The sequence below is a fragment of the Leptospira ryugenii genome, assembly GCF_003114855.1.
GTDB lineage: Bacteria > Spirochaetota > Leptospiria > Leptospirales > Leptospiraceae > Leptospira_A > Leptospira_A ryugenii.
Genome location: NZ_BFBB01000002.1, coordinates 115,343 through 173,013 on the forward strand (window position 1 = coordinate 115,343; position 57,671 = coordinate 173,013).

Below are 57,671 nucleotides of genomic sequence, written 5' to 3' on the forward strand. Positions count from 1 at the left end.
TAGGTGAAGAAGGCCTAAGAGAAACCATCCGGATTCTATCTGATTCAAATTTAAAATGGGCAGGTGCAGGCCTTACAGAAGAAGAATCCTACCGTCCCATCGTATACCAAAGAGAAGGCATTGAATACAGAGTGTTCTCTTTTTCTGATGTCGGTGAGACAAGGCTCTTTGCCAATCATAAATCACCAGGTGCAGCCTATTTCAGAGTCGGAGTGGCCGAGAGATTGGTTCAAAAAACAAGGAGCAACCAAACAAATATTCTATCCCTTCATTGGGGAGTAGAGTATAGCCCTGAGCCAACAGAGGTACAGAGGCGGACCGCTAAATATTTAGTAAACGAAGGGTATCAAGTTATAGTTGGTCACCACCCTCATGTCCCGCAAGGCATCGAAGTCTTTCCTAAAGGTGTTGCAATTTATTCTTTGGGTAATTTTTTATTCGGTTCAAAAAACTCATATCTAAAACACAATATTTCCTTGGTACTCCATTACCAAGGTGCGAAACTTGTTTGTTTAGAAATCATTCCTATTTTCGGAAAACACCAGTTAGTCCCAGGAGAGGCTTACTTTAGTCCCCTCTTTGGGAAGGAAGCAGATGATTTTTTGAAGGAGTATGCAGTGCAATGTAAGAATTTAGGAACTGAACTTATCGTCTCGGGTGGAAGGGCTTATGTTTTTTTGGATAAAGAACTGAAGGCTAAAGTAAAGCCATATTGAAGCCAAACAAGAATCATCCCTATCACCAGAAATACAAATCCTATCTCTAAGAGAAAAACCTTCAAAAAAGAAAAAAGTCCGAGAAAAAAAGAAGTAACCAAAAATACAGAAGCAATTCGTAGTAGTAGACCTTTTTCGTATAACCAAAAATAGATGCCTACCACGGCCACATATAAATACAAACAAAACCATTTCAGCTGGCTTGTGGACTTGAGATATTCTAAAGAGGGTAACATTTCCTCGGCATTTTTAGAATCGAGTAAGTTGAGTATCAAAATATTCTCAACCAGGTCGCAAAAGCCCCCGACCACCAAGACAGCAACCATCACCAAAAAGATTTTCAAAAAAATTGATCGAACTCTCCTACCTGCATAGTGGCCAGTATATGCAAAAAATGCCATATAACAGAAAATAAATCCAAAATCAAAATAATTGAGAGTTCGGTATTGGCTTGTCAACTTGGGAAATTCTTCCGTTTCTTGGGTGCCAATGATGTCCTGCACATGTTTCGGTGTCTCAGACATTTCCAAAGCAATGATGGGGGATCTAAATCCAGAATGGGTTTCTGAATAGGGCTCTTTGGGAGAGAAGATTTGCAAAAATCCAGAGTAGACCAATAAAAAGATGCCGAGTCCGAGGCCCCAGATCTCAGGAAAATTGATTTTTTCTTTCATTTTGTCCGTATACGCCATGAAAATAGCCAATTCCAAGGAACCAAGAAGAAATTCCATTGACCCTGGCTTTCCCAGCAAAATCCTATCCCTAAACCCAAATTTTAAGGTTCTTCTACTTCTGGATTTTCATCACGGAAGTATACCCATAGGAGACAATATGAGAAACTACGAAATCACGAATATCCTTCGTGAAGGCGCAGTGGACGAGGGTAAGTCTGCCGTTAAAGACATTCTCTCTAAACACGCCGTTACCATTCAAAACGAAGAGGATTGGGGCAGTAAACGCCTTTGGCACCCAATTGGACAAGAGGAACAAGGCCATTTCACCTTCACGAAATGCCAAGGTTCTCCGGCAGAAATCGCAAAGATCGAGCATGAGTTTAAATTAAATCCAAACATACTCAAATCACTCGTAATACGCGCAAATGGCTAATGATCTCAACAAAGTATTGTTAATTGGTCGGTTGACCCGCGACCCCGAATTTAAATCGGTTAACGGTAGTTCTGTTGTTAACTTCTCAATTGCTTCAAATCGGACTTATGTATCGAATGGAGACAAAAAGGAAGAAACAAACTACTTTGACTGTGTAGCTTGGGGTAAATTAGCAGATATTTTGAAACAGTACACTGGGAAGGGCAAACAAGTCGCTATTGAAGGTAGACTTCAGCAGCAGACCTGGGACACACCAGATGGAAAAAAAGCATCCAAGATCAGAATCTATGTGGAAACCTTGCAATTATTAGGTGGCCAGATGGGTGGTTCTGTGGATAGAGGCGAGCCAAGCTCCACTGCATATGATTCCGGGCCAAGCGGTGGCTATGATGATTTTACTTCCGGAGACGAAGATATCCCATTTTGATAGGTATACAAATGAACGATTTAATAGATGATAAAAGAATGGATTCCCGTGATAGCATGGACTCCATGGATGATGATGAGAAAGGTGGTTTCCGTGGAAAGGACGGAGATGGTAAGTTCGGTAGAAAGAATGCAAAGTATAAAAAGAAAGTTTGTAAATTTTGTGCTGATAAAACGCTCCTTGCAGGTTTAGATTATAAACGTATCGATATTTTGGAACGTTTTGTAACAAACCGTGGAAAGATCATCCCAAGAAGAATCACTGGAACATGCGCGAAGCACCAACGAGTGCTTGCCAGAGAAATCCGTAAAGCAAGAGCAGTATTGTTGCTCCCACATAAAGTTCTCTAGGAGTTAATCATGAAAGTTGTATTACAAAAAGATGTATTAAATCTAGGTGATGCTGGTGACGTAAAAGAAGTCGCTGATGGTTACGCTCGTAATTTTTTGATTCCACGAAGACTTGCGGTAAGAGCAAATGATGGTAATACCAAAATGGCTCTTCACCAAAAGAAACTTGCTGGTTTAAAGAGAGAAAAGCGCGTAAAAGTCATGAAAGACTTAGCTGCTCAAATTGATGGTAAAACATATGAAGTAACGGTAAAAGTTGGAGAAAATCAAAAGCTTTTTGGATCTGTTACTGGCAATGATGTTGTGAACGCTATCAGAAAGACTGGCGTTGAAATCGACAAACGTAAGTTAGAGATTGCAGATACAATTAAAAACCTAGGCGAGTATAAAGTTAAAGTTAGGCTCGCTGAAGGTGTTGTACCACAAATCCTAGTAAAAGTAGTCGCAGAGGCTTAAACAGAGCTTTTCGACCACTATGAGTTCCAACCCGCTTCATGAGATAGAATCGGAGAAGAATCTCATTGGCTTTCTGCTCACACGCGGCGTCGTTGGGCAGGAAGACATTGGTCTTGAACCAAATGATTTTTATTTAGAAATCCACCGCCGTATCTTCCAAGCCATAGACGAATTGATCAGCGAAGGCATCGCCTTAGATGCTGTATCCGTCACAAGCCACATGCGTGAAAAAGGACTCTTCAAAGATGAGTCCAAAGATTTAGTATATCTAACATCTGTTTTTCGGGATACAGTTCCGACCCAAAGTTTAGATTATTATATTCGTAGGATCAAACGGAGCTCGGACAGGCGTAAATACTTAGAAAAACTATCTGTATCCATCGAGAAAGTAAAGTCTGAACCTGGGGACAATGATACTGTCTTTAGTGAGATTGAACAATCGCTTATGGACATCTCAAGGCAAGAGAGATCCAAAGGTCTTCGATTGGTCAAAGATGATAAACTGAGTCTCATAGAATATATCCAAAATGTTGTTAAAAACAATGTGGACGGAGGGGGTATCACTGGCCTGCGTACTCATTTCTCAGGTTTGGACAATGCCACAACAGGCTTAAAACCTCATGAGCTTCTAATCCTTGCCGCAAGACCTGGTAATGGTAAAACTACGTTTGCTCTAAATGTCGCCTCTAACGTTTGCTTCAAAGAAGGAAAAACAGTAGCCATTTTTTCTTTGGAAATGAGTCGTTTGGAACTTCTTCTAAAGATTTTAAGTGCGGAAGCTCGTATCGATTCCTATGCTTTAAAATCGGGTTCACTCACACCTACTCAGCAAATCCAAATTAAAGATGCAATCCTTACGGTAACAAATGCTAGTTTATTTATTGATGATTCTGGATACTTAACTATACAAGAGTTTTCAGCAAGGATGCGCCAGTTAAAATCCACTGAGAACATTGGTCTTGTGATTGTTGATTATTTACAGTTGATGAGTGATCCAAAATCGGCAATGGGTGGAAGGCAACAAGAGGTTGCAAGTATCTCGCGTGGTCTCAAACAAATGGCGCGAGAGATCGGCTGTCCCATCATTGCGCTCTCCCAGATGAATCGATCCATCGAATCTCGGACCAAAGACCAGAGACCTCAATTATCTGATTTGAGGGAATCTGGTGCCATTGAGCAGGATGCTGACATCGTTTGTTTTATCTACAGGGAAGAAATGGTTAAACCTCCCGAAGAAGTTTTGCCTGAAAAACGTGGAATGGCAGAGATCATCATTGCTAAGAATAGATCTGGAGCAACAGATAGTTTTGAACTAATGTTTAATCCCAAAATATCTCGATTTGATAATAAACTCTAAAAGGAAAGTACATTGAGTAACGTGAAAATTAATGAATTTAAAAGTAGAATCCAGGCCGAGTCAGTAACTGACAAGCTTTTGGGACAGACATTGCTTTTTGCAGGTTGGGCGTTTCGTTACCGCGACCAAGGTGGAGTGATCTTCATTGATTTAAGAGATCGTTCTGGAGTCATACAAGTTGTTTGTAGAAAGGAACTTCTGGGAGAACAATTCTCAAAAGCTGAGAAAGTAAGAGCTGAGTATGTGATAGCTGTCCAAGGCAAGTTAGCTTTGCGAGATGAAAATTCCGTGAATCCAAAAATGAAGACGGGAAAATTTGAAGTAATCGTTGAGACAATAGAACTTTTGAACCCATCAAAAACACCACCTTTCGCTTTGGATGAATTTGATCCCACAGGAGAAGAGGTTAGATTGAAGTATCGTTACCTTGATATGAGACGGGAAGAACTAAAAGACAGATTGATCTTACGTCACAAACTTGTATTTGCGATCCGAGAGTATTTAAATGAAAAAGGATTTTTGGAAATTGAAACTCCTATTTTAAACAAATCTACTCCTGAAGGAGCACGAGACTTTCTTGTTCCCTCTCGCTTGAACCAGGGTCAATTTTATGCCCTCCCGCAGTCACCACAATTATTCAAACAAATCTTGATGATTGGTGGAATGGAACGTTACTTCCAAATCGTTAAATGTTTTCGAGACGAAGACTTAAGAGCTGATAGGCAACCAGAATTTACTCAGTTGGATATGGAATTTGCTTTTGTAACTGAAGAAGAACTGCAAACCGAAATTGAGTTGATGTGGGCTTTTGCTTTGGACAAAGTGTTCGGAGTAAAAATCCAAACTCCATTCCAGCGGATGCCGTATTCGGTAGCTATGGAAGAATACGGAAGCGATAAGCCTGATATTCGTTTTGGGATGAAATTGGTAAATGTATCCGATCTAGTAAAAGACTGTGACTTCCAAGTATTTACGGGCGCCCTACAGTCTGGTGGGGTAGTGAAGGCCATCTGTGTTCCTGGAGGATCCAATATTTCTAGAAAAGAAATAGAAGATTTAACTGCCTGGTTGAACCGAGACTACAGAGCCAAGGGCCTTGCCTACATGAAACACGGTGCACAAGGATTGGAATCAACCATCACCAAACGATTCTCCCCCGAAGCATTGACTGAGATTGCGAAGCGTGTGGGTTCCAAAGAAGGGGATATGTTATTTTTTGGAGCAGATGCAAGCAAAATCGTCAACGCTTCATTAGGTGCACTCCGGTTAAAGCTCTCTGAAAAATACGACCCACCCAAATCAAAGTTTAATTTTCATTGGGTTGTTGACTTTCCTATGTTTGAACAAGACGAAGCTACAAAATCGTGGACCTTTTTACACCACCCTTTCACCTCTCCTAAGGAAGGAGATTGGCAGAAGCTATCGGATTGGAAAGAAGGAAAAGATGTCAATCTCTCTGAAATCAATGCAAAGGCGTATGATTTAGTTTTAAATGGGACAGAGATTGGTGGGGGAAGCATCCGTATTCACAACGCAGACATCCAATCCCTCGTATTTTCTGCCATTGGAATTCAGGAAGATGCCGCAAAAGACAAGTTTGGTTTTCTTCTGGAGGCACTTTCCTTTGGCGCTCCCCCTCATGGTGGGATTGCTTTTGGGATTGATCGAATCATGATGATCTTAACGGGTGGCACTTCCATTCGGGATGTGATTGCATTTCCAAAGACCCAGAAAGGCCAGTGTTTGATGAGCGAGGCCCCAGGAATTGTGGAAAACAAACAATTAGAAGAGTTGAAATTAAGGATCATTCCTATCTAAATACTCTACATGGATAAAAGTTTTACCTTTTCTTTGGAGCCACTCTATGGTGTCATTTGTGGGATCGGGGATTCTCAAATTCCGCTCTGGGAAAGCCGTTTGAAGGTAAAACTCATACCTCGTGGAAAGTCGCTCATCATACAAGGTGAGGACGATTACGTGAATGTGGCAATTGAGACATTCACAAGAATTGAAGAAAATTTCAAAAAACGACCTGACAAAACTGATTTTTCAGTCTTTGATATAGACTACATGATGAATCAGGCTAAAGAAGCTAACAAAGGTTGGCCGACTCCAGGGACACAGGATTTCCCTCAGTCTGATTCCGAGACTGATTGGAGTCCAAAAGACAAAGTATTTGTTACATTTAAGGGAAAGCCAATTTTTCCCCGAACCAAAAACCAAGAGAGTTTTGTAGATAGCCTTAGGAAAAATTTTATTACCATAGCAATGGGACCTGCTGGGACAGGAAAGACTTTCTTATCCATTGCAACGGCTTGCCGTATGATGCAAACAGGTGAAGTAGATAGATTGGTTTTAACGAGGCCAGCCGTGGAAGCCGGAGAGAATCTTGGATTTTTGCCTGGAGATTTGACCCAGAAAGTAAATCCTTATTTGCGTCCGATCTATGATGCGCTACATGAATGCATAGGCTTTGAAAAAACAACTGAGTACATCTCTGTCAATAAAATTGAAATCGCACCTATCGCTTTTATGAGAGGTCGCACGCTTTCTAATTCTTTTATCATATTGGATGAAGCACAGAATTGCACTCTTCCCCAATTAAAAATGTTTTTAACACGATTTGGAAAAAATTCTAAGATGGCAATTTCTGGTGATGCCACACAGATTGACCTTGCACATGGTAGATCCGGATTAGAAAAAACAGTTCACACTCTTCGAGGGATCAATGGGATACAGACGATTTTTTTTGGAAGAGAAGATATCACGCGCCACCATATAGTAGAGGCGATTGTTAGACGATTTGAAGAGAATGAAGGATTGTTTGAAAAAAGATGAAACCATTTTTTGAATCCACAATGGCCTCCATTACCGATTTCTTAACGACCGTTAGGCCAGTTAGAACAGTTCGTAACATTCAGATAGTTTTGGTATCCCTTACGTTACTTTTTGTTACCTACAATCTCGCAGTGCCTTTTTTTGGCCAAAAAAAAATCAATACTTCTGCGGAGGGTCAATTCTCTGAGGGAAAAATTGCGCCCGAGACTGTTCAGTCAGCAAAAGAATTTTACTACGAAGATGAAGAAAAAACTCAACAAGAGAGAATTAAGGCAAGGGCAAGCGTACCATACTCCTTTGATAAAGATTATACAGTTCTAAGTGCAGGCATCGATGTAAACCTCTCAGAAGATATTGAGCTTTTACGTACCTTAAACCTCGATGGCCAAAAGCCTAGCCCCCAACAAGTAAAAGAAAGAATCCCAAGGTGGAGGAATCGCACCAATGAAGAACTGCAAGCGATTCTCGATTATCCCAAAAAGGAAAAGTTAAAATCGTTCATCCAACAATACACAAATCTCATCTTTTCCAGGTACTGCATTGTAAAAGAGGAACTTTCCTTCCAAAAAGAATTGGAAAAATCTGGCGCAAAGGTTAGAAACATAGGGACACAAGATGGCTCCTACTTAATTGATGCTACCCTGATCCTTCCGCGTTCTCAAATCTATAAAGAAGGCCCCATCTTATCCGCCTTACAGAAATTAGCAGAAGATAAGCTTCCAAATGTTTCTCCCATCCTCTTAAAGTCCGTATCTAGAATCGGTCTTTACTATATATTCTCATATCCTGCCTGCACTTTTAATGCAGAAGAGACCGATTTTGCCAGAAAAAAGGCGGAAGCATCCGTTACAGTGCAGAGGAGTAGGATACAAGCGAACGAAATTATTGTACGTGCAGGCGAAGTCATCACTCCTGCCGTGAAGTTAAAAATCGACATGATGAATCGTTATGCTACGAGAGCCAATGTCGCATCCATTGTTTCAATCTTCATCTCACAATGCGTTTTAGTTGCTATCATAGGTTTTTACCTAATCCGATACAGGCCCAATCGATTGAATGATCTATCCAGCAATTTAATCATCTTTATCACTTTATGGATTGTTATCTTTTCTGTTTATATTGTTTCAAAAACATATTATGCTAATGATATTGAATGGGCGGGTAAATATTACTTTGCTCTCTTTGTGCCAGTTGGGATGATTTGCCTACTTCTTGGATTTGTCTACGATGAGCAGCTTTCCATAGCGATAGGATTCTTTCTTTCTTTTGCTGTCTTTTTTGCCTCTCGTTATAACGCCACCTCATTTATGTTAGCATTTACTGTTGCAGTTGTGAGTGCTGTGTATGGTAGAAGTTTGAAAAAAAGGATTGATTTCTTAAAAGCAGGCATACTTTTGAGTTTTGTTCAAATCCTCATTTCAACAGCAGGATACTTGTTTGACGGAAGAGACTTTTGGACAAGCTCTCCCGAACTTAGTTTTTTTTCCAATTTAAGTAATTCTAACATCTTTCATTTGGTAATCCTTTGTTTTATCAATGGATTTGCGAGTGCGACTGCAGTTCAGTTTTTGTTGCCAATCTACGAGTATGTGTTCAATATCCCAACACGTTTCAAATTGATTGAGCTCGCAGATACTGGCCACCCTCTATTACAACAACTCTTAACCAAGGCTCCATCAACCTACACACATACCTTCATGGTGGCGGCCATGTCGGAGAGAGCCGCTCAAAATTTGAATTTGAATTGGTTATTAGTGAGAGTTGGTGTTTATTTCCATGATATTGGCAAAATTCCCAATGCTGGTTTTTTTATCGAAAACCAACACCTAATCCCGAAACCTGAGCACATTGATAAAAACAATCCATCCTTAGCTGCCAAGACAGTGATCGATCACGTATTGGATGGAATCGAAATGGCCAAGAAGGCTCGCCTTCCTAGAGAAATTATAAATTTCATTCCAGAACACCATGGTACCTCTACTATGGCCTTTTTTTATCATAAAGCACTCCAAGATTTACCAGCATCTGCCCGAAAAAATATTAAAAAATCCGATTTCCAATACCCTGGTCCGATTCCCCAATCCAAAGAGACCGCTATCGTGATGTTAGCTGATTCCTTGGAAGCGGCGTCTCGTTCATTAGATGATGTATCCTCTGAAAGTTTAGATGAACTCATCCGAAAGATTGTTAACTCAAAATTGGCAGAGAATCAATTAGATGAAAGTGGCCTTACCTTCGGTGATTTGGAAGTCATCAAAGCAAGTTTCAAAGAAGTATTGATTTCCAGTTTACACCAAAGACCAAAATACCCAAAACCTGAAGATACAAAAGCGCTTGAGGCAGCCGCTAAATCAAAACAAAAGCGATGAGTGAAAATCCGAAAGAGATTTTTCTTCAGATCTTTGATGAGACAAATTCTTCGTTTTTAGACATGCATTTAGTGCAGAAGAATGTGGAACGAATCCTTTCGAGCTTACTTCCAGAATCTTTGCATTCTGTGGACTTAGACTTGTTGTTTGTAGATGACCAAGCCATGAAACAAATCAATTCAGAAAGACGTTCCTTGGAAAAAACAACAGATGTACTTTCTTTTCCGCTCTACCAAGCTGATCTCAACATTCCACACCAACATTTGGGAGAAGTTGTGATCTCGGTTGATACCTTAAGTCGGCAAGCAGAAGAGATCGGACATAGTAAAATTGAAGAATTGTATCGTCTGCTAGTGCATGGAATCTTGCATTTGCTAGGTTATGAACATGAAACAAATGAGGCGGACGCACAAAGAATGAGAGCCAAGGAAGATGAATGTTTGGCTATGATCTTTAACTCCTAATGGCTCTCAAAAAAGAAAAAGGAATCGTTATTGAATCGATGGATTTTGGTGAGTCCGATCGAGTTTTCAGTTTGATTGGCGAAAGCCAAATCAGGCAAAAGTTTATTTCGAAAGGCATTCGCAAATCAAAACGTCGGCCCATTGCATCTACCGAACTGGGCTCACTCGTAGAGATAGACTTTTACGATGAACCAACAAAGGAATGGAAGTCGATCAAAGAAATCCATCTCCTAAATCGTTTTGACTCTACGAAGTCTTCCTACCTTGGGACACTCTCCATCATGTACTTCACAGAATACCTTTCCATGTTGTATCCAGAAGGGGAGAGCCATCCTTTTTTGTTCCAGCTTTTAGAGGGAACCCTCCAGACCCTTGAGACAGACGGCAATTTGCTAACACTCTTGCCTTTTTTTAAGTTGCGAGCTTTGGCTCATCTTGGTCATTTTCCGAGTGAGTTCTATTGTAGCTCCTGCGGTGAAGAAGTCTTACACAAAATGGCTGCCTACTTTTCCCTCGACCAGAGGGAGTTCATTTGTGGTAACTGCCATAGTCTTCCCAAAAACCAAATCCATCTGATACAGCTCATGAGGATTTTTTTGAGCAAACGATTCTCTCATCTCCAGGGTCTGTCGATAGAACCTGAGCATCTCAAGGAGCTTGACCAAATCATGAACCAATTCTTTCGCTTGGTCACGGGAAAAGAAATGAAATCTTACTTTGAATTTTACAAAAGCCTTGGAAACTCGTAATCGTGAATGCTTTTACCAAGACTCTACTCATCACAATGACTCTTTCAGTCTTCTTTGTCTCGTTCCAGTTGTTGTTGCAACTAGAGTCCAAAAAGAACAAATCGAATCCTAGCAGTCGACTTACCTATAAACGTGAAATTACAATCCGAAAAGATTCACAAAACATCCCCCAATTCCTAACAGAATACAAAAGGTATTCTTTCCTACTTTGGGAGAGAAGCCATCCAGATTCTGAAGTAAAGAAATGAAACAATGAAAATAGAAACCCTTATCAAAAATAGAGTTCTCTCATATCTAAGTACTGCTGTGCAGTCCTACATAGAAGAGGATAAACAATCGATCCAGTTAGATAGCCTTAAAATTCGTATCGAATACTCTCGGGATGAAAAGTTCGGAGATTATTCCAGTCCTTTTGCTATGGAAAATAAAAATATATTTGGAAAAGCTCCCAAAGACATTGCAGAAGGGGTGATCAAGCAGTTTGCCAATCAGCCATTTTTTTCGGAAATCAGTTTTTCTCCACCAGGGTTTATCAATTTCAGGATCGATCCCAAGATCCTTTGGTCCTACGCTAAAGAAAGTTTGGTTTCTAAAGACTATTATGCAAAAGTAGAAAATAGAAAAAAAATAAACTTAGAATTTGTTTCGGCAAATCCAACAGGACCTATGAACATAGTGTCCGCTAGATCCGCAGCTTACGGAGACGCGCTGGGAAATTTACTTTCAAGCCTAGGACATTCTGTTCACAAGGAATTCTATGTGAATGACTATGGCAACCAAGTAAATCTTTTAGGAGTTGCCGTGCTCCTTAGATACCAAGAACAGAAAGGCATTCCTTTGGTTTTCCAAGAGGAAGATGATGGGCGAAACCTTTTTGATCTGATTGAATTAAATGTACTCCCAAAAGAAAGTTATAGGGGAGAGTACATTAAAGAGATTGCAATTACATTTGGAAAGGTCGAAACAAACAAAGCACACTTAGAGTCACTGATCTCTGCAAAAGATTGGCAAAGAGCGATATCACTTTTATCAGATTATGCCGTCGAATACAATCTAAAACAACAGAAAGAGGACCTTTCCCTATTTGGAGTGCAATTTGATGAGTTCTTTCGAGAGAGTAGTTTGCATACATCTGGCGAGGTAAACAAAGTTCCAGAAAGATTGAAAAGGGAAGACCTTTCCGAGGAACAAGGAAAATTACTCTTTCTTTCGACACATTATCAGGATGATAAAGATAGAGTGATCCGCAGAGAAGATGGAAGGCCGACCTACCTAATGGCAGATATTGCCTACCATCTCAAAAAATATGAAAGAGGTTTCGAGGAGCTCATTGATATTTGGGGACCTGACCATTATGGCTATATCGCCAGATTGAAAGGTTCCATGGTCTCTGCAGGGAAAACACCAGACAGCTTTAATGTTTTGATCGCTCAACAAGTTAATTTAATTGAAAACAAAGAAAAGGTAAAGATGAGCAAACGTTTGGGGATCTTCCAAACAATGAGGGATTTGTTATCCTATCTTGGAAAAAGTGCCAGTGATGTTGGACGCTATTTTTTTCTAATGAGATCGGCAGATGCTCCTCTCGATTTTGATTTGGATTTAGCAAAAGACGAATCAGACAAAAATCCCGTATTTTACATTCAATATGCCCATGCAAGGATTTCATCCATATTTAGGGAATTAGGTGAGGCTAGTCTTCTCGACGTTCCTGTAGACTTTAATACATGGGGAAAACAAGAGGATAGAATACGACTTTTATTTTGGGTCAGTCGATTTTCAGAAGAAGTCTATGATTCCGCCTTAACACGTGAGCCTCACCGCCTAACAAATTACCTACAATCCCTAAGCAAATCCTTTACCCGTTTTTATGGCCAAAAAGAAAATCGAATCAAAGAAAAGACGGGAGAGGAAAGAGAGAGTTTACTTTTGCTATGTAAAATGGTACAAAACGTTCTAAAAGAAGGATTAACCATTTTAGGTATATCTGCTCCCGACCAAATGTCCAAAAGTGAGCCAAATGTATGAAACCAATCGTTACCATACTCTCCACTGGTTCAGAATTGACAGCTGGCAGGAGCATTGATACCAATTCTGGTTGGATAGCCGTGCAACTTGGGGAACTGGGTTGGAAGGTTAACCGTTTTGTCGTCATGCCAGATGATCCAAGGATCATATTGTCTGAGTTGAAAGCCTTACAGTTGCAGGCCAAAGAAAATCCAGACGTTCCATCCCTTGTGATCATGACAGGCGGTCTTGGGGCTACTGAGGATGATTATACCCTTCAGTGTGCCTTAGAACTGAGTGGCCAGAAAATGGTGATCAATGAAAAAGCAAACATACGTTTGAAGTCATTGTATGCTGCAAGGGGTAAATCCTATACCGATATTTTACCCACTGTTATGCGCCAAATACATTATCCAGAAAATAGTTATGTTTTAGAGAATGGTTCTGGATTGGCTGTGGGCTTTGTTTTGAATCTTTCTGAGAATGCTTACTTAGCCTGTATGCCAGGCGTACCCACAGAAATGAAGGATATGTATAAAAAGAGACTCCTACCTTTTTTAAAACGGACTTTTGAAAAAGGAGAGCTTTACCAGAAAAATCGCTGGATCTGGGGAATCGGAGAATCCCTTTTCCAGGCTGAATTTATATCCAAACAGAAAGACTTATTAGATGCTGGCATGGAATGGGGAGTCACTGCACAGAAGGGCTTTATCAAAGCGATCTTTCAGGCAGAGCGTGAGGATCTCGTTGACCAAGCCATAGCTAGGTTAAAGGATGCATACCCTAACCAAAATACGGAAGATGTATTTTCTTTTCTACATGAAACTCTCAGACTAAACAAACAAACAATCTCCGTAGCAGAAAGTTGCACAGGAGGTTTGTTAGGTGGAAAAATCACGGATGTGCCTGGTTCCAGTGCCTATTTTTTGGGTGGCCACCTGGTATATTCCAATGAGCAAAAAATTAATTTACTCGGTGTATCGGCTGATTTGATCGGAAAGTTTGGAGCTGTCAGCGAAGAAGTCTGCAAAGCAATGTTAGTAGGACTGGAAAAAAGTATCCCTTCAGATTTTCAATTGGCCATTACGGGCATAGCTGGTCCAGAGGGTGGATCGGAGGACAAGCCGGTAGGTACGATTTGGATTGGACGGAAAAGAAAAGGTTCTGATCCAGAGGCCTTTTTGTACCAAATGCCTGGGAACAGAGAAATGGTACGAGAGAGTGCAGTGAATACGGCCCTCTATTTGTTGAGTAAACTTTTAAAGTAAGGGGATATATGCAGATCATCTTCAATACACTCATCTTTTCGGTATTATTCTTTTTTCTTTGGGATGTCGAATACAGCATGGTTCCGTCCATTCGCGAGACTTGGGTTTGGAATAAAGAAGGAGCTTTTGGAACAGCCTCACCAAAGCTTGGAGAAGTACCTACCCAAACCTTGAACGGTTATAAGATAGGTGATAAGTTCTATTCATTCTCTCTTGGAAAATCTTCGCAGTATACTGATCCGAACTTTGTTGATTTTGCTTTGCTCGGAAAAGGTTACATTGAATACCAAAAGATTGGTGATTCTGTGAACTTTTTCTCTGAAAAGGGAGAACTCTTTTGGAACAAAGATATCAATTCCTATCCTCGGTCTGGATATTTTGCATCTCCCGTATTGTACCTATCAGGTGATAATAATACTGTATTTCTCATGGATGTGAGTGGTAACAAATTAGGAAAAGGTGCTCTCCACGGAAGGTTTTTAACCGATTACGATTTTGATAAAAAAGGCAATGGAGCCATCGTATTATTTTCTGGGGGAGAACTCTACCGAGTGGACGAAAAGGGAAACACTCTTTTTGAGAAAGATCTCTCCTCCGAAAAACCAGGAGCATTTTTTAAAAGTATTTCACTATCACCTAACGGAAAGTTGGCATTGATACACTTTTCCCTGAATCAAAAAGATTTTTTTGGATTGCTTGATGAAACAGGTGAGCTAGAGGAAGAATGGGAAATCCAAAACGTTTATACGCATAAACTATACTTTGCCATCAATGATAAGGCAAAATTATTAGTCAATTTTCCTGATAAATTAAGTTTCCAAGAGAAAGAAACTTTACTATGGGAGATCCCCAAACAGAAAAAAGGTGGTGTTTACCAAGTTTCATTTGTCTATGCTGGCGGATTTGTATACAATTTAGAAAATGAAATTGTCTTTTTGGACGAGAACGGAATCGAATTGAATCGAAAATCTATCCCTTTGGATGAAACTCCGATACGACTCTTCCCAGGTAAAGCGGAGAATGTTTTTTATTTGGAAACGAAGAAGGATATATACCAGTTTAGATACTTTCCTTAGTATTGATTTCATAGATAGAGAGTGCTTTGAATCCCGACCTACCTTCACGATTCACCATAGCAATGGTTTCTGTGCACTTCCCAGGTTCTATGTTGAATATCAATTGGTCCGATATTTCACGGCAGATGTAGAGGCCACGACCATGGCTATCACCCAATCCTTTGGGAAAGCCAGTCGATTCATCCACACTTATATGGCGATCCAACCGATGTAAAATCTCTTCCTTACGAAGGCTACCAAATTGGTCTCTGACAACGATAAAGAGTGTGGTATCTGTTGAACCATAGCCAATTGTAAAATAATCATCTTTTGATAACTCAATATTATCTACGGCTACTACCATATCGTGGGATGGAATTTCGAATTGGTATTTGTATTCTCCCTCGCTTGTTCTTGGTGCACGTATCATGGCATTAGAGGTTAGTTCTTCAAGAACTTGTTGGATCGCTTTAGGTGCTCCCAGCTGAATCAGATACTTGGATATTTTACCACAGAGGATGGATCGATCTTGGTCTGAAGTGATTTGTTTGTAGATGACGCCATTTTTGGGAGCATCTTCAAACTCAGTGTTTACATTATCTTTTTTGATTATAAATTCGGAACCAAAGTACTTCTCAACACCAAAGATATCATTGCTAAGTAACTTATCTACCATAACCTCTATGAGGTGAATGTCTAAAAAAGAATATTTAGGAATGATATTCCATATATTTAGCTCTTTGGCATAATGAATATAGTCATTGATATTATATGCAGTCATCAAAGAGTAAATGGTATTTGGATAGTTTGTTTGAATATGCTTTACAATATCAATGCCTGACTTACCAGGTAGTCTAATATCTGTAATGGTTAGATCAATTTTTTCGTTTTGTAAAATAGTCATTGCTTCATCAAAATTTTCTGCACCAAAAACGCGGTACTTGTTTGATAGAAGGTCAATGATTGCCTCTCGGATGGAATGAATATCTTCAACGATTAGAAGTGATTTTTGCATCAGGCTGTGACTCCTTCTGTCGAATCCAGAACTGGAAAAGAGATTTTAAATCTAGTTTTGTTATCGGAGGACTTTACGCTGATATTCCCTTCATGTTCCTTTACGATAGAGTGACAAATCGAAAGTCCCAATCCTGTCCCCGTACCAGATTTGTTGTTCGTAAAGAATGGATCAAAAATTTTATGGATGATGGAATCGGGAATTCCACCTGCATCATCTTCCACGATGATATGTATCATATTTTTCGTTTTTCGAATGCTCACATTGATTTCACCAGCTCGGTAATCAAATGCCTGGAGAGAGTTGCGAAATAGGTTCATAAATAAACGTTCCATTTTGGCAGGGTGGAACGGGAATTGATAGTCATTGTCATAATCTATCTTCCAGAGTATGTTTTTGCTCAAATGAGGGTACAGTCTTGCAATCGTATCCTTTGCCCTATGAATCGTTTCTGCTATATTCCCAAGTGTAACTTTTACTTTTTCGGATTTTGCAAAGGAGATGATGTCAGATACTATCATGGCTGCCCGTGCCGTATCATTCTTAATCATTTCCAATCGTTTTTCGATTTGTTCTGGGTTTGCGGTTTTCCAACTTGATGCCAAATTTTGAAGAGTTAAACTAATGCCTGTCAGTGGATTGTTTAATTCGTGTGCAATACCAGAGACCAAGATACCTAAGGAAGCTAGGTTCCGCATTCGGAAAGATTCTTCTTCCTTTTCCTTCTGTTTGGTGACATCTGATATCTTCTCAACAATCCAAAACTCACCTTCATTTTTTGGATAGGGGTAAAATTCTATATTTAAAGTTTGTTTTTTTTCCTGAGTGCGAATAAAGATTTCCCGAGAAGTTTGTTTTTTTTCTTTTACCTGCATCTTACTGTAGGGACAATAGGGGCAAATTTCACTCTTTTGGTAGAGTACTTCGAAACATTTTCTGTTTAAAATCTTTTCAAATTCAAATATTTTTACAAAATCTATTGTGGCTAGATTTGCTCTTTGGATGTTGAAATTGGAATCAATGAGAACAATGGGATCCTGCACTACATCATAAATAGCCTCTAGCTCTCTCGCTTTCTCTGTGATCTGCTCCACTGTAGTCTCTGAATTATTGGGAGAATTCATAGAATCAATATTTCAGTGAACCATCTAACTGTTTGAAAATTCGATTTTGTTTTTTAGAACTTTGCTCTTTCTGTAACAGCCGAATGGAATACAATTGTGATTGGAAATCTTGTAAAATTTTAATGTAAAAATCTCGTTTGAAATCAGTCCTTTCTGATTTAAATGAATCATTTGTAAGGTCAGATAGTAACATCTGCTCCTCTCCCTCGATACTCGAGAAAAGAATCTTTAGGTCATTGGTTTCTTCATCCAGAGGGGTATTTTCGATTAAGATAGTTTTAGTTTTTTGTTGGATTTGTGTGTCTTCGGAAATTATGCGAATCTCTACTTTACTCAACGTATTTCCAGTAAATTCTAAGGTGATGGATTTCTCTTCGGATGTTTTGACTCGGCCCTTGTGGTTTGGATCAGTATCTATGAAGAATTTTTTGAGTGTAAATCCTTGTCGATTTGGGTACTTCCCAAGGAAAGTAAAGACCGTATTGCTTGGTAGATTGGAAACAGTTTGTACGGAAAGGAGGTCTCGATGCCTAGCCAATTCATTGTATAGGAAGAGGATTTCTTTGTCTAATGACTTTTCTTTCGACGAAGTAGCTGTCTCTCCTGAAAGAGAAACAACTACGAATAGAAATAGAGAACTAAGGTGTGCTAGATGGGGTCGTTTCAGGGCTTCTTTCATTGTCTGCCGGTACTTCGATGCTTGGTTCTGAATCAGGGAGTAGAACCTCATCCTTCTTTGCAAATAAAAAAGAGAGCGTGAGTGAAAGTATTATGAACAAAATGGCCGCAACCCTTGTCGTTTTGGTCATAACATCCGCGGTGGATGCTCCAAACACTGACTGGCTAGCTGTTGAACCACCTAACATTCCGGCTGAGCCGCCTTTGCCTGTTTGAATCATCACTAAAAGTATCAAAAACAATGATACCAAAATGAAAAGAGTAAGAATTGTTCCGATTAAAAATCCCATAAAAAATCCTTTATTTTATCAATCCTAAAAATGAGTCCAATTTTTGGCTAGCTCCACCAACCAAACCACCATCAATGTTGGGTTTGGAAAGAAGAGAAGCAATGTTGTCTGGCTTAACCGAACCACCATATAAAATCTGAATGGATTCAGCTATCGTTTGCGCACCTACAAACAAAGAAGAAATTTCCTTTCGTATGTAGGCATGTGCTTCTTCAGCTTGCTCGGGGCTTGCCACTTTTCCCGTACCAATTGCCCAAACGGGTTCATATGCTATGACTAAATGTTTGAACTGGTCACTAGGAACTCCAAAGAGTCCTTTTTTGATCTGCTCACTCAGCACGGAAAAGGTTTGGTTTGATTCCCTTTCTGCTAAGGTTTCACCAACACAATACACAACCTGGATCCCACGTGAAAGAAAGTACTTAATCTTTTGGTTGCAAATCTCATTGCTTTCTCCCAAAAATTGGCGGCGTTCACTGTGTCCGACTAAAATCAATTGGATGCCAATCTCTTCTAATTGGTCAGGAGAAATTTCGCCCGTCATGGCAGTGAGAGAGCTAGGGTAGGCATTTTGAGCTCCTACTTTTACCTTACTGCCTTCCAAGATTTCACTGACAGAGAGGAGGTGGCTTGCACTAGGAAAAACCATCACATCTATATGGTTAGGTGTCGAAAGGTTTCGGAGGCCAAGAGCAATTTGTTTGGCTTCTGAAAGTTTTAGATTCATTTTCCAATTTCCAGCGATGATTTTTCTTCTCATGTTATCCCTCTTCTTTGGCGATCAAACAGGCAACACCTGGTAGAGTTTTGCCTTCTAAAAATTCTAAGGAGGCACCGCCACCCGTTGATATGTGAGTGATCTTATCAGCAACACCTGCTTTATTGATGGCAGCAATCGAGTCGCCTCCACCTACAACGGACTTAGCCTTTGATTTGCTGATGGCCTTTGCAACTTCAATCGTGCCTTTTGCAAATTTATCCATTTCAAACACACCCATGGGACCGTTCCAAAGGATAGTCTTTGCGTTTTTGATGACTTTTGCATAGGAATCAATGGTTTTGGGTCCAATGTCCATTCCCATCCATCCATCCAAAATCCCCATCTTGTCTACAGTCTTTGATTTTGCATTTGCGTCAAACTGGTCAGCAATGATATGGTCCACAGGTATTTGTAAGTCAATGCCTTGCACACCTGCTCGGTCTATGATTTGGAATGCTTCACTTTCAAAATCCTTTTCGAAAAGGGATTTTCCAATGGGGACAGCCCGAGATCTTAAAAATGTGTAAGCCATGCCACCGCCAATGAGTAGGTGGTCAACTTTATCGATGAGATTTTTTAGGATGGCAATCTTCGAAGACACTTTTGAGCCACCAATGATAGCGACAAATGGTCGCTCTGGTCTCATCACAAGACCACCTAACATTTCGATCTCTTTTCTCATAAGAAGTCCGGCAAAAGCCGGAAGAATGTGTGCAATCCCTTCTGTGGAAGCATGCGCTCTATGAGCAGCACCAAAGGCATCATTTATGTAAACATCTGCAAGCTCCGCAAGTTGTTTACAAAAGCTTTTTTCGTTTTCCTCTTCTTCTTTGTGGAATCGAAGGTTTTCAATGAGTAAAATTTCGCCTTCCGCCAAAGCTTTGCTAGCCGAGACAACCTCGGAACCAACGACCTTTTCAATGAAACTAACTTTCGCTTTTGTGAGTTTTTGGAAGGCTTCGTATACAGGTTTCATACTGTATTTGGGCTCTGGTCCCCCTTTCGGTCTGCCTAAATGGCTCCCAATCACGAGTTTCGCTCCTTTTGAGAGCAAAAGGTCTATTGTTGGTAAGGTTTTTTCGATACGAGTTGTATCGGTTACTTTTCCGTCTTCTACGGGGACATTGAAGTCCACGCGTAGAAAGATGCGTTTGCCATGAAAGTTTTGGTCTTCAATCCGAGGAAGTTTCATCTTAGCCTTTTTTTGACATATAACGAACTAAATCCAGAACTCGGTTGGAATAACCCATTTCATTGTCATACCAAGATACCAATTTGAAAAAAGTGCTATTGAGTTCGATGCAAGCATCAGCATCAAAGATAGAAGAACGAGTATCTCCTAAGAAATCATTGGAAACAACCATCTCTTCCGTGTAGCCAAGGATGCCCTTCATGGAACCTTCACTTGCTTCTTTCATTTTCTTTTTGATTTCAGCTAAACTAGTTGGCTTTTCAGTGCGAACAGTTAGATCCACAACGGAAACATCCGGAGTTGGCACACGAAATGACATACCTGTTAACTTACCATTGACTTCTGGTATACAGAGTCCTACTGCTTTGGCAGCACCAGTCGAAGCTGGGATGATATTTTGTGAGGCACCGCGACCTCCTCGGAAGTCTTTTTTGCTAGGACCATCGACTGTCGGTTGTGTGGCGGTCATTGCATGGATAGTGGTCATAAGGCCTTCTACGATTCCAAAATTGTCGAGCACCACTTTCGTAATGGGAGCAAGGCAGTTGGTGGTACAGGATGCATTGGAAACCACATGGTCAGCGGACGGATTGTATTTTTCATGATTGACTCCCATAACGAAGGTAGGGATGTCTTTGTCTTTTGCAGGTGCTGAGATCACAACTTTTTTGGCACCAGCCTTCAAGTGTTTTTCTGCACCGACTCTATCCGTAAAATGGCCAGTAGATTCGATGACAAAGTCAACACCTAAGTCCTTCCAGGGAAGCTTTTCAGGGTCTCTTTCTGCGAAGGTTTTCACCTTTTTTCCATCGATGATGATTTCGTTTTCCGAGAAACTAACGTCACCGTCAAATCGACCGTGTGTAGAATCATATTTAAATAGATAAGACAGGTTGTCTGGGGTCACGAGGTCATTGATGGCCACGAATTCTAAATTTGGGTCTTTGATCCCTGAGCGAAGCACAAGTCGTCCAATGCGACCGAAGCCGTTGATTGCGATTTTTACCATGAGAGACTCCTAAAGGTCAATTCTAGAGGTTTTTCTGTATTGTATTTACAAAGTCTAGGAAGGAAGCCCTCTGTCACTCACTTTACGACAAAGCCGACTTGGGCACTTTCGATAGGGAGGCAAAGTCCTCCTCCGAGAGCCCCAGATCCATAGCTTTTTGGAAAATGCTTTCTAATCCCTCGGAAAGGGGTAGGGAAAGCCTTTCTTCGGAAGCAAGGTGCAAAGCATGTTCCACATCCTTGTGCATATTTTTAAGGGAGAAATGAGGCTCGAAATCCCCACTTTGGATTTGAGAAAATTTAAATTGGAATAGGGCTGAGTGGGCAGCGGATTGGCTGAGAATCGTTTGGTAGGTAGGCCAGCTAATCCCGGCATGTTTTGCCAGCTCCCATCCTTCTAGATACACTTGTAAGAGGCCAGCTTGTGTGAGGTTCAATGCTAACTTTGCTTTTTGTCCAAAGCCTACAGGACCACAATGTACGACTGCCTTGGATGTGTTTTTGTAAAAAAAAGAAAGATCATTGATCTGCTTCTCTTCACCACCAAACATAAATAAAATCTGTCCATCTCTGGCGGCAAGTTTACTTCCCGTCATTGGCGAGTCAGCGAATTCAATGTTTTGTTTGTTTGCTTCATCAAACATACGTTTTGTGATTTCGGGAGAACTTGTCCCTGTATCTAAAATGAATTTTGGAGATTTTTGGAGTGAATGTAAAAAATGTTCCCAAACAACTTCATCCCTTGTCAGACAAAGTATAGAAAGGTCAGAATGCATTGGCAAATCTGCCCATTCATTGCTTATCTTTAGGTTTGGGTGCTCGTTCCACTGCCCGATTGGTTCTTTGGAACGACGCAGCTTTTCTGGGTTTCTCGCAAAGACATATACTTTGTGTCCTGCTTGCAAACTTCGGTAAGCCATGCCTTGTCCCATGATCCCACCGCCGATGATACAGATTTCTTTCATACATTTGTGATGGAGTCTTTAGGCAAAAAGGAAAGCGAATAATGATTCCAGTATGGAAATTCATTCGAATTTTATCTGTCCAAGAGTTGTTTTGATGGGCTGGGCCTTAGGAAAAGTAGTTGGAGGGATGAGTGAAAACAAAAGAGAGTGTTTACACCATCGTATGGCTCATTCCTTCGCAGCGCTTCGGGATCTCTTTTCCATTTCGGAATTTAGGAGCCCACAGAAAGAGGCCATAGACCATTGTTTGGCAAAAAAATCGAGTTTAGTCCTCATGCCAACGGGTTCGGGAAAATCCCTTTGTTTCCAAATCCCTGCCTTTATGAACCCAGGTTTAAGCATTGTTGTGAGCCCTCTCATTGCACTGATGGTAGACCAAGTCTACTCTTTACAGAAACGAAATTTAGAGGCAGATGCCTTACATAGTGCACAGACCTCAGAGGAGAGGAACAAAGTAAACCGCAGACTGGCAGACAGAAAAATGCAACTTCTCTATGTGAGCCCTGAACGGTTTCGAAAAAAAGAATTTTGGGATCTCCTCGGGGACACAAAGGTAAACTTCTTTTTCATAGACGAAGCTCATTGTATGAGCCAGTGGGGTCACGACTTTCGGCCCGACTATGCAAAGTTAGGAGAAGTGCGGATTCGGTTGGGCAATCCTCCTATGATGGCTTTGACAGCAACTGCAAGTCCTGTCGTGCAATCAGAAATCAAAGAGCTACTTGGTTGGAACCCAATGGAGGACCTTGTTTTCGACGGAGGTATTGAACGTAACAATTTAACTTTGAGAGTAAGGTCATTTGTTGATCCGAGACAAAAAGAAAATTATTTACTTAAGGTATTAGAGAAGCAGGTCAATGGACCGACCATAGTTTACTTTAATTTGATTGAATCTCTAGAGTCTTTTTCCAACATCCTAAAATCCAATGCGATGCCACATGCAACATATCATGGGAAAAAACAAGCACATGAAAAACAGAGTGTACAGAAAAGATTCCAGAGCCAAGAAATTTCCCTCCTATTGGCAACCAATGCATTTGGAATGGGGATTGACCTTCCCAATATAAGGAGAGTTATCCATGCAGAAATGCCTCTGCAATTGGAGTCTTATTTCCAGGAAGTAGGTAGGGCGGGTCGAGATGGTTTAGTATCTGAATGTATTTTATGTTATACGGAGTCAGACTTGGCTGTTCTTTTAGATTTTGTAGAATGGCAAAATCCAAACCTCAAAATGATGAAACGAGTCTATTCACTCCTAGAAACCAAAAAAGAAGAGCTTCCCTCCTATACATATAAAGACATACAAAAGTTGGTTGGACTGAGAGGAGACCATAGATTGCAAACCGTATTAAATCTTTTGCTTCATTATGGGTTTATAGAAGGAAGTTTGGAAAGAGGCAATCTTTGTTTAGTCCAAGAATTTGATGTCTCCCACTTTCGTCCCGAGGTATTTGAGCAAAAAAAGGAAAGGGCTTTGTGGCGGCTACAACAAATGCTCCTCTATGTCAAAACAGAACACTGTCGTCTACAAAGTATATACCAGTACTTTGGCAAGGAAAGTGAGCCCTGTGGTCTTTGTGACGTTTGTAAAAAAAATACAGAAAAAAAGGATTAGCTTCGGATCACCAAACCTTTCCTACAATCAAATCCTCGGAAATAGTTCCAATGTCTCTAGAATCTACCCCAATCTCCCGATTGTCTGCCAATACAAATACATGACGAGCGGGAACGAACACTTTGTCCATATGATCTGTATCACTTTTTCCTTTTGGTAAAATTGGCAGGTTTGTTTCCTTGGGCTCCGGAAAGAGACTAGGATTTACTAATTCGCCATTGCGAAATGCTTTTCTATTTTGGATTTCAATGGCATCAGAGCCTTTTCCAAGAATCCGAGCTAGGATAAACTGACGGGAGTCCTTTGGAGAACGTATGAGAACCACATCACCCACAAGAAGATTTTTTTTCCGAAAGATGCGATTGATATAAACTGTGTCATCTTTTGCAAATGTTGGTGCCATAAAATCATTGGTAATCTTTAAGGGTGTAAACACATATAACTTTACAAGTTGGATAAGGATAAGAGATACACCAAGTGGGATTCCAATCTGAAAGGCTCTATCTTTCCAACTGATTTTCTGTTTGGATCTAGACATGGAAGTAATTGATTTCCTTCTTTAGATTTTCGGCAAGATAATTCATGGACTGAGCGTTCTCTTTTACCCCTTCACTTGACATCGCAGTATTTTGGGCATGGTTATTGATTTCGGCAATGGATCGGTTGATTTCTAACATGGCTGTTTTTTGTTCTTCCGTAGCCTCTTTGATCATATCTGAAAGTTCTTGGATGACTTTCACACCTTCATTAACTTCTTGGTTTGTATCGATTTGCCTTTGCACTATGCCCCTCATATTTTGGGTCATTTGGTAGATCTGGTTCACACCTGAAATCGTTTTGGATAAAGTGTCTATGGAATGGTCGATCTTTTCTTGGCCAACATTGATTTCCTTCTCGTTTTGCTCAATGAGTGATTCTATGTCTTCGATAGACCTGGCTGTTTTGTCAGCCAGTTTTGAAATTTCATCGGCTACTACGGCAAATCCTCTTCCGCTTGCACCCGCCCGTGCTGCCTCTATCGCAGCATTTAGCGCAAGTAAGTTGATTTGCTCGGATATAGTATGGATGATTTCAATAACTGAACTCATTTCACCAGAAGACTCTGAAATTTTATCCATAGATCGTTTCATTTCTTTCAGAGAAGCTTCACCTAATTTGGATTCATCGGTTATTTCTCTGACTTTTGTATCTGCTTTGGAAAAATTTTGATCAATGTCTCGGACTGCAGAATTCAATTCTTCCATCTTTCTTTGCAAGGATTGCAAAGTAGAGGATTGTGTATCGGCTCTCATGGCAATGTTTTCAACACCTGCTGTGATTTCTTCTACGGATGCTGAAATCTCTTCTGATCCAGCTGCTTGGCTTTGCGCTGCATCGGAAAGGAGGATCATAGATTCTAAGATTTCGTTACCTGAGTTTCCTAAGGCAAGGGCACTATCCTGCGTTTGAGTGAGAATAGATTTTAATTTTTTTTGGAACTGAGAGAGAGCCTCTGCCATGATACCGATTTCATCACGGCTAGTGCTTTCAAAAGCTGTTTTTAGATTCCCGACTGCCATTTCAGAGATCCTAGTTTTCATATGTTTCAAGGGCGAAAGTTTGGATTCGATGACAAGGATTGTGATGATACCAATCACGATCAAACTAAACAAAGAAATGATCAGAGTGCTATATAAAGTTTTGATTTGCTTTTCAAAGAGTTCTAGGATTTCAAAATGAGAATAGATATAGTAAAGAAACTCTGTATTGTGCACATAGGCATACTTTCTGGGGTGTTCATCAATGTGGATATGATAAATTTCAAAAGCTGATTCGGAACCAAACAATTGTTTTAGATATGGGTTTTCTTTGGCTGATTTGCCAATTTCAGTTTTTTGAGATGAATACAATACGGTTCCATCCTCATCTAATAAGGTAGCCGTGCCTTCGATGCCAATGTGAATATTGCTCAAGATAAACTTTCCTAGTCTTTCGATATTTAAAAATCCTCCCACAAATCCTCTGAAAGTTTCTCCTTCGTAAACAGGTAAGGTGTAAGGCGATATCATTTCACCGGAAAGAGGAGAGACAAAGCTTTGGTGTCTTTGTGGACCAGATTTTGCAACACTGATATCTCGAATTGCAAACACATCCTGTTTGTTTGAGAAGGGATAATTTTTTGTAGAGATAAAAATCCCTTTTTCTGGGTAATAATAGAACAGGGCCTCTGTCGAAGAATGGTTGGAGTTAACGTAAATATCTTCTAAAACTTTTTTGATATCGTTTTCATTTTTGGAGAAAATCGGTTTTGTTAATTCATTTGTTTCAAATAAACTTTTTGTCAAAGAATCCCGAAAGCTGACCAAGGTTAATCTTAAAACTGACTCAGAACCCAATGTACTTTCCTTCATACTTTGGTCGATTAAGGCGGATTCATTTTTGAAATTCAATCGATAGTTGATCACAAAGATCAACATAATGGCAAAGAGAAACGCAACTACGGTTTGGCTTGCTAACTTTTTAGAGAGACTTTCTCGGATCATCTCTGATGAAAAATCTGCAAATATTTCCTGGAAGAGTTGGATAATATTGAATTTTTTGAAAGCGTGGTCGGCAAAAATGAAAATAAAGAGAAGTGAAATTGAATTTGCAAGCAACAATACAACAAAAATTTCACTGAGTAAAATATAGTTCAACTTTCCAGTAAAGAGAAACAAAGAAAAGGCAAATACTGAAAACCCGATCGCATAACGAAGGATAAAATCTAAGCATGTTAAGCTTGTGAAATGTTTAATCCAAAACAAGGCTTTTTTTTGGGTAGTTTCACTTACCGTCCCATTTTGGTTTCGTTCGTTTTCGTAGCGAAAGAGAGTCCCAAAACGCAAAAAAGCAAAAAGTCCTAATCCGAGTGTAACAACAAGGAAGGAGAAAAGAGCGCTAAGGAGGATAGGTAGGCCCTCTCCCTCTTTGCGATCGGTAAAGTTGTAAACATAAAGAATGATGATAGGAACCAATCCAAAAAGGTTGAAGAGTTCGACTCGCAATAAAAAATAACGAAGGAAGGAGCGAATTTTCATAGTCTTAGATTTTGAGATCGCTCTCATAATGCAATTTCAAAATTATGCGGAAAGGTCCTGGAGAAGGATTCGTAGAATGAGTCTAAATCATAGCCAGATGAAAGATCCCCTTGTCCTGAAAAACATCCAAGGTAAAATCAAAAACCTAGGTTCCGTTCCTGGCTGTTACCTCTGGAAAAATGAGAGGGGAGATGTCATTTATGTTGGTAAGGCGATCAAATTGGAATCGCGGGTCAGGTCCTATTTAAACCCCCGCCACCCGGATAAAAAAACAAGAGCTCTCTATATTGAAATCCAGGATCTAGATTGGATTGTAACCACAACCGAAGCGGAAGCTCTCATCCTGGAAGCAACACTCATAAAAAAATACAGCCCTAAGTTTAACGTAAGGCTGAAAGACGACAAACGCTACCCGTTTATTTGCGTATCCACTAGTGAAGCCTTTCCCATGGTCTTTTTAACAAGAAAGGTGAAGGACAATGGGGATGCCTATTTTGGTCCCTTTACAGATGTTAAAGCAGCTAGAGATGCTTTAGAATTGATCCATAGAATTTTCCCTGTTCGCAAAACGAAGTTAAATTTACCTCTTCCGAAACCGCAAAGGCCTTGCCTCAATTTCCATATGCACCGCTGTTTAGGGCCTTGCCAAGGTAATGTCAGTCGAGAGGTGTATGGAGAGCTCATTTCGGAAATTCTGAGCTTTTTGGAGGGAAAAAAGGAAGGCCTTGTCCAGAGATTAAAACAAAATATGTTGGCTGCTTCTGAAAAAATGGAGTATGAACGGGCAGGATTTCTAAAAAAGAGAATTGATCAGATTAACCAAATTAGAGAGAAGCAAACTGTTGTTAGTTTAGATGGAGGGGACGAGGATATCATTGCCTTCGCTCGTAGAGAGGATGAAGGGCAGGTCATTATCCTAGAAGTTAGGGGAGGGCGTTTGGAAGGGAAAAAATCCTTTCCGATCACTGGACTTGCTTATAGCACCGAAGAAGAAATCATCCAAGCATTCCTACGCGATTATTATTTGCGGGTAAGTACCATTCCCTCTTTGATCATTCTCCCACCTCAGGCAAAAGGCAATTACGATGCCGTTCTTTCTGCTATACAAGAACATTCGAATCTACTACCCAAGCTTAAATTTCCAGAAGCAGGACAGAAGAGGTCACTCCTTCGCCTAGCTGAGAAAAATGCCGAACTTTCACTCACGGAAAGGATCCTTGCAACCAAACTTAGAGACCAAACCAATGCCCTTAAGGAAATTCAAACTAATCTGAAACTTCCGCAATTGCCCAGAGTTATCGAATGTTATGATATCTCTCATTTCCAAGGCAGTTCACCAGTGGCAAGTGGTGTGATGTTTGTAGAAGGAAAACCCTATAAGGCTGGTTACCGTCATTATAAAATCCGTGGCTATGAGGGGATCAATGATCCAGGTATGATGCACGAAGTGATCGCTAGGAGACTCTCCCATCTCATCAATGAAGATGAGCCCTTACCAGATTTGATTGTCATTGATGGGGGCCCCACGCAATTGACAAGAGCCGCAGAAGCCGCAAATGCACTAGACCTTGGTGATCTACCTATGATTGGACTTGCGAAAAAACGCGAAGAGATCTTTTTTCCAGGGGACAATGATCCTTATACTTTTGATATACACTCTCCTATGATGAGATTGATACGTTCTGTACGGGATGAAGCGCACCGATTCGGGGTAAATTACCATCGATTGCTACGAAAGAAGAAAACTCTACAATCTATCTTGGATGAGATTCCCGATGTAGGCAATGTGAGAAAAAAACAGATTCTAAAATTTTTTCAGGCCAAGAAAAAAGTCCAAGATGCATCCTTAGCTGAGTTAAAATTAGTTCCAGGAATTGGGACTACTCTTGCAGAGCGAATTTTTGAAAAGATTCAGGAGATCAAAACAAAGAGCCAAATAAAAGTCTGAACCTCCTCTAAATTTTTAGTTACCATTTACTTGTAAGCCAACCTTTCTTTGCAGTGAAAGGCATTCTCCTCATCATTTTGGTTTTACTTTCTTGTCGACCGAGCTCCCAAGCAGATCTGAGTGCTTATTTGCGATTGGCAGAGTTTCCACAGGATCCGAAATTTCAATTTGAATATGGAAACATTTCCGAACCAAATGAACGCAAAGGTCGCATCCAGAGGATCTCAAACCAACAGACCTGTTTGTATTCTATGCCATCCCCATTTTTTGAATCTGAACTGGGTGGTAAGTTTAGCATCTGTTTTGTTACGACTGAAGAAGAATTCAATAGTCTTGTCTCTGCCTTTCAAAAACTAGACGGCTTAGCTACTGAGAGTAGCATAATTTCTATCCAAAATGCAAAATGGTCACTTTCCGAAATCAAACAATCCCAGTGGAAAAAAGAAATGGCAGACCGAGAGTTATTTCTTTCTTGGCAAGCACGTGAGTCTTCGCATGGACTTGTTTCCTATGAACGATATACAATTCCCAAAGCAGAGTTTTACCAATGGCAAGACAAGCGCTGTGATCTCCTCTTCCCAAGTTATGTTCTAAATCGTTCCCAAAGTACAAACCGTTTCCTTAGATTCCAGTTTTCCTGTGCGGAAAGTTTTCCAATAGAAGAGAGGATATTGGAAATGAATTTGAAATGGTTACAAATTTGTAAGCCAGGGAACTTAGATATAACAGAAAGTTTTCGAAGCTCAGAGTCAGTCTTCTCCCGATTTCTCGAGTTTACAAACTCGACCGACGAGTTCCTCTGCCCAGGCTGGGAGGAGTTTGCCTTCCAAAAGGACCCTACGAATACGAGCTCCTTGAGCCCTTTGGAACAAAATCTTCTGCAAAAATACTATGGATTGGTGCTACCGAAGGCGAGCCTTCTCGTAAGCGACCAAGAAAATCTCCCAGGCTTGGTCTTTTCTTTCACTTTTTTGGAACAGATCGGAAAGGGAGGGGCCTGGAAATGGGGGGATTCTCTCCTCCCGAATGCCACTTTTCATTTCAAACAAGGAAATGAGTTCTTTAGCTTTCAAAGCCAAAGCCCTGGATGTCAAACACCAATCCATCTGTTCCAAAATGAAAACCATTGCCTAAGCCCTGGTCTTTTCCAGACAAACCCTCCAAAATTTATCGATACCAAAACACCTGCATTATGTGAAGTGGGACAGATTGAACTCACTGAGTATTTTCCCGGAAGTGAAAGTCCTGTTATTTGGCCCAAATTCATCGAATTTCAAAATTTAGGGCCAGACTGCAATCTGAGCTCTCTCTATCTCCAATACCAAGGAGACTTGTTTCCGCTTTCCAGCCGCCAAAGAGAATTAAAGCGAGGAGGATTTTTTTTGGTAAGCCAAGAAGCATGGTTAGGTTGGAATCTTTTTGTCATTGAAAAACCTTTAAGCCGAAAGCGTTCCGTAGACCAAGTCCCAGAGATCAGTATCTTAGATGCGAAAGAAAAGAAGATCTGGAAAACGGAGATAGACCAGTATGTGTTATTACGTTATAATTTAGCCCAACGTCGGTCCGCTGCCTATGATGGAAGTTTTGGTTTCTTTCCTCATCCACCGGAAGTTACCTATCCCTACCATTTCAGTCCAGGTTATTTAGCACCGATGCCTTCTCTCCTGAAGGATCTTGAGCTCTCCGAACTCTTGTTTGCTGGAACGATGGCAAATGGGGTTTCCCAACCAGAGAGGTTTTTAGAATGGAAATCAAATCCAAATGCAGAAGGGATTTTTACTTTCTCCCTACAAGACTCAAAAGAAAAAACATTTACCTTTTACAAAGCGAAATCGGAAAGGTTTACCGTTCTGAGAACAGAAACCGGACAATGTGTACTAAGTGATTTTATCCCCGTACCAGAATCTAGCTTTACAAACCAAAATACGCTTATCTCGGCCTATAGCCACCCCAAGAAATTGAACAAAAGAGAAATCTTTCGTTATGACACCAATCTCTATTTGGAAGGCGGATATTCTCTTTCATCCAGGATATCTCTCCACCCAGAGCCGAGTCCCTTCGGATACAGTTTTTCAGCTCCGGGAAGCTTTCCGAATGTTTGTTCACCGGGATCGGAGGGGACTCCTGGAAGAGAAAACCAAAAACTCCCTCAATTGGTTGTTACAGAAAGAGATAGCGGCCGAGGACAGATTGCACTCGAATATTTGCTCTCAAATCCCACGAGTACGGGAAGTTTTCAATTCACAGACCAGAGCATATATGCAGTGGCTCATCCGACCCAACAAATCTTAGGAGAGCACCTTTCCCTTAGATTTGATCCAAACCAATTACCGACTAACTTTGATGAGAGGGGTTTGTTATTTTTACAATGGGAGGAAACTCCATACACACAAAAGAGTTTGGTTCATAAGCTTGGTTCCCTACAGATTAGAGCTGTCGCTCCCCAACCTAAAAATGCACAGAATGAATGGATTTACTTTTGCAATACTGGAGTAAGCCCCATATCTATTTTAGACTTGGTTGTCAAAGATGAAAGTGCAGAAGACAAAATAGTTCCCTACCATGTACGCTTCCCGCAGTCCCAGGCCCCCTTTACAAATGGACAAAGCTTCCATACCAATCTTTCCGATTTACAAGCAGGCCAATGTGCTTTCCTAGTAGACCCAGATGGTTCGTATTGGAATTTGCCTGATTTCGCAAGTCCAAATGATGCTTTTCTAACAGTCGAAACCTCACAAACCATTGGAAATGGAATTTCACTTTCCGAAACAGTCAGACTTTTTTTGAGAGAGTCCGCACAGGACATATTAGTATCTAGTTACGGATTGTATGGAACGTTTTCAGAGTTCCACATAACACTTTCTACTTCCGAATATGCAGTCCTAAAGCCAAATCGAATTGGTGGTCATATGTTTGACTATGAAATCCGAAAGATAGCGGAATGATCCATTCAATCTTTCTTTTTTTTATCGCCGTAGTCTCTCTGTTTCCAGAAAGCAAACACCAAGTTAGCTTTAAACCATTCTATATCCAAGATTCTCTACGCTTAGAGGAAAAAGAAAACAGGCAAACTCCCGTTCATTGGAGTATAGACGAGGGACTTGATATTCAGAATGGAAATCGATTTTTACAGAAACAATCCACGGGAAAAATCCAACTAGGATACCAATATAAAAATAGCTCAGATTGGCTTCGTATGGATTTGAGTGCCTCCTTCGTTTCCGTCTCTCAAACGACTGCACCCATCCTTTTTTTAGGAAAAAATGCTTACTCAGGGATTCAAATCCTGGGATTTACAATCGGAATTGGGAGAAGGGAATTTTTGTTCCGACAATCACCATTCATCGGTTATGTGGATGGAGGGGAGGGAGCCTTTCTCGAATCCGATCAGAATTCTCGTTTTAAAATCCAATTGTTTCTATTTGATCTCTATCGGTCATTCCCACTCTTTGAAAAATTCATCTTTGCGTATCCTTCAGATCTATTGACTGGCGAGCTCAATGTTGCACAGAGGCGGAGGCATAGCATAGGCATCGTTTACGAATCTCCCCTAAAGTTAAGTTTAGGTCTCTCCTACATAGAATTGGGGACACTTGGAAAACATACGAAGGAGATAAGAAGTTACCAGACAAAATATGGTGCCGACGGGGATAGCTTTCTCCATGGAAACCTTGGGATCTGTTGGCAAAGAAAAGGATTGTATCTACAAGCTGAGGTTTTGCTAAGCAAAGGTTATGATAGAGCAAACCCACAAACCACAGGAAACATCGGATCCTTTCCGATCGAGGGGGAAGCTGTTCAGCTTGGAATAGGCAACCAAGAAGGATGGATTCAGGTTCGGCAGTCCATCCACTTGAGTGACCAAGACCAAAGGGACGAAAGCCAAAAGATTCAAAAACTCTCCTACATTGGGACAGGTTCTCACCTGGGTGAATCTCCCATCCTATCCCAAACCTTTCGTATCTTTCCCTCCTTGCAATTGACGGAGGATGGCTTACTTAGGTCTCAATCTATCTCTGGCGGTCGATTTCCCGCTTCTTATAGCGAATCTGAAATTACGTTCTTTATCTTTGATTGGAAACTCCGTCTCCTACAAAGTTTTCTTTTGCCGTACCGAAATCTTCCTGGCAGTGATGGTAAGATAAGCCTAAAAAAAGAAAACTATGAATCTTTCTTGTTTAGCGAGTCTTCTCTCTTTTTTTCCTTTCTGCGAGAAGGAGGAGAGTTGGGTTTTCTATTTTCTCACTTGCAAACACCAAAGCACATTGGATTAGAAGCCGACTTGCTCGCATTATATGGAATGGTGCAATTTTGAATCCAGTAGTCTTCTTTACTTTTATTTTGTTCTTACTTACTAATTGTAAGAATGCAGACACTGGAATCAATCCAGATATACTTACATTGATAAACCCAGGAACAGATTCCTTATTTTTTACAAATCCAGGACGAGATGTACCAGATGATACAAAGAACAAGGTAAAAAGATTACTTCTCAATGATATTGATGATAGCAAGCATACGATTACAGGTTTTGTTTATGGTTTAAACGATCTAGATATCATTCTTGCTTTGAAAAAAGCCAAACAAAAAGGAATTTCGATCGAAATCCAAGGTGACCAAAATGAAGACTACTCTCTTCTTACTTCCTATTCAATACCGATCAAAAAATGGTCAAAATCTTCCATTCACCATACAAAGATCTGGTTATTCGATGAGAAAATAGCGTTCCTTGGTTCAGGGAATTTCACGGCATCTGGTTTATTGCAGGATAACAATGTATTTTGGAAGAAAAACCTTCATCCGCAAGAATTTCAAAAATTAGTTTCCGTACTTCGCCAAACAGATCCGTCTGGAACTGTCTCATTGGGCAAAGAGGATTATTACTTTGCACCTGAATCTGGATTGCAAATCCAAAATACCATTCTAGAGCAAATTAGATTGGCAAAGAACCACATCCGAATGTTGATCTTTACTCATTTTGATCCGGTAATCAGCCATGAATTGGCGGAAGCTTGCAGGCGAGGGGTGAGAGTTGAAGCAATCTATAATCAAAATCCTCTCAACGACGAAGCCATCCATCTTTCAAAGTCACTTTTGCCACACTGTAAGGTATATGCGGATGGGAATCGTGATGTAACACAAACGGAATCGGGTTATAGGGGTGGTCTCATGCACCACAAAGCAATTCTCATTGATGAAGAATCTCTCTTACTAGGTTCCTATAATTTCACTGTCTCAGCAAGGGATGAGAACAGAGAATTTTTCGTAAGAAAACAAAATAAAAAAGAAATACAGGAATTTATGGATGAATGGAAACGACTCCTTGGCCTTGCAGAGCCTTTGCCAGAAAAATCTATCGCCGAAAATCCGAAACTATTTGTGACTACCTTTCTTGGGCAAACAAAGATACACATTGTATTTTCATGCCTTGGTGGCGATTTTGCTTTCGATCGAAATTCTTCCGCGTTAGGGAAGGAATTGTTCAACAGTTTGGGTTCATCTTGGTTTTCAAATCTCTGGCAGAATACAAACTGCCACTCAAATCGAGGAGCCTATTTTCCTATTTCACTTCCGAACCAGTTTGGAGTTCTCACCTCTCCCTCTGCGAGATTCCAGGCGATCTCTTTTCGTTTTTTATGGGACCGCATTCAAATCTTTCCGAAAGACCAAAGTGCAGAGCGCATTTTGGTTTGGGACGCGAAGAGTTTACCTAGAGAATTTGCCGTAAACTCTGACCAAGAAATTGATCTAAATTTATCCAATTACCTTAAGGGCGATGCATTTTACCGATGGGAGGGGAGGGAAGGAGCATTTCATTTCTGTACGAAACGAAAAGGTTTCCAGAGTCCGAATTGGATACGGTTTCTCCTTTGGAAACTATATCCGAAGTTGGAAGTGGAATGTATTGAATACTAGTCTAGTTTATCTTCGACAAAGGGCACCACAATCTTTGCTATGTCGTCGTTCAGTTGGACAAAGTTATTGATACCTAAGTGAACAATCTTTGTGTTTATTTCACTTAACATGTCTTTTATGATTTTATCCAAAATATTTTTTTTCTCTTCAGGAAGCTTTGAAGTATAGATGAAGTCACTCATATTTGTCTATTTCAAGAGAAAGGAGAAGACAATCTATTCTTTTTTAGAGATGATCCTTCAATTCTAAATTCCGCAATTTAGGTATCCAGAAAGTACTAAATGCCACAATGACTATTGTCATACATGCACCAAATAAAACAGATCCTATAGGTCCTAAGAATTTTGCCGACACTCCTGATTCAAAGGCGCCAATTTCATTTGAACTGCCTATAAATATCTTATTGATGGCACTAACCCTCCCTCTCATTTCCTCGGGAGTCATCGTTTGCATGATGGTAGATCTTACGACCACAGAGACACTATCAAACAAACCTGAAAAGAAGAGGGCAAAGTATGAAATCCAAAACCAATGAGAAAGCCCAAAGACAAACATACAGATTCCAAATCCAAATACAGAAAGTAATAAAATCTTACCGGAATTTTGCAAAGGAGGTTTTATCGTCAATAAATAGGCCATGAGTAAGGCACCCAAGGAAGGGGCAGAGCGTAATAACCCCAGACCCTCAGATCCAACATGTAAAATATCTTTTGCAAATACAGGCAGCAGTGCAATGGCCCCACCAAATAAGACAGCGAACATGTCCAGTGCCATTGCACCTAACATGATCTCATTGGACCAAACAAATCGTAAACCTGCTTTAAGACTTTGCACCAAAGGCTCTCTCAATTTTTTTTCTAGGAGTGGCCTAGGAGATATCAAAAAAAATAGAAAAAGAGGCAATCCGATGCAAAAACAATCTAATGCATACGCAGCCTCAATCCCCATCCATCCATAGAGAAGGCCTCCCAATGCTGGTCCAATGACAGCTCCTGCTTGGAAGGATGTTCCCATCCATGCGGCTGAATGCGGGTACATATCTCTCGGTACGAGTTGAGTCACAAAACTGAAGATAGCTGGTGAGATAAATCCTCTCGCGATCCCAGATACCAAAATAATTAAAAATATCGGTGTCGCAGAATATTCTACCAATAAAAAGTTAAGCTTGGAAGCAAGAAGCAATAAAGAAAGCGAACATAAAAAGAGCCCAAACAGACATACCAAAATGATTGCACGTCTTTCTTTCATGTCTGCTAGATGACCTGCATACAAAGAAACCAAAATAGAAGGAATCGCTTCCACAAGTCCCACAATTCCTAAATCTAAAATATTTCCCGTTAGATCATAGATTTGCCAACCTACGATAGTTGCTTGAATATTGATCGCAAGCACCATAAAAAATCGGGCAATGATAAAGATACGAAAATCTCTGTGTTTAAAAATTGCAGTCTTCGGCATGAATTTGCTTAGTAACCTTTTAAGAAAAAGGCACCTAAAGCGGCAGCCATCTGGGGGTGGTGAATTGTGCCATCTAAGAGGAGATCTTTTACCTTTTCTTTTGGTAACAGCATAAATTCAATATCTTCCCCTTCATCAAAATCAACTGATTCAGTTTTTTCAACATCATAAGCAATGAATGAATAGGACCAGTTCGTAAACATTGCAGGATTTCCAGAATACTTCATCAATAGTTGATAGTTTTCATCGCTAGCAGTAAAGCCAGTTTCTTCGCGTAGCTCACGTTTTGCGGAGAGAAGAGCTGCTTCTATATTGTTGCCAGATTCATCCACAATCCCTCCAGGGAGTTCCAAACTAACTTCCCCAAGACCATGGCGGTATTGTTTGATGAGTAATATCTCTCCTTTCTTAGTGATGGGAATGACATTTACCCAATCTTTTGAGTGCAGTACATAGTACGTTTTTTTTCTATCTTCTCTAGGAAGTGAAATATCAAAACTGCCCAGAGTGTAAATAGGAGTAGCAAAGTGTTCCTGCCAATTTGTTCTTTCTCTAGCTTCCATATTCTTTACATATTTTGTATGATGAGTTACTGGGAAGTGATTTTCTAAATCAAAATTCGGAAAGCGAACTTCGCTTGAGGAAATAACTAGAATTTTTAAGCTTGACCCATGATTTTATATGGAAGTTTCACCTCTCCTTATGTCCGTAGGATCCGATTTCTCTTGAAAGAGATGGGCCAGACATTTACTCAGATTGATACTATGACAGAGGAGGGGCAGAAGGAGCTCCGAAGTAAAAATCCCATTTGGAAAGTTCCGTATTTTGAAGATGGACCTATCAAGATTTGGGACAGCCATTCCATCACGGACTACCTTCTAGACCGTTATTCCATCCAAGGCTTTCGTACCCTCAAGAAAAATGAAGCCATCTTTGAAAGTAATTTAATCCATGCAATAGATGCATGCCTCGACTCAGGGATAAATTTATTTTATTTAACAAAAGAAGGTGTTGAGATGGAAAAAACACCCTACCTAAAAAAACAAAATGAACGCATAGCGTCCATCATTCGCTATGTTACCTCAGAGCTCAAAGGCTCGTCCTTTTATGAGGACCAGTCTTTCGGTCGGAGCGAACTTGCATTGTATACCTGCTTGGATTGGTTGCGGTACCGTTCGGTATATCCAGTTCTAAACGATAGCCAACTTTCCTCGTTCCTCCAAACTTGGGGAGCCAAGGAAAATCTAAAGGAAACAAGCCCTCCATAAGCCACTAAAAAAAAGGGCAAGCTAGCTCTACTGCTTCCCTTTTTGGCTCGACCTTCCCAAAACACCTCGAATTATGTCACTTACGTATTTTGGGGGCTTATCAGTTGAAACTAAATCCAAATCAAATGGAAGCTGTGAGGACTGTGGAAGGGCCCCTCCTTGTCTTTGCCGGTGCGGGCTCAGGTAAGACCCGAGTCATCACCAATAGGATTGCCCATATGGTGCTCGAAAAGAACATCGCCGCGGGCAAAATTGTTGCTCTATCCTTTACCAATAAAAGTGCCAAAGAAATGGCAGAGCGTTTACGTAAAATGGTGCCGAAGGAGCGTTTGAAGGGAATCATCCTCTCCACCTTCCATTCCCTGGGTTTGAAAATATTGAAGGAACACATCACCAAACTTGGGTATCACGAAACTTTTTTACTCTTCAATGCAAATGACCAAGAGGCCTTTGTTTCTGAGCTACTCAAGCAGAAGAAAATCGATAGTAAGAAGGTTCCTCCCAAGGAAATTCTTAGAAGGATTTCTTATGCCAAAAATACCCAGTCAACCTACGAAAACCAAGCCGAATCCAATGAACTGGATTTTGTTGCGAATGAACTTTTCTCGCTGTATGAAGATGGTTTGAAGGAAAAAAATGCCATTGACTTTGATGATTTGATTCTTCTTCCAAAACGTCTGTTAGCTGAATTTCCCGAAGTCGCCGAGAGCTACCATAAAAAGTACAATTACTTTATGGTTGATGAGTTCCAAGATACCAACCAATTGCAATATGAGTTTTTATCCCTTTTTCGGGGCTCCAGTGAAAACCTATGCGTAGTAGGGGACGATGACCAAAGTATCTATGCCTTCCGTGGCTCCAATGTAGAACTCATCTTAAACTTCGAAACTCAATTTCCCAATGCAAAGGTTGTCCGCCTTCTTGAGAACTACCGCTCAACTGCTCCTATCATTGCGGCTGCAAATTCATTGATCAAACACAACATCGGCCGGAGAGAAAAGGAGCTGTTTAGCCGCATCCCTTCACAGGAGCTAGTGGAATATTATGAAACAGCGGATGAAAAAGAAGAAGCAATCTTTGTTACGAGTAAAATCCAGTCCTTTCTCATTCGAAATGAATTCCGTGGGAACCAGATAGCCATTTTATTCCGAACCAACTTCCAATCGCGTCCTTTCGAAGAAGAATTGCGAAACAGAAACATTCCTTATAAGGTAGTAGGTGGCTATAATTTCTTTGACCGAAAGGAAGTCAGAGATTGTATCTCCTACCTTCGCTATGTTGCCAATCCCAAGGATGACTATTCCCTGCTTCGGATCCTCAATTACCCCAAACGGGGCATAGGGCCAGGAACCATCCAAAAGCTACAGGAAGAATCCTTTCATAAGAATTGTTCTCTTTTCGATATCTTCCACGAAATCATCGCCTCCGTGGATTATCTGCCAGAGATCAAGACAAAGGTACGGCAGGAAATCTACCAATTTGTCGAACTCATCGAAAGTTTCAAAAAGAAGTTTGCTCTTTCGCCGAAACTGGCCCCTGTCCTGAAGGAAATGATCACCCAGATTGGTTTTGAGCGGGAAATCTCCCTGGAAGAGGAGGATGAGCGCATCATCAAGGCTCGCATGTACAACCTGAGCGAGCTCGTAAACATGCTTTCCTACTTTGAGGATGAGGAAGAACGCACGGAAAAACCAAAAATTTTCGATTTTTTGCAAAGATTAGCACTTTTAATGGAAGATGAGCCGAAAGAAGAAGAGACGGACAGAAGGGTCCAACTCCTTACCATGCACCAATCCAAGGGATTGGAGTATGATTTGGTATTTTTAGTTGGATTGGAAGAGGGAATTTTACCCAACTCGCGTGTTATAGAAGGTGGAGAGGCAGTCAATGAAGAACGCCGTCTCCTATATGTCGGGATGACCCGTCCAAGGGCTAAATTGTTCTTGACTGGGGCTCGTACAAGACGCAAGTTTGGGGAACAAATCGAGAGCGCCCCGTCTCGGTTTTTAGAAGAGCTTTCTCGGGACGCGGTTCTCAGGTTTCCACTGGAAACAGAGAGCAGAGAAGCTGGAACACTCAATTTCTTAGAGGAATTGGAGAAATTAAAGGTAAGCTAATGAAACGACTTTATCCACTGACCCTACTTTTGGTGTTAGCGGTGGCATTTGAAAACTGTGCTTCGACCGAATCTTCTGTAAACCGTGCAGGAGGAGCCAAGATAGACCTTAGCTCACACCTCTCTCAACTGGATTCGATCGAAAGAGATTTGAAAAACCCAAAAACTGATGATGAAAAGGCAAAATTACTCTTAAGCAAGGGAAAACTTTTACTCGACTTGGGCAAATACGACCAGGCTATCTCTAGTCTTTCGGCCATCCCTGCACTCAAAAGCAACCATGTTAACCAGTCCGAATGGAACCTGTACCTAGGTAAGGCATACATTGGCAAAAACGAATACGCAAAAGCCATTCCTCATTTGAATCTGTCTGAAAAGTTAGATAAAACCTATAACCCTGAGCGTAAAAAATTAGTGGTGCAGTCCTTGGTAGCAGAAAGAGAGTATTACCCTGCCCTTGCGACCCTCACTAAGACCTATACGAAAGGGAACCAAAAAAAGGATGAGTTTTACTTTGAGACCGCTGCAAAGACCTATCTAAAGATGGGATTCGAATACAAAAACACAAGTTTCTACCAAAAAAGTCTGCAGGTAGCGAACCTTGGTTTGGAAGAATTTCCTGAGAACGAAACACTCCGTTCCATCCAGAAAGAGTGTTTGGAAGTTCTCCAACCGGAAGGTAAACTCTAAGCAAATTGAAATTTGCTCTTCCCCTCATTTCCGAACGTGATTTGAGGGATACCCTTTCCCGTTTCCTCTTAGCCTCCAAGATCCACCGGCCAAAATTAACTTCTGCACTACTTTTCCTCGTTGTTGTATGCCTACAGATCGTATCATATCTACTATTTGAACATTATATACGGACAAAGCGGATCCCTCTTTCTGCCTTACGAGGTTTTGTAACAAATACCATCAACCAAGAATTGGGCAAAGCTGTCGATTTAGGTGTTCTTGATTTTTCAATTCGAGAAGGATTGATCTTGGAAGATTTAGCAATCTCTCAGGAGGAAGATTTTTCGTACAATTCGTATCTTCTTAAGGTAAAGAAGGTCACATTTCATATTGAATCCTATTTTGCAAAAGTACCACAGATTGATAGAATCGATTTTTATAGTCCTCAGTTGATTCTGAACAATGATGAAAATTTAGAAACAAGCCTCATCAAATATTTTAAATCAAGTAGAATCAAAGAAGTTATCTTTCACGATACTCGCGTAACTTTAATTAAAGACAATGAGATTATTGTCGATTGGAAAGAAGGATGGGACATCCATTTTAAAAGAGAAGGAGAGAAAATTTTTGTAAGCTACTCCAATGGAATGTTTTGGATTCCCAATGCGACTCGGATCAAAGGACAAGGCTATTTATCTGAGACTAAAGAGGAGGATTTTTCATTTCAATTGGAATGGAAAAACTATCCTTCCGAAGAGGCACCTTTATTAAGTAAATATTTATTGGGGGCAAATTTACAATCGGCCGTACTATCTGGTGATGCTACTTGGACTCGTTTATCGGATGGCTCCAACTTGATCAAAGGAAATGTGGAATTTGAAAATACAACGTTTACCTTTCCTTTGGTTTCTTCCTATATTGTCTCCGGATTTAGATTTCAGGAATCTTTTCTCTTTCAAAAAGACCAGGAGCTCAGAGAGTTTACGACTAGAGATTTCCTACTTAAGTGGGAGATTCAGAAGCTCCAGGGTCCAAAAGAGATCCTCCTAGTTCGAAAAGTGCAATTTGATATTGAGGACATCGCATCTCTTTCTGATTATCTTATTGATATAGCAAGCGGAGAGTCATTGCCCATAGCAGGCAAAGTGAGAGGAAATATAGATATCAAAGAAACAGGTGAAAAAGATCGCTGGTTTCAAGTCAGAGGAGATATCAAAGGCGAAGATTTGAGCTACGGGAGTACTTCTTTTTTGTTCAAAGAAGGCCAATTTGAAATCAATGTATCTGATCAAAACCAAACTAAACTAAATCTCAAAGGTGAATTATTCAATAAACCTGTTCAATTCAATCTAACATCAATTCTCGAATGGTCTCGCTCGAAAAAGACGGATGGAACTTTTTATTACCCTCTTTCCTCAAAAACCAAGGCAAATTTGGTTTTGAAAGAATTGATCGCTAGTGATTGGATTCCGCTCTACCAAAATTGGAAACAAGATACATTGGAAGAAATCAAAGAGCGGCAAGAAAAACTCATTCCTGAAGAGTACTTCTATCAAAAGAAACTCTACAAATATTTTTTGGAAACACTGGCTTGGGAGAGCGGTATACAAGTAGATTCTTATTATCCTTTTGAAGGGAGTGGGAGCCTTGGTCCACTAAAGGGTAGTCTTCTTGCAAAGGATGGTAGGTTCAGTTTTAATGTTAACTTACCGAATAACGAAAGCAAGATGAGTATTGGTTCTTACTATGCTACAAAGACGCCAAATTTTTCCTTTTCCCTATTTTTAAAGGCCTATCCTTGGGGAACATCTTGGATGTCTTTATGTGGCATGGAATTGAATCCTGAAAAAATTGAATTTGATTATTCATACAATAGCCAAGGAAGTGATTATTATACACTTTCAAAGGATGCCAGATATTCTTACTTTGTAAAATTGATCTCTACTAAAGTGACAAATAAAGAGATCATATCAAAATTAAATCTTTCGGAGAAAATTTTAAAAGATCCATTTGATTTGGAGTTTAACTTAGATCATTATTTTGATTCGGATTATGCCCGCAATATTGTCCTTACTAGTCCAACTCTCGATATAAAAGGATATGCACAAAATAAATCGGGTCAATTCTATTACAGTGTGTATGGACTATTGGGCGAGGTTCGTTCGTCCTGGTCCATAACAGAGGATGAAAATCGAAGATGTTCCATCAAATAAAAAGAGTCTCTTTCGTTGGCTCCCTTGTGCTAATCCTAAGTCTTCTCTTTGTATCCTGCAAGGAAGAAGGTCGCAAAGCAGACATCCCACCTAAGCTTGATACCCTACCTGATTTTTCTGGTCAATGGAATCTGCATGGATACCAAGACCAATTGGATAAGCCCAATCTGATTCTGTTTGATCCAGTCGAGAAGAAAGCGCAATTTGGAAACAGAATCTATCTCCTAGAAATGGATTCGATTGGGATCGGACTGAAAGCGGAAGATGAAGAATCAGTCTTTGCATATTTCTTATATTCAGAAATGAAAGGAAAAACTTGGATGGGAGTCATCGACAATAAAGTTGTCAGGTTACATCGCTAAGGGATTGATTCTTCCAGGATTCATAGAATTTCGCAATCTCTTGAGCTGCTAACTTAGCTCCATTTGCCAATCCCAATTCTCTCTCTTTGGTTTCTTGGAGTATCTTTATAATTTTGTTTCGATACTTTCGATTTTCTAAAATTGCTAAAGCTTCCTTTACTATATATTTTGGTTCGGCTTCATTTTGTGTAAGCTCACGGCAGACTTCGGTTCCAGAAAGAATATTGGCAAGTCCTATAAATTTTGATCTAATGAGGAGTGAGCCTAATAAGTAGGTAAATAAACTAACCTTATAAAGAATCACCATTGGTTTTTCAAAAAAAAGTCCTTCCAGGGTTGCAGTACCTGAGGCTATCAAAAGTAAGTCGGATGCACTCATGACTCGAAGTGATGAGTCCCACAAATAATGAATTTTGATTTCGGGTGATCTTTCTTTCAGTTCCGAAATTTTGGCTAGAAGAAGAGGTTCCAATGCCTTATTGATATTAGGTAGTAGGAAAACGATCTCCTTTTTTTTCTTTGCAAAATGTGTATGTAGTTCTGCTGCTGAAGCCAAAAGTGGGTCTATCAATTTAGTGATCTCCCCTCGCCGTGAGCCAGGCAGGAGTCCTATAACATGTCCTTCACCCATCTGCGGTAGATCACTTGGTAGATTTGGTTCTTTCTTTAACTTTTCAGGAATTCTCTTTGTGATGGGGTGGCCGACAAATTTTGCGTTCACTCCGTACTGTTTATAAATCTCTTCTTCGAAACGAAAGAGAGTTAACATGAGTGCAATTTGCTCTTTAATAAAATAAATTCTTTTGAATTTCCAGGCCCAAATTTGAGGTGATACATAAAAAATAGAGGGGATTCCCAAAGATTTCAGTTCTTTTGCTAATCTTAAGTTAAATCCAGGATAATCTATCAGGATCGCAAATTTGATATTCCGTTCTTTGACCTGGTCTAAGAGTCTATAAAAAAGTTTCTTTAAAAAGGAATACTTTTTGATTGCCTCAGAAAATCCAATGACTGATAGCTTTTCCAGCTCTTCGATTGACTCAAAGCCGCAAGAGATCATCCGTTCACCACCAATTCCAAAATAGGATAATTCCGGATGCAATGAAGATAGCTCTGTCATTAGGTCGGCACCAAGTAGATCTCCTGAATGTTCTCCCGTAACGATCAGGACGTTCTCTTTTCCTAACTTTGGATTAAGGGATTTTTTTTTGGCTACCATTCAGTTTTTTTACTCCACTGGGTCCTAAGACGACAAAATTGATTTTATGTGCAGTTGCAAAGGAAATCACTTCCTTTGGATTTACAACTAGTGTTTCACCTTCTTTGATACACAATGTACGACATTGGCTTTCTTTCATTACTTGTAAAGTGTGTATCCCAATTGTTGGGAGATCAAAACGTTCATCTTGTTTTGATTTTGCAGATTTGCAGACAACCGCTGAGCCGTTCTTTTTTGTATACTCGCCACCACGTCGGATTGTGGCATCTGTTCCTTCAACAGCTTCGACAGCTATTACACTTTCATCACAGACGACTACCATTTGCCCTATGTCTAGATCAGCCATTTTTTCTGCGTATTCCATACCGAAGGAGATATCTTTTAATTCTTGGCTCGAAAATTTTTTGGGAGTGTACCTGCCTTCTCCCAATAGAAGGGAACTAAGGTATTTTTTTTGAGATATGACTTTCACACCCATACTTTCAAATTCGTCAGCTATGGCTAAAAAAATCGGATAATCATTTCGGTTGATGGTTTTTGCCAAAATGGAAAGGGCCTTTAGATCAAATTTTAAACCTTGGAAAAGTAAGTCTTTTCTCACCTTTCCTAACATCAAAATGTGATCAATTTTTTCTTTTTGGATCGTTTTTAGGATTTTTCCGATTTGGGTGATATGGACGGGGATAGTTCGATCGGAATACTGACGAGGCTCAAAATCTGATTCTTTGATCGCGAGAAAGACAGGATCCTCGCCGGCAAGAAGTGCTTCCTGCATCCCAACATGAGGTAGTTCCCCTCCACCGGCAATGATCCCTAATTTACCCATTAATCTCCATTAGTTGGGGAAGAAGCGGGTGCACTTGGTTCCGTTGAACTTGGCTTTGTATTGTCTTTTTTGTAATCAGTCACGTAAAAACCAGTTCCTTTAAAGATGATGCCTGCAGTTCCAGTGATCATGCGCTCCACAGTACCTTTGTTTCCGCAAAGGCATTCAGTCAGAGCATCCTCTTTCATGGATTGTACGTGTTCAAACTGTTTTCCACAGGTTTTACATGAATAATCATAGGTTGGCATAATTTTCCTCCTTAATGAATCCCAATACTGATTTGAAACAAATGGATCGATTCCGACCCTTCTTTACCACCAGAAGGTAAACAAATTTCCCATTGTGTGTTTGCCTTGAGGAGGTTGGTTTTGTCCAGTTCTTTCGAGAGCAAAGAAGGCAGGAGTACTGTCCTGCGTTGGGAAAGACTGGCTTCCATGGCATTTTCCCTTAGACCCTGAATTCGCAAAGTAAAAGTCTGCTTCCCACTTGATTTCCCTATGTGGGCACGACTGCCATTTACCCAAATAGATTCTTCATCTGCGGCAATGGTAAAGGCTGGTTGACGAGCGTTTTCGGTTTTTAGGTTCAGTTGTAAAAAGGGAATTTTTTCTTCGCTAAGTGCGTTTTGGTACACAAAAGATATTTCGTTGCTTTGGGAAGAAAAACTTCGGCATATTTCTTCCTTACTGGAATAAATGGGAAATCCAATGTCGCCTTCCTCTACGACTCGTTTTCTTCTTAGGTATTTCCCCATAAAGCCTGACGGTGGTTCATTTCCTTGCCAATTAACAAAGTCGATATGGGTATCTTCATTTTTATGAGCAAAACGCTTTTCCAATAATTCTTCCGCCTGTTTGGAGGCACTACTTTCTAAAAATCCTGAATATATCCATGCGGTAGTTTGGAGGCTAGGGTAATAACAAAGGAGAAAGACTCCAGGTTTTCCGTTCACTATCTCTTCATGTTCGTCCCGCTCAAAACAATAGGCAATATCCGGGTTTGAGATCTTGCCCACCTCAGGGTTTTCTTTTCCAGGACCCGACCTAAGGTTTACGTTCTTTCCAGTGATTTGTTTGCGGTTTTGGTAGAACAATGAATTTGGGTGAGAGCTTAGGTAGGCAAGGTTTTGTTCTAAAAATTCCAGTTCCCATTCGCCAATCGGATCGCGGGATTGTTTTAACAAGATCGCTAAGGCTTTGCTGTAATCTGCTTCGATTCCCCTAGGATCTTCAAGTAACAGTTGTAAGAGGAAATAACTCACCTTCTCTTTAGGGATGGGTTTTTTAAAGAGAGAGAATTTGCCAACGAGAGTCCTTCTGTAGATGGGAGTTTGTGGCTTTAGCAAAGGTAAGTAGGGATCCAAGATATGTTGGTATTCTCCCCGTTTCGTTTCCCATTTCTGTATTTCTAATTGGGGTAACTTTTGGATCTCAAGCCTCGTTTGTTCCTCTGTTTTTGTTTCATTGAGTGCTAGTTCTAAATGAGCAATAGAAAGGGATAATAGGGAGAGTGTGGCATCGTTTTCAATCCGATTCTCATCCGGAAAGAGAGAGAGGAGTTTTGCATAATGCCCTTCTTCCCAAAGTCTATGCGCTCTATCCTCAGGACTTGAAAAGTCAAAGGCGAAGTAAACAAACAGTAATACGAGTATGGCAATGGCAGAAATGGCGCCAAAAACCCTAGAACGAATCACAAGCGCCTGCCTTGAAAAGATTAGAGATTGTCAGGTAAGAGTTGGTTGCGATCGATTCCATATTCTTCAAAGAGGGCATTCTTTGCGACGTAGTATCGATGTAGGTTGATATTGTAATCAACCTTAGCTCTAACGAGAGATAGCTGGTCTTGCACTAAAGTGTCTAAGGCGTTCTTTACAGTCAAAGCATTGAATCTTCCCTGTTGGAAAGAACGTACGACTCCAGCATAGTATTTCCTGGACTCTTCTTCCGTTTTTTTCGCGTTTTCCATGATCTTGAAAGAAGCTTTAAGGATGTCGATACGTGTCCTAACATCATCAGCAACCGATTTGGTTAAATCCTCTTCTTCCAGTTTCACTTGGCGTTTTTGTATCTCGGCATCACGTAGTCCAGCCTTTACACCTTTGTCTGCGATTGGGTAGCTCAAATCAAGACTTCCCTGCATGACAGGGTAACTATAAGAGAAAACGCCATTTCGTGAGTTTGTATAATTGGAGCTAGGTCCTTCTAAGTTCTGAGCTTGGTAGCCGTAAGTGCCCGCCGCTTTTAGGCTTGGCATAGCATCTTGTTTTGCATTTTTCATGGCAAGTTCTGCATTCTCTTTCTTACGCTGGATAGCTTTGAAATCAGCACGGTTCTTAAATGCGTACGCAATGTCCTCGTCATAGTTCAGGTTTTTGGGGAGTTCTTCTGAGAGGGGAGAGCTAGTTCCAAATTGCGCAGTCTCAGAGAGATTTAGGCTTCGGATGAGTTTACGTTTTGCTTCTTCTCTTTCGGCAGAGGCTTGTGCCATTTGGCCTTCAACTTGCGCAAGGAGTGCATTCCATTGATTGACTTCGAAGGATTCCGAGAGACCTAATCCTTGTTTTCTGACAGTTAGGTCGCGGATGGTCTTTGTATTTTTTAGGAGTTGTTCAAAGGTTTGGTAGCTTGATTCTTTGACAGCATAATTCCAGTAGTCTACAAGAGAGCCTACAACTTTCTCGGCTACCTGAACTTCCAATTGGTCTTTTAAAATTTCCGACTGGTTTTCAATCATCTTCTCCATATTTCTTTCTTTGGAACCAAAGCTATTCTTCCAAAGGTCTTGGGCAATGGTAACTTGGAGAGTGTCGGTATAGAGAGGAGGGATCCCTAAAGAAGTAAAGCCTGAAGGAGTAGTCGCCGCATTTTCAAAGGCGTTGGAGTCAAAGCGCGTACTCTTTGCCTCGAGTTTGAAATAGGTCCCTGTGGTGAACAAACGATCTATACCTGCCGTGTAGGTAGTCGTTTGGGTTTTGGTTCCTGAGAAGATATTGTTCTGGTTGAAAGGAAATCGTTTTTGGTCTAGCTCGGCTTCTGCAAAGGCACGGTAGCTGTAGCGTCCTTCAAATTTTAAAAGGTCTGAATCCGCTTTCGCAAGTTCCAATCGCGCCCGCATCACCTCGCGGTTGTTCTCAATCGTATACTTAACGGCGTCTTTCAGCGTTAAGGTAAAGAGTTTGTCCGACTCTGCGGCTAGGAGCGAAAGAGAGGACAGAACCATGGCTACCATGGCAATGATTGAACGTTGTTCCATACTTAACTATCTGACCTCTCTTCCTTTTCGTTTCTCTGCTATTTTTTTACCAGAGCTTTCATTTTTTCACCCACCTCACCAATGTGAGCGCAGATTCCAATGCCAGCATCTTTCATTGCGGCAATTTTGGATGTTGCCGTTCCCATACCACCGGAGATGATCGCACCAGCATGTCCCATCCTTTTGCCTGGAGGGGCTGTTTGGCCTGCAATGAACCCGACGACAGGCTTTTTGCAATGAGCTTTGATATAGGCGGCCGCTTCCTCTTCCGATGTACCACCAATTTCTCCGATCATGACAATGCCTTGTGTTTCTGGGTCTTCATTCAAGAGTCGCACTGCCTCAGTATGGTTCATACCCGGTACTGGGTCTCCACCGATACCGATACAAGTCGACTGTCCGAGTCCTGCTGCAGTCAAGGACGCAACAGATTCGTAAGTGAGGGTTCCAGAGCGGGAAACAATGCCTATGTTTCCTTCTGCATGGATAAACGCTGGCATGATCCCCATTTTTACTTTGTACTTAGGACTGATGACACCTGGGCAGTTAGGGCCGACCAAGCGGGACTTGGAATTGCGGAGGACGCTATATACCTTCAGCATGTCATGAGTTGGGATGCCTTCCGTAATACAGATGATGAGAGGGATTTCTGCGAAAATACTCTCCAAAATGGCATCGGCTGCGAATGGAGGTGGTACGAAAATCAAGGAGGCATTCGCCCCATCTTCCTTCATTGCATCTTTTACTGTATTGCGAACGGGAGCAGTCTTTCCAGATTCAGATGTCCAAGTTTGGCCACCTTTGCCTGGAGTCACTCCTGCAACGACCTTTGTTCCGTATTCTAACATTTGCGTTGCATGGAAGGAACCTTCTTTACCGGTAATCCCTTGCACTACAACGCGTGTATTTGCATCAACTAATACTGCCATATTGATTCTTCCCTTATTTTTTGATGAGGGAGACAATCTTGTCTGCCGCATCACGGAGTCCTTCTACTCCTACGATGTTCAATCCTGATTCGTTTAGGATTCGTTTTCCTTCTTCTGCATTGGTTCCTTTTAATCGAACCACCACAGGGACATGGATGTTTACCTTTTTGGCGGCTTCAATCACCCCATTGGCAACTCGGTCACAACGTACGATCCCACCAAAGATATTTACAAAGATACCTTTTACATTGGGGTCAGAGAGGATAAGGCGAAAGCCATTCTCGACTGTGACTGGATTTGCTCCACCGCCGACATCTAAGAAGTTTGCTGGCTCAGCACCTGCTAATTTTACGATATCCATGGTAGCCATGGCAAGACCAGCACCATTGACCATACATCCTATGTTACCATCTAACTTTACATAGTTGAGGTCAAATTCTTTGGCTTTTACTTCGTAGGGGTCTTCTTCTGTGATATCTCTCAGCGCAAGATTGTCCGCATGACGGAACATTGCATTCTCATCCAGATCTAATTTACAGTCACCAGCAATGATCTCGTTTTGTTTGGTAAGGATCAAAGGGTTGATTTCTAAGAGAGCAGCATCTTCTTTGATATAGGCTGTGTAAATTGCACTGACAAGGTTGAAGAAAGATTTCTGTGCTTCAGCTGGAATTTGCAATGCAAAGGCAAGCTCTCTAATCTGAGCTGCTTGGATTCCGATGCCTGGGTCTACAGGTATTTTGATGATCTTTTCAGGAGTTGAGTGGGCCACCTCTTCGATGTCCATACCACCTTCGGTAGAGGCCATGATGATGGTCTTTCTAAGAGACCTGTCGAGTAGAATGGATAGGTAGTACTCTTTCGCAATTTCTAAACCTTGCTCCAAATAAACCTTCAGAACTTTTTTGCCTTCTGGTCCAGTTTGTGGAGTCACGAGTTGCATGCCGAGGATCTTATCGATAGCAGCTTTTGCATCTTCTTTGGTTTTCGTAACTTTGACTCCGCCACCCTTTCCACGCCCACCGGCATGGATTTGGGCTTTCACAACAACAACGGGAGACTTTTGAACGACTTCATTGTATGCTTTTTCCCATTCATTGGCAGATTCTACAATCTTTCCGAAGGGGACATTGGCATTGTGTCTACGTAGGATTTCTTTGGCCTGGTATTCGTGGACTTTCATGGATTTCCTTGTCTATTTGGTGCTACCGCCTCTAACTTAGGCGTGTCTTAGGCTCAAGGATCGAATGTTCCCTTAGACTGTCAAGTCAAGTGCAAACAAAATCCAAGGACAAACTGGACGATTCTACTTGTATACAATCTGGGAATTAAGGCTGTAAAAAGGTCTGATCAACTAATTCCCGTTTCAGTATAGGTTGGTTTCGCATATCCAAACCTGGAAAAAAAGTTTCTGATTTTGAATTTTCCTCTTTTGCTTGTTTTAATGTTTTGATACGAACGTAACAGGCTTCCATCCACAATTGATGGTCACAGCCTAAGAGGTGGTAACCTTCATGGATGAGAGTTGATTTTGGACTGGTAAATAACAGCTGCAATGTGGAAATATATTTGCCTTTGATATACCCACGAGTACGTGTTTCTGTTTCTACTGCACCCTGGACTTCTAGTTTCAAGCCTATCCCCCAAAGCATTCCAAGTGAAAAAAACTCAAAGCCTATATCTGACCATTTCCTTCCTTTGAGATATACCAATCGATCGCAATCGGAAGGTAAAGATAGACTTCTTAAATACGCTAAGATATCCCAACCATAAAATCCTGGCCTTTCCACTGTTGTTTGCCGACTGACATGTAAACGTATCTTATAAAGTTCTAATTCTTTTCCCCATGCAAGGTACAATTCCTTTAGCTCATCTTCTGCAAATCCATCTTCTTTAAGGATACATATATGCAAAGATTTCCATTCTCCAAAATCCATTCTCTCCCGTATTGAATCTTCATGAAATCCTATCGTCGTACATTGTAAAATACAGGACAGAAAGAACGCAGAGAAAAGAGAAAATTGAATTCTTTGCTTCAATGTTTGTTCCAGTAGCTTGCAAACCGAATCGGTAGACAAAAGCTTCCTACTGACTTTGTATCGATATAATAAAATGAATTCACTTGATAAGGGGATAGATAGATCTTTCCATCGCTTGTGAGGGCACCACCACGAAAAGCACCATTTGGATTTGTTCCAAATGTGGCGTATGCATTTCCATTTCTAGTATCAATGGACGCAAAAGTGAGGTTGCCATAAGGAATGAGATAGATCTTTCCATTGGGAGCAAGTACTGCCCCGTTGAATTTTCCTGGACTTGTAGGACTGAGTGTTGGGCCAAAGCTAACAATAGAGTCTGTATTTGTATCTATATACCGAAGGGTATCATTTTCATAGGGAATCATATAGATCTTTCCATCTGGAGTCAAGACCCCACTGATGTACTTTGCTGTCCCCACAATGGTTGGTCCTATCGTCTGGATGCTTTGGCTATCAGGATCTATTTTAATGACTTCCGTTGCATCAAAGGGTATCATATAGATTTTGCCGTTCGGGGCAAGTACTGATGCTGCATACGAGCCGGATAAGGCAGTATTGATAGAACCAAAAGTGTTTGTCGTTGTGTTGTAATACCAAACTTTTAACTCCCCACTTGGGTTGAAATATACGATGCCATTTCTAGATGTGATACCACCACTAAAGGCACTTCCAGCTATGGATTGGGTTCCAATGCTTGATACCGTGTTATTTTTGATATTATATGCATAAAAAATATTTGTTAGGTGGGGGGCTAAGTAAATTATATCTGCTTGAGTCATCGCACCTCCAATATAAAAAATGACTCCAGAATAAGGTGCTAAGGTGCTCACTGCATTGGTGCGAGGGTTTACCTTAATAAAGTTCGTACCACGATAAGGAATGAAAAAGATTTCATCACTACTTGAAATGAGAGCCGTTTGGAAGGATTCGGTAACATAGCTTGGAACTGCTCCACCATAACTAGAAACGGTTTCGGTTCCTGAACTTCCCTTTAAAAATTGGGATTCCATCTCGTTTTTGATGGCATTCCAATTTTCCGCTTTGATAGCAGCTTCATTCGTGAGCTCGCAGGCTTTGATGCTATCAGAGCTTGGGTTCGAAAAACGAAGACCGCAGACTGGGCTCTGTGATTTGGTAAAGTCCCGAAACAACACCTGGAAAAAAAAAGAATCAGAGCCGACCTCACAAAATTGGCTTAGTTCTGGTTTATGGCAACTAATGAGTGTTATTGACAAAAAAATACATCTGCATAATTGATTCATAATTCTATTACCAGGGTTTTAAGTGAATTTTTATGATCTAGGATTTTCTTTTTTCATTTTTAGATTTCCTACCTTTTTCTTGCGTATAAATCCTATCAATTCCTTTAGGATTCTCTTGCCAAATGGATGCCGCTTCTTCTCATTGTGGTATGAATTCATTTCCGCATTTACTTTCACCACTTGACCTAGGGTTTACCACTCTCAAAAACAGAACTCTTATGGGTTCCATGCACACAGGCTTAGAGGAGGCTGAAAATGGCTACGATCGTATGGCTGCCTTTTATGGAGAGCGAGCGAAAGGAGACTGTGCTCTCATCGTTACCGGAGGGATCGCACCAAGTGAAGCCGGGCGAGTGGCAAAGGGCGGTAGTGTCATGGATACTATGGAAGAGGCCTTACACCATAGAGTCGTGACAAAGGCTGTTCACGAAGCCGGTGGTAAGATCGCCATGCAAATTTTACACACGGGAAGATATGGCTACCATGATAAGATCGTGGCTCCGTCGCCTCTCCGCGCTCCGATCAATATGTTCAAACCCCACCCATTAACGGAAGAGGAAATCATGAGGACCATAGAAGAATTCGCTACTTGTGCGAGTTTAGCAAGGGAAGCTGGTTATGATGGAGTAGAGGTAATGGGATCTGAAGGTTATCTCATCAACCAATTCATTGCGAAGCGAACGAACCAAAGAGAAGATGATTGGGGAGGTAGCTTTGAAAATCGAATTAGGTTTCCTTTGGAAATCTTAAAGGCTGTCAGAAAAAAAGTCGGCAATGACTTTATCATCATATACCGTTTGTCCATGTTAGACCTTGTGGAAGAGGGAGGTAACATAGATGAGGTGGTATACCTGGCAAAAGAGGTGGAAAAAGCGGGAGCAAGCATCATCAATACTGGGATCGGTTGGCATGAAGCAAGGATTCCAACGATAGCGATGATGGTACCTAGGGCAGCATTTACTTGGGTCACTGCCAAAGTAAAAGGCCATGTGAAAATCCCTCTTATTACATCCAACCGTATCAATACGCCCGAGTTGGCAGAAGAGATCCTCGCGAGAGGTGATGCCGATTTGGTTTCAATGGCAAGGCCTTTTCTTGCAGATCCTATGTTTGTGAAGAAAGCGAAGGAAGGTAAATCGGAAGAAATCAACACCTGCATTGCCTGTAACCAAGCCTGCCTTGACCATATCTTTGTAGGTAAAACTGCAAGTTGCCTTGTCAACCCGAGAGCCTGCCATGAAACAGAAATTGTCATCCGCCCTGCTGAGAAGAAAAAAAAGATCGCTGTTGTGGGTGCGGGACCTGGAGGTATGTCTTGTGCAACTACATTGGCCGAACGAGGGCATGAGGTAGACCTTTATGATGCCTCTAGCGAGTTAGGTGGTCAATTGAATATTGCCAGAAGGATTCCTGGAAAAGAAGAGTTCAATGAAACCATTCGATATTTCCGAAATCGTATCCAAAGCACCGGTGTTCGTTTGCATCTACAGATGAAAGTAGGAGCAGACGATTTGATCCAAAAAAAATACGATGAGGTTGTCCTGGCAACGGGTGTAAGCCCAAGGATACCTGCCATTCCAGGAGTCGAGAATTCTAAAGTCATCACTTACGCGGATCTTATTTTAAAATCAAAACAGCCAGGAAAGAGTGTTGTGGTGATCGGAGCGGGAGGCATTGGATTTGATGTGAGTTTGTATCTAACAGATGCAGGGCATGCTTTCACCAAAGAAAACTATTGGAAGGAGTGGGGGATTGATCCTAGTATTACACAAAACGGTGGTTTAACGACAAAGGTCGAAACAAAATCGGACAGAAAGGTTGTGATGCTGAAACGATCCAATAGTAAGTTTGGTTCTACTCTTGGGAAGACGACGGGTTGGATCCACAAAACATCTTTGGAAGATAGAAAGGTGGAACAAATCTCAGGTGTGGAATATAAAAAAATCGATGACCGAGGGATCACAATCAACACCAAAGCGGGCGAGCGACTCATAGAGGCAGACAGTATCATACTCTGTGCAGGCCAGGAGCCTAAACGCGATTTACTACCGGAACTTGAAAGAGCCGGGATCCCTGTGCATCTGATCGGAGGAGCCGACGAAGCAGGAGAATTGGACGCAAAACGAGCGATTGAGCAGGGAACGAAACTTGCGGCAAAGCTATAAAGCTTTGCCAGATCATAATCCTGTATTACATTGCTGGAAAAAGTGCATCTAATTTGTTTAGATGCATTCTAAGTTGGTTTTTGTGGTAAAGAACAACATTGTGTTTTTTCAGCTGGTGGAGTGATTTGGGAACCGCTGTTAGGTTTCCCAAAATCTTGATCTTTCCTTCTACTTGTTGGATGAGTTTTGCCTTTTCTATTTTTTGTAAGGCAGTCTTTAAGAAGGTAAGATCGCTGAATTTTTTCAATTCGGAACCCATTTTCAATTCTGGATGGTTTTCTAGGATTCGATCGCGTAAAGTAGCAATTTGTTTCCTCAGATTTTCTAAAGGGATCACAGTCCCTTCTTCAAATTTCAACAAGGTATAAGATAAAATATTTCCCAAGGTCAAAACAAATGCCTTTCCCAATTTGTCTTCTACAAGTTTGGCAACGGCATCGGGGCTTTCCTCTTCACGGATTTGGAAGGGAAGTCCATAAGTAATGTGTAATTTGGATTTTTTAAAACTCAAAGTATCATAGGTAAGATTAAAATAATTGAAATGAATCGTGGGAACTTTTGATTTTAAATAAAAAACACCGCGTTTGATTTGGTTTAAAAATCCATCTTGGCTGTATGTTCCTTCTGGAAACATGAATAGATTTCTCCCCAGGTCAATATTGGTGACCAAAGTGTTCCATTCGGAGTCAACTGTTTCCCTTAACTCGCCTTTTTTAATGAGTTCACGGCTATTGTCACGGAACGGACGTTTGATGGGCATACAGCCGATATAAGCCAATAGAAAAGGGATCATACCTGATTTATCGATCCCTTTCAGCAATAGTTTTGTCAGTCCTTTTGTCCGAAATTCTTTTGTCAAAAAATCCTTTCTCATGATATCTTCACGAGCAGGAATCGTCATTTTGATTTTTGGGTTTAACTTTCTGTACACAATGGCAAGGGAAGGGATATCGATTTCGGAAACATGATTTCCTATGATGGCAGTTGGATAAGGAGAGATGAGGCTTTCGCTCTCATGCAAATAATGTTCTTCCACATCAGAAAAAAACAAAGCGCCTGATGCTTGGACAAAACGAATCAATACATTGTAAGGTACGGTTGCATGTTTAATTGGATTCATAAATCAATATGGGAAAAAAAATGCCAAATCATTCATGGGTCAAGACTTTAACCAAATATTATTGTTTTATTCTTCCAGACGATGACCCTATGTTCAAAAACGATACGCAATGCTCGGGCTAACACGACTTTCTCAATATCCTTTCCGTTTAACATAAGTTTTTCTTTGGTGAAGGTGTGATCGACGGCAATCACATCTTGCGCAAGGATGGGGCCCTCATCTAAAGACTCGGTGACAAAATGTGCCGTGGCACCTATGAGTTTTACACCTCTTTCATAAGCCTGTGCGTACGGATTGGCGCCAATGAAGGCAGGTAGGAAGGAGTGGTGGATATTGATGATCCGTAAAGGAAATGTCTCCACAAATTTTGGGCTTAAGATCCGCATGTATTTGGCTAAGACCAAATAGTCAAATGGCAGATGGGACAGAGTTTTCAGAACCTGGCTCTCTTGTTCCTCTCTCTGGTTTTCCTGGGTCGGGATATGGAAGAAGGGAATGTGGAAGTCCTGAACGAGAGAGCCCAAATCCGGGTGGTTGGCGACCACTGCTTCGATCGATACGTCCAATTCCCCAAATCGCTGGCGGAGCAATATGTCCCCTAGGCAATGGCCTTCCTTTGTGGCAAAAATAACGATCTTTGGTCTTTCTAATGTGCGTAATTCCATATGAGAGCCTGGCAGAAGTTTCCCCAAGGTGGCTAGAAGGGATTGTTTTTGGTTTGGGCCTGAAAATTCCGTCCTCATGAAGAACATCCCCTCGATAGGGTCTACAAACTCATGGTTCGCTAGAATGTTTGCTTTTTCGGCGAGAAGGGCTCCGGTCACCGTATGGATTAGCCCAGGTTTGTCATGTGTTCGGATGAGAAGGACTTGGTTTGGGGATGGCAGCATGGTTCTCTACCGATTTCCTTAAAAAGAGGGGAAAGTACAAGCATTTTATGAGACATAAATCAATTTTTTACGTTCATGAGATGAACGGTTTGCTTGACGGAGGAGGAATTTGCTGTTTTTTTGACTGCATGGGACTCAGGGGGCGAAGCTATGCCTTGGGCCCTTAAAAGTTTTAGGAAATTAGCATGAAAGGCATCATTCTTGCGGGTGGATCCGGCACCCGACTGTACCCCATTACTCGCGGCGTTGTCAAACAACTCCTGCCAGTGTACGACAAACCAATGATTTACTACCCTCTTTCGGTACTTATGCTTGCCGGGATTCGTGAAATACTCATCATCTCAACGCCTATGGACACAGATCGCTTCCGAGAGATTTTTGGAGACGGGAGTGATTTAGGATTGCGTATCGAATACAAAATACAACCCTCTCCAGACGGATTAGCGCAAGCATTTCTGTTAGGTGAAGAGTTCCTGGCTGGAGATGATGCTTGTTTGGTCTTAGGCGATAATATATTCTATGGGCATGGATTCATTGATTTACTTAGAAACTCGGTAGCCAAGGTTAAAAACGAAAAAAGGTCTGTTGTATTTGGATACTATGTAAACGATCCCGAACGTTATGGAGTTGTTGAATTCGATGCGGAAGGGAAGGCACTCTCTATAGAAGAGAAACCAAAAGTCCCCAAAAGCAACTATGCAGTAGTGGGATTGTATTTTTACACAAATGACATTGTCAAAGTAGCGAAATCAATTCAGCCTTCTCATCGAGGAGAGTTGGAGATAACGTCTGTAAACCAAATTTATTTGGAGCGTGGATTGCTCGATGTAAATGTGATGGGAAGAGGCTATGCATGGTTAGATACAGGTACACATGAAAGTTTGTTAGAGGCATCTAACTTCATTGAGGTGATCGAAAGAAGGCAGGGATTAAAGATTGCGTGTCTGGAAGAGATTGCCTTTGAGATGGGGTATATAAACAAAGATAAGCTACTTAGTTTGGCAGAGCCACTCAAGAAGAATCAGTATGGTAGATATTTAATCGAGCGTGCAAATAGAAAGGTAATAAGTGGTCTCTCGACATGAAGATTACAGAAACCAGCTTAAACGAAGTTTTAGTCATTGAACCTAAAATTTGGGGAGATGAAAGA

Annotated in this window: 53 protein-coding genes (2 of these 53 running past the window's edge); 28 read left to right on the forward strand and 25 right to left on the reverse strand. The window is 40.9% G+C overall.

Annotation, left to right across the window (positions count from 1 at the left end; all coding sequences use genetic code 11):
* Positions 1-716 carry the 3' portion of a CapA family protein gene (locus DI060_RS01210; protein ID WP_108972867.1) on the forward strand. It extends 442 nt beyond the left edge of the window, so only the last 716 of its 1,158 coding nucleotides appear in the window; its start codon lies off the left edge, out of view; the stop codon is at positions 714-716.
* Here DI060_RS01210 and DI060_RS01215 read toward each other — a convergent pair.
* Positions 668-1,447 carry a hypothetical protein gene (locus DI060_RS01215; protein ID WP_108972869.1) on the reverse strand — a complete coding sequence of 260 codons (780 nt, stop codon included), beginning with the start codon at positions 1,445-1,447 and terminating at the stop codon, positions 668-670. The genes DI060_RS01210 and DI060_RS01215 overlap by 49 nt on opposite strands.
* 100 nt (positions 1,448-1,547) lie before the next feature.
* Here DI060_RS01215 and rpsF point away from each other — a divergent pair, with 100 nt between their 5' ends.
* The 14 genes from rpsF (at position 1,548) to DI060_RS01285 (ending at position 15,184) form a co-directional block, all read left to right on the forward strand.
* Positions 1,548-1,823: a 30S ribosomal protein S6 gene (gene rpsF / locus DI060_RS01220; RefSeq protein WP_108973966.1), complete on the forward strand. Its 276-nt coding sequence runs from the start codon at positions 1,548-1,550 to the stop codon at positions 1,821-1,823.
* Positions 1,816-2,250, forward strand: coding sequence for a single-stranded DNA-binding protein (locus DI060_RS01225; RefSeq protein WP_108972871.1), 435 nt, complete (start codon positions 1,816-1,818; stop codon positions 2,248-2,250). The genes rpsF and DI060_RS01225 overlap by 8 nt, the downstream gene beginning before the upstream one ends.
* 65 nt (positions 2,251-2,315) lie before the next feature.
* Positions 2,316-2,600 (forward strand): 30S ribosomal protein S18, encoded by a 285-nt coding sequence (gene rpsR, locus DI060_RS01230; protein WP_108973968.1) that lies wholly within the window; start codon positions 2,316-2,318, stop codon positions 2,598-2,600.
* A 9-nt stretch (positions 2,601-2,609) separates the two neighbouring features.
* A complete protein-coding gene (rplI, locus tag DI060_RS01235; RefSeq protein ID WP_108972874.1) occupies positions 2,610-3,056 on the forward strand; it encodes a 50S ribosomal protein L9 in 447 nt (148 codons plus the stop codon).
* A 19-nt stretch (positions 3,057-3,075) separates the two neighbouring features.
* The gene (gene dnaB, locus DI060_RS01240) at positions 3,076-4,413 is read left to right on the forward strand and encodes a replicative DNA helicase (protein ID WP_108972876.1); all 1,338 of its coding nucleotides are present in this window, start codon (positions 3,076-3,078) and stop codon (positions 4,411-4,413) included.
* A gap of 21 nt (positions 4,414-4,434) precedes the next feature.
* A complete protein-coding gene (gene aspS / locus DI060_RS01245; RefSeq protein WP_244594243.1) occupies positions 4,435-6,231 on the forward strand; it encodes an aspartate--tRNA ligase in 1,797 nt (598 codons plus the stop codon).
* A gap of 9 nt (positions 6,232-6,240) precedes the next feature.
* Positions 6,241-7,251 (forward strand): PhoH family protein, encoded by a 1,011-nt coding sequence (locus tag DI060_RS01250; protein WP_108972880.1) that lies wholly within the window; start codon positions 6,241-6,243, stop codon positions 7,249-7,251.
* Positions 7,248-9,620 (forward strand): HD family phosphohydrolase, encoded by a 2,373-nt coding sequence (locus tag DI060_RS01255; protein ID WP_108972882.1) that lies wholly within the window; start codon positions 7,248-7,250, stop codon positions 9,618-9,620. Before DI060_RS01250 ends, DI060_RS01255 begins: the two co-directional genes overlap by 4 nt.
* The gene (gene ybeY / locus DI060_RS01260; protein ID WP_108972885.1) at positions 9,617-10,084 is read left to right on the forward strand and encodes an rRNA maturation RNase YbeY; all 468 of its coding nucleotides are present in this window, start codon (positions 9,617-9,619) and stop codon (positions 10,082-10,084) included. The genes DI060_RS01255 and ybeY overlap by 4 nt, the downstream gene beginning before the upstream one ends.
* The gene (gene recO / locus DI060_RS01265) at positions 10,084-10,833 is read left to right on the forward strand and encodes a DNA repair protein RecO (RefSeq protein ID WP_108972887.1); all 750 of its coding nucleotides are present in this window, start codon (positions 10,084-10,086) and stop codon (positions 10,831-10,833) included. The genes ybeY and recO overlap by 1 nt, the downstream gene beginning before the upstream one ends.
* A gap of 2 nt (positions 10,834-10,835) precedes the next feature.
* On the forward strand, positions 10,836-11,081 hold the full coding sequence (locus tag DI060_RS01270; RefSeq protein WP_108972889.1) for a hypothetical protein: 246 nt from the start codon (positions 10,836-10,838) through the stop codon (positions 11,079-11,081).
* A 4-nt stretch (positions 11,082-11,085) separates the two neighbouring features.
* Positions 11,086-12,861 (forward strand): arginine--tRNA ligase, encoded by a 1,776-nt coding sequence (argS, locus tag DI060_RS01275; RefSeq protein WP_108972891.1) that lies wholly within the window; start codon positions 11,086-11,088, stop codon positions 12,859-12,861.
* The gene (locus tag DI060_RS01280) at positions 12,858-14,108 is read left to right on the forward strand and encodes a nicotinamide-nucleotide amidohydrolase family protein (RefSeq protein WP_108972893.1); all 1,251 of its coding nucleotides are present in this window, start codon (positions 12,858-12,860) and stop codon (positions 14,106-14,108) included. The genes argS and DI060_RS01280 overlap by 4 nt, the downstream gene beginning before the upstream one ends.
* An 8-nt stretch (positions 14,109-14,116) precedes the next feature.
* Complete coding sequence (locus tag DI060_RS01285; RefSeq protein ID WP_244594244.1) at positions 14,117-15,184, forward strand: hypothetical protein; 1,068 nt, start codon at positions 14,117-14,119, stop codon at positions 15,182-15,184.
* On the opposite strand, the gene DI060_RS01290 is transcribed toward DI060_RS01285, so the two are convergent.
* From DI060_RS01290 to DI060_RS01325, 8 genes are all read right to left on the reverse strand, one after another.
* Positions 15,168-16,178 (reverse strand): response regulator, encoded by a 1,011-nt coding sequence (locus DI060_RS01290; RefSeq protein WP_108972895.1) that lies wholly within the window; start codon positions 16,176-16,178, stop codon positions 15,168-15,170. The genes DI060_RS01285 and DI060_RS01290 overlap by 17 nt on opposite strands.
* A complete protein-coding gene (locus DI060_RS01295) occupies positions 16,178-17,302 on the reverse strand; it encodes an LIC_12097 family sensor histidine kinase (RefSeq protein ID WP_108972897.1) in 1,125 nt (374 codons plus the stop codon). Before DI060_RS01295 ends, DI060_RS01290 begins: the two co-directional genes overlap by 1 nt.
* A 4-nt stretch (positions 17,303-17,306) precedes the next feature.
* Complete coding sequence (locus DI060_RS01300; RefSeq protein WP_108972899.1) at positions 17,307-17,981, reverse strand: LIC_12096 family protein; 675 nt, start codon at positions 17,979-17,981, stop codon at positions 17,307-17,309.
* Positions 17,941-18,270, reverse strand: a complete 330-nt coding sequence (gene secG, locus DI060_RS01305; protein ID WP_108972901.1) for a preprotein translocase subunit SecG — start codon at positions 18,268-18,270, stop codon at positions 17,941-17,943. The genes DI060_RS01300 and secG overlap by 41 nt, the downstream gene beginning before the upstream one ends.
* Positions 18,271-18,280: 10 nt before the next feature.
* Positions 18,281-19,030: a triose-phosphate isomerase gene (tpiA, locus tag DI060_RS01310; RefSeq protein ID WP_108972903.1), complete on the reverse strand. Its 750-nt coding sequence runs from the start codon at positions 19,028-19,030 to the stop codon at positions 18,281-18,283.
* A 1-nt stretch (position 19,031) separates the two neighbouring features.
* Entirely contained in the window at positions 19,032-20,222 is a 1,191-nt protein-coding gene (locus DI060_RS01315; protein ID WP_108972906.1) for a phosphoglycerate kinase, read from the reverse strand.
* 1 nt (position 20,223) lies between these two features.
* Positions 20,224-21,231: a type I glyceraldehyde-3-phosphate dehydrogenase gene (gene gap, locus DI060_RS01320; protein ID WP_108972909.1), complete on the reverse strand. Its 1,008-nt coding sequence runs from the start codon at positions 21,229-21,231 to the stop codon at positions 20,224-20,226.
* A gap of 82 nt (positions 21,232-21,313) precedes the next feature.
* Positions 21,314-22,195, reverse strand: a complete 882-nt coding sequence (locus tag DI060_RS01325; RefSeq protein ID WP_108972911.1) for an NAD(P)-dependent oxidoreductase — start codon at positions 22,193-22,195, stop codon at positions 21,314-21,316.
* Between the two features lie 94 nt (positions 22,196-22,289).
* Between DI060_RS01325 and DI060_RS01330 the strand changes: the two genes are divergently transcribed.
* The gene (locus DI060_RS01330) at positions 22,290-23,810 is read left to right on the forward strand and encodes a RecQ family ATP-dependent DNA helicase (RefSeq protein ID WP_209451968.1); all 1,521 of its coding nucleotides are present in this window, start codon (positions 22,290-22,292) and stop codon (positions 23,808-23,810) included.
* A gap of 7 nt (positions 23,811-23,817) precedes the next feature.
* Here DI060_RS01330 and lepB read toward each other — a convergent pair whose 3' ends face one another.
* Together lepB and DI060_RS01340 are read right to left on the reverse strand one after the other, a co-directional pair.
* Positions 23,818-24,348: a signal peptidase I gene (lepB, locus tag DI060_RS01335; protein WP_108972915.1), complete on the reverse strand. Its 531-nt coding sequence runs from the start codon at positions 24,346-24,348 to the stop codon at positions 23,818-23,820.
* Entirely contained in the window at positions 24,341-26,893 is a 2,553-nt protein-coding gene (locus DI060_RS01340; protein WP_244594245.1) for a methyl-accepting chemotaxis protein, read from the reverse strand. The genes lepB and DI060_RS01340 overlap by 8 nt, the downstream gene beginning before the upstream one ends.
* A gap of 70 nt (positions 26,894-26,963) precedes the next feature.
* Between DI060_RS01340 and uvrC the strand changes: the two genes are divergently transcribed.
* Genes uvrC through DI060_RS01360 form a run of 4 tightly spaced genes read left to right on the forward strand, consistent with a single transcriptional unit; the run spans position 26,964 to position 34,730 of the window.
* Positions 26,964-28,814 (forward strand): excinuclease ABC subunit UvrC, encoded by a 1,851-nt coding sequence (gene uvrC, locus DI060_RS01345; protein ID WP_108973974.1) that lies wholly within the window; start codon positions 26,964-26,966, stop codon positions 28,812-28,814.
* A gap of 53 nt (positions 28,815-28,867) precedes the next feature.
* Positions 28,868-31,759: an LIC11755 family lipoprotein gene (locus tag DI060_RS01350; protein WP_108972917.1), complete on the forward strand. Its 2,892-nt coding sequence runs from the start codon at positions 28,868-28,870 to the stop codon at positions 31,757-31,759.
* Positions 31,756-33,129 carry an LA_2168 family protein gene (locus tag DI060_RS01355; RefSeq protein ID WP_108972919.1) on the forward strand — a complete coding sequence of 458 codons (1,374 nt, stop codon included), beginning with the start codon at positions 31,756-31,758 and terminating at the stop codon, positions 33,127-33,129. The genes DI060_RS01350 and DI060_RS01355 overlap by 4 nt, the downstream gene beginning before the upstream one ends.
* Complete coding sequence (locus DI060_RS01360; RefSeq protein WP_108972921.1) at positions 33,126-34,730, forward strand: phospholipase D-like domain-containing protein; 1,605 nt, start codon at positions 33,126-33,128, stop codon at positions 34,728-34,730. The genes DI060_RS01355 and DI060_RS01360 overlap by 4 nt, the downstream gene beginning before the upstream one ends.
* Here DI060_RS01360 and DI060_RS01365 read toward each other — a convergent pair.
* From DI060_RS01365 to DI060_RS01375, 3 genes are read right to left on the reverse strand one after another with little or no spacing between them, the layout of a single operon-like run.
* On the reverse strand, positions 34,727-34,912 hold the full coding sequence (locus DI060_RS01365) for a hypothetical protein (RefSeq protein ID WP_108972923.1): 186 nt from the start codon (positions 34,910-34,912) through the stop codon (positions 34,727-34,729). The two genes, DI060_RS01360 and DI060_RS01365, sit on opposite strands and share 4 nt — an antisense overlap.
* 43 nt (positions 34,913-34,955) lie before the next feature.
* Positions 34,956-36,188: an MFS transporter gene (locus tag DI060_RS01370; protein WP_108972925.1), complete on the reverse strand. Its 1,233-nt coding sequence runs from the start codon at positions 36,186-36,188 to the stop codon at positions 34,956-34,958.
* An 8-nt stretch (positions 36,189-36,196) separates the two neighbouring features.
* Positions 36,197-36,751, reverse strand: coding sequence for an NUDIX hydrolase (locus tag DI060_RS01375; RefSeq protein ID WP_108972927.1), 555 nt, complete (start codon positions 36,749-36,751; stop codon positions 36,197-36,199).
* A 108-nt stretch (positions 36,752-36,859) separates the two neighbouring features.
* Between DI060_RS01375 and DI060_RS01380 the strand changes: the two genes are divergently transcribed.
* The 5 genes from DI060_RS01380 to DI060_RS01400 all read left to right on the forward strand — a co-directional run bounded on the left by DI060_RS01380 (position 36,860) and on the right by DI060_RS01400 (position 42,819).
* On the forward strand, positions 36,860-37,456 hold the full coding sequence (locus DI060_RS01380) for a glutathione S-transferase family protein (protein WP_108972929.1): 597 nt from the start codon (positions 36,860-36,862) through the stop codon (positions 37,454-37,456).
* 104 nt (positions 37,457-37,560) lie between these two features.
* Positions 37,561-39,573: an ATP-dependent helicase gene (locus DI060_RS01385; protein WP_167836875.1), complete on the forward strand. Its 2,013-nt coding sequence runs from the start codon at positions 37,561-37,563 to the stop codon at positions 39,571-39,573.
* Positions 39,573-40,262 carry an LIC12587 family lipoprotein gene (locus tag DI060_RS01390; RefSeq protein ID WP_108972934.1) on the forward strand — a complete coding sequence of 230 codons (690 nt, stop codon included), beginning with the start codon at positions 39,573-39,575 and terminating at the stop codon, positions 40,260-40,262. The genes DI060_RS01385 and DI060_RS01390 overlap by 1 nt, the downstream gene beginning before the upstream one ends.
* A 5-nt stretch (positions 40,263-40,267) precedes the next feature.
* Positions 40,268-42,457: an LIC_12586 family protein gene (locus DI060_RS01395; RefSeq protein ID WP_108972936.1), complete on the forward strand. Its 2,190-nt coding sequence runs from the start codon at positions 40,268-40,270 to the stop codon at positions 42,455-42,457.
* On the forward strand, positions 42,442-42,819 hold the full coding sequence (locus tag DI060_RS01400; protein ID WP_108972938.1) for a hypothetical protein: 378 nt from the start codon (positions 42,442-42,444) through the stop codon (positions 42,817-42,819). Before DI060_RS01395 ends, DI060_RS01400 begins: the two co-directional genes overlap by 16 nt.
* Here DI060_RS01400 and lpxB read toward each other — a convergent pair.
* The 9 genes from lpxB to DI060_RS01445 all read right to left on the reverse strand — a co-directional run bounded on the left by lpxB (position 42,803) and on the right by DI060_RS01445 (position 52,319).
* On the reverse strand, positions 42,803-44,038 hold the full coding sequence (lpxB, locus tag DI060_RS01405) for a lipid-A-disaccharide synthase (protein WP_108972940.1): 1,236 nt from the start codon (positions 44,036-44,038) through the stop codon (positions 42,803-42,805). The two genes, DI060_RS01400 and lpxB, sit on opposite strands and share 17 nt — an antisense overlap.
* Positions 44,013-44,864 carry an LpxI family protein gene (locus DI060_RS01410; protein WP_108972942.1) on the reverse strand — a complete coding sequence of 284 codons (852 nt, stop codon included), beginning with the start codon at positions 44,862-44,864 and terminating at the stop codon, positions 44,013-44,015. The genes lpxB and DI060_RS01410 overlap by 26 nt, the downstream gene beginning before the upstream one ends.
* Entirely contained in the window at positions 44,864-45,112 is a 249-nt protein-coding gene (locus DI060_RS01415; RefSeq protein ID WP_108972945.1) for an FmdB family zinc ribbon protein, read from the reverse strand. The genes DI060_RS01410 and DI060_RS01415 overlap by 1 nt, the downstream gene beginning before the upstream one ends.
* 11 nt (positions 45,113-45,123) lie before the next feature.
* On the reverse strand, positions 45,124-46,557 hold the full coding sequence (locus DI060_RS01420) for a hypothetical protein (RefSeq protein ID WP_108972947.1): 1,434 nt from the start codon (positions 46,555-46,557) through the stop codon (positions 45,124-45,126).
* A gap of 20 nt (positions 46,558-46,577) precedes the next feature.
* Entirely contained in the window at positions 46,578-48,116 is a 1,539-nt protein-coding gene (locus DI060_RS01425; RefSeq protein WP_108972949.1) for a TolC family protein, read from the reverse strand.
* A 38-nt stretch (positions 48,117-48,154) separates the two neighbouring features.
* Positions 48,155-49,045, reverse strand: a complete 891-nt coding sequence (gene sucD / locus DI060_RS01430; protein ID WP_108972951.1) for a succinate--CoA ligase subunit alpha — start codon at positions 49,043-49,045, stop codon at positions 48,155-48,157.
* A gap of 13 nt (positions 49,046-49,058) precedes the next feature.
* Entirely contained in the window at positions 49,059-50,228 is a 1,170-nt protein-coding gene (sucC, locus tag DI060_RS01435; RefSeq protein WP_108972953.1) for an ADP-forming succinate--CoA ligase subunit beta, read from the reverse strand.
* A gap of 145 nt (positions 50,229-50,373) precedes the next feature.
* Complete coding sequence (locus DI060_RS01440; RefSeq protein ID WP_244594246.1) at positions 50,374-50,982, reverse strand: hypothetical protein; 609 nt, start codon at positions 50,980-50,982, stop codon at positions 50,374-50,376.
* Positions 50,983-51,080: 98 nt separating this feature from the next.
* Positions 51,081-52,319 (reverse strand): Kelch repeat-containing protein, encoded by a 1,239-nt coding sequence (locus DI060_RS01445; protein ID WP_108972955.1) that lies wholly within the window; start codon positions 52,317-52,319, stop codon positions 51,081-51,083.
* 176 nt (positions 52,320-52,495) lie between these two features.
* Between DI060_RS01445 and DI060_RS01450 the strand changes: the two genes are divergently transcribed.
* On the forward strand, positions 52,496-54,511 hold the full coding sequence (locus tag DI060_RS01450) for an oxidoreductase (RefSeq protein ID WP_108973978.1): 2,016 nt from the start codon (positions 52,496-52,498) through the stop codon (positions 54,509-54,511).
* 25 nt (positions 54,512-54,536) lie between these two features.
* On the opposite strand, the gene DI060_RS01455 is transcribed toward DI060_RS01450, so the two are convergent.
* Both DI060_RS01455 and purU read right to left on the reverse strand, forming a co-directional pair.
* Positions 54,537-55,631 carry a lysophospholipid acyltransferase family protein gene (locus tag DI060_RS01455; protein WP_108972957.1) on the reverse strand — a complete coding sequence of 365 codons (1,095 nt, stop codon included), beginning with the start codon at positions 55,629-55,631 and terminating at the stop codon, positions 54,537-54,539.
* Positions 55,632-55,678: 47 nt separating this feature from the next.
* Positions 55,679-56,521: a formyltetrahydrofolate deformylase gene (purU, locus tag DI060_RS01460; protein ID WP_108972959.1), complete on the reverse strand. Its 843-nt coding sequence runs from the start codon at positions 56,519-56,521 to the stop codon at positions 55,679-55,681.
* Positions 56,522-56,706: 185 nt separating this feature from the next.
* On the opposite strand from purU, the gene rfbA reads away from it, so the two are divergent.
* On the forward strand, positions 56,707-57,606 hold the full coding sequence (rfbA, locus tag DI060_RS01465) for a glucose-1-phosphate thymidylyltransferase RfbA (RefSeq protein WP_108972961.1): 900 nt from the start codon (positions 56,707-56,709) through the stop codon (positions 57,604-57,606).
* Positions 57,603-57,671, forward strand: partial view of a dTDP-4-dehydrorhamnose 3,5-epimerase gene (gene rfbC / locus DI060_RS01470; RefSeq protein WP_108972963.1) — the 5' portion only. Its footprint extends 498 nt past the window's final position; only the first 69 of its 567 coding nucleotides appear in the window; its start codon is at positions 57,603-57,605; the stop codon falls past the right edge of the window. The genes rfbA and rfbC overlap by 4 nt, the downstream gene beginning before the upstream one ends.

Bases quoted from the DNA above. Each gene is read 5' to 3' on its own strand.
- rfbA (WP_108972961.1), top strand. From the start codon at position 56,707: ATGAAAGGCATCATTCTTGCGGGTGGATCCGGCACCCGACTGTACCCC.
- secG (WP_108972901.1), bottom strand. From the start codon at position 18,270: ATGGGATTTTTAATCGGAACAATTCTTACTCTTTTCATTTTGGTATCA.
- sucC (WP_108972953.1), bottom strand. From the start codon at position 50,228: ATGAAAGTCCACGAATACCAGGCCAAAGAAATCCTACGTAGACACAAT.
- rpsR (WP_108973968.1), top strand. From the start codon at position 2,316: ATGGATGATGATGAGAAAGGTGGTTTCCGTGGAAAGGACGGAGATGGT.
- rplI (WP_108972874.1), top strand. From the start codon at position 2,610: ATGAAAGTTGTATTACAAAAAGATGTATTAAATCTAGGTGATGCTGGT.
- DI060_RS01425 (WP_108972949.1), bottom strand. From the start codon at position 48,116: ATGGAACAACGTTCAATCATTGCCATGGTAGCCATGGTTCTGTCCTCT.
- argS (WP_108972891.1), top strand. From the start codon at position 11,086: ATGAAAATAGAAACCCTTATCAAAAATAGAGTTCTCTCATATCTAAGT.
- DI060_RS01285 (WP_244594244.1), top strand. From the start codon at position 14,117: ATGCAGATCATCTTCAATACACTCATCTTTTCGGTATTATTCTTTTTT.
- purU (WP_108972959.1), bottom strand. From the start codon at position 56,521: ATGCTGCCATCCCCAAACCAAGTCCTTCTCATCCGAACACATGACAAA.
- tpiA (WP_108972903.1), bottom strand. From the start codon at position 19,030: ATGAGAAGAAAAATCATCGCTGGAAATTGGAAAATGAATCTAAAACTT.
- DI060_RS01295 (WP_108972897.1), bottom strand. From the start codon at position 17,302: ATGAATTCTCCCAATAATTCAGAGACTACAGTGGAGCAGATCACAGAG.
- DI060_RS01215 (WP_108972869.1), bottom strand. From the start codon at position 1,447: ATGGAATTTCTTCTTGGTTCCTTGGAATTGGCTATTTTCATGGCGTAT.
- DI060_RS01375 (WP_108972927.1), bottom strand. From the start codon at position 36,751: ATGGAAGCTAGAGAAAGAACAAATTGGCAGGAACACTTTGCTACTCCT.
- DI060_RS01370 (WP_108972925.1), bottom strand. From the start codon at position 36,188: ATGCCGAAGACTGCAATTTTTAAACACAGAGATTTTCGTATCTTTATC.
- sucD (WP_108972951.1), bottom strand. From the start codon at position 49,045: ATGGCAGTATTAGTTGATGCAAATACACGCGTTGTAGTGCAAGGGATT.
- DI060_RS01330 (WP_209451968.1), top strand. From the start codon at position 22,290: ATGGGCTGGGCCTTAGGAAAAGTAGTTGGAGGGATGAGTGAAAACAAA.
- DI060_RS01315 (WP_108972906.1), bottom strand. From the start codon at position 20,222: ATGAAACTTCCTCGGATTGAAGACCAAAACTTTCATGGCAAACGCATC.
- DI060_RS01455 (WP_108972957.1), bottom strand. From the start codon at position 55,631: ATGAATCCAATTAAACATGCAACCGTACCTTACAATGTATTGATTCGT.
- DI060_RS01290 (WP_108972895.1), bottom strand. From the start codon at position 16,178: ATGCAAAAATCACTTCTAATCGTTGAAGATATTCATTCCATCCGAGAG.
- DI060_RS01440 (WP_244594246.1), bottom strand. From the start codon at position 50,982: ATGGATTTTGGAGAATGGAAATCTTTGCATATATGTATCCTTAAAGAA.
- dnaB (WP_108972876.1), top strand. From the start codon at position 3,076: ATGAGTTCCAACCCGCTTCATGAGATAGAATCGGAGAAGAATCTCATT.
- DI060_RS01365 (WP_108972923.1), bottom strand. From the start codon at position 34,912: ATGAGTGACTTCATCTATACTTCAAAGCTTCCTGAAGAGAAAAAAAAT.
- DI060_RS01450 (WP_108973978.1), top strand. From the start codon at position 52,496: ATGAATTCATTTCCGCATTTACTTTCACCACTTGACCTAGGGTTTACC.
- DI060_RS01415 (WP_108972945.1), bottom strand. From the start codon at position 45,112: ATGCCAACCTATGATTATTCATGTAAAACCTGTGGAAAACAGTTTGAA.
- lepB (WP_108972915.1), bottom strand. From the start codon at position 24,348: ATGTCTAGATCCAAACAGAAAATCAGTTGGAAAGATAGAGCCTTTCAG.
- DI060_RS01380 (WP_108972929.1), top strand. From the start codon at position 36,860: ATGATTTTATATGGAAGTTTCACCTCTCCTTATGTCCGTAGGATCCGA.
- ybeY (WP_108972885.1), top strand. From the start codon at position 9,617: ATGAGTGAAAATCCGAAAGAGATTTTTCTTCAGATCTTTGATGAGACA.
- DI060_RS01225 (WP_108972871.1), top strand. From the start codon at position 1,816: ATGGCTAATGATCTCAACAAAGTATTGTTAATTGGTCGGTTGACCCGC.
- DI060_RS01355 (WP_108972919.1), top strand. From the start codon at position 31,756: ATGATCCATTCAATCTTTCTTTTTTTTATCGCCGTAGTCTCTCTGTTT.
- DI060_RS01280 (WP_108972893.1), top strand. From the start codon at position 12,858: ATGAAACCAATCGTTACCATACTCTCCACTGGTTCAGAATTGACAGCT.
- DI060_RS01300 (WP_108972899.1), bottom strand. From the start codon at position 17,981: ATGAAAGAAGCCCTGAAACGACCCCATCTAGCACACCTTAGTTCTCTA.
- recO (WP_108972887.1), top strand. From the start codon at position 10,084: ATGGCTCTCAAAAAAGAAAAAGGAATCGTTATTGAATCGATGGATTTT.
- DI060_RS01340 (WP_244594245.1), bottom strand. From the start codon at position 26,893: ATGAGAGCGATCTCAAAATCTAAGACTATGAAAATTCGCTCCTTCCTT.
- uvrC (WP_108973974.1), top strand. From the start codon at position 26,964: ATGAAAGATCCCCTTGTCCTGAAAAACATCCAAGGTAAAATCAAAAAC.
- DI060_RS01410 (WP_108972942.1), bottom strand. From the start codon at position 44,864: ATGGGTAAATTAGGGATCATTGCCGGTGGAGGGGAACTACCTCATGTT.
- DI060_RS01400 (WP_108972938.1), top strand. From the start codon at position 42,442: ATGTTCCATCAAATAAAAAGAGTCTCTTTCGTTGGCTCCCTTGTGCTA.
- DI060_RS01325 (WP_108972911.1), bottom strand. From the start codon at position 22,195: ATGAAAGAAATCTGTATCATCGGCGGTGGGATCATGGGACAAGGCATG.
- DI060_RS01390 (WP_108972934.1), top strand. From the start codon at position 39,573: ATGAAACGACTTTATCCACTGACCCTACTTTTGGTGTTAGCGGTGGCA.
- gap (WP_108972909.1), bottom strand. From the start codon at position 21,231: ATGGTAAAAATCGCAATCAACGGCTTCGGTCGCATTGGACGACTTGTG.
- DI060_RS01250 (WP_108972880.1), top strand. From the start codon at position 6,241: ATGGATAAAAGTTTTACCTTTTCTTTGGAGCCACTCTATGGTGTCATT.
- lpxB (WP_108972940.1), bottom strand. From the start codon at position 44,038: ATGGTAGCCAAAAAAAAATCCCTTAATCCAAAGTTAGGAAAAGAGAAC.
- rpsF (WP_108973966.1), top strand. From the start codon at position 1,548: ATGAGAAACTACGAAATCACGAATATCCTTCGTGAAGGCGCAGTGGAC.
- DI060_RS01255 (WP_108972882.1), top strand. From the start codon at position 7,248: ATGAAACCATTTTTTGAATCCACAATGGCCTCCATTACCGATTTCTTA.